63 protein-coding genes (2 of these 63 running past the window's edge) are annotated in these 52,623 nt (G+C 70.5%); 28 read left to right on the top strand and 35 right to left on the bottom strand.

What is annotated here, in order from left to right; genetic code table 11:
* The 3 genes from msrB to B0B15_RS08650 all read left to right on the top strand — a co-directional run.
* A protein-coding gene (gene msrB / locus B0B15_RS08660) for a peptide-methionine (R)-S-oxide reductase MsrB (RefSeq protein ID WP_076674992.1) crosses the window boundary here: on the top strand, positions 1-106 show its 3' end. It extends 353 nt beyond the left edge of the window; 106 of the gene's 459 nt are visible here — the last part of the coding sequence; its start codon lies beyond the left edge, outside the window; its stop codon occupies positions 104-106.
* Positions 107-150: 44 nt separating this feature from the next.
* Complete coding sequence (gene msrA, locus B0B15_RS08655) at positions 151-705, top strand: peptide-methionine (S)-S-oxide reductase MsrA (protein ID WP_076674990.1); 555 nt, start codon at positions 151-153, stop codon at positions 703-705.
* A 189-nt stretch (positions 706-894) separates the two neighbouring features.
* The gene (locus B0B15_RS08650; protein ID WP_076674989.1) at positions 895-2,130 is read left to right on the top strand and encodes an NAD(P)/FAD-dependent oxidoreductase; all 1,236 of its coding nucleotides are present in this window, start codon (positions 895-897) and stop codon (positions 2,128-2,130) included.
* A gap of 11 nt (positions 2,131-2,141) precedes the next feature.
* Here the strand turns inward: B0B15_RS08650 and B0B15_RS08645 are convergent, their stop codons facing one another.
* The 3 genes from B0B15_RS08645 to B0B15_RS08635 are packed head-to-tail and all read right to left on the bottom strand — an operon-like array spanning position 2,142 to position 4,332.
* Positions 2,142-2,642 carry a GNAT family N-acetyltransferase gene (locus tag B0B15_RS08645; protein ID WP_076674987.1) on the bottom strand — a complete coding sequence of 167 codons (501 nt, stop codon included), beginning with the start codon at positions 2,640-2,642 and terminating at the stop codon, positions 2,142-2,144.
* Entirely contained in the window at positions 2,639-3,592 is a 954-nt protein-coding gene (locus tag B0B15_RS08640; protein WP_218123546.1) for a dipeptidase, read from the bottom strand. The genes B0B15_RS08645 and B0B15_RS08640 overlap by 4 nt, the downstream gene beginning before the upstream one ends.
* Positions 3,593-3,594: 2 nt before the next feature.
* Positions 3,595-4,332, bottom strand: coding sequence for a sulfurtransferase (locus tag B0B15_RS08635; RefSeq protein WP_076674985.1), 738 nt, complete (start codon positions 4,330-4,332; stop codon positions 3,595-3,597).
* Between the two features lie 116 nt (positions 4,333-4,448).
* On the opposite strand from B0B15_RS08635, the gene B0B15_RS08630 reads away from it, so the two are divergent.
* The 3 genes from B0B15_RS08630 to B0B15_RS08620 all read left to right on the top strand — a co-directional run bounded on the left by B0B15_RS08630 (position 4,449) and on the right by B0B15_RS08620 (position 6,797).
* Entirely contained in the window at positions 4,449-5,255 is an 807-nt protein-coding gene (locus tag B0B15_RS08630) for a glycosyltransferase family 2 protein (protein ID WP_076674984.1), read from the top strand.
* On the top strand, positions 5,255-6,088 hold the full coding sequence (locus B0B15_RS08625; protein WP_076674982.1) for an endonuclease/exonuclease/phosphatase family protein: 834 nt from the start codon (positions 5,255-5,257) through the stop codon (positions 6,086-6,088). The genes B0B15_RS08630 and B0B15_RS08625 overlap by 1 nt, the downstream gene beginning before the upstream one ends.
* A 115-nt stretch (positions 6,089-6,203) precedes the next feature.
* Positions 6,204-6,797 (top strand): DUF2238 domain-containing protein, encoded by a 594-nt coding sequence (locus B0B15_RS08620; RefSeq protein WP_256334245.1) that lies wholly within the window; start codon positions 6,204-6,206, stop codon positions 6,795-6,797.
* A gap of 79 nt (positions 6,798-6,876) precedes the next feature.
* On the opposite strand, the gene B0B15_RS08615 is transcribed toward B0B15_RS08620, so the two are convergent.
* Positions 6,877-7,413: a catalase-related domain-containing protein gene (locus B0B15_RS08615; protein WP_306169549.1), complete on the bottom strand. Its 537-nt coding sequence runs from the start codon at positions 7,411-7,413 to the stop codon at positions 6,877-6,879.
* A gap of 62 nt (positions 7,414-7,475) precedes the next feature.
* Between B0B15_RS08615 and B0B15_RS08610 the strand changes: the two genes are divergently transcribed.
* The gene (locus B0B15_RS08610; RefSeq protein WP_076674980.1) at positions 7,476-7,691 is read left to right on the top strand and encodes a hypervirulence associated TUDOR domain-containing protein; all 216 of its coding nucleotides are present in this window, start codon (positions 7,476-7,478) and stop codon (positions 7,689-7,691) included.
* 227 nt (positions 7,692-7,918) lie between these two features.
* Here B0B15_RS08610 and B0B15_RS08605 read toward each other — a convergent pair whose 3' ends face one another.
* A complete protein-coding gene (locus tag B0B15_RS08605; RefSeq protein ID WP_076674979.1) occupies positions 7,919-9,358 on the bottom strand; it encodes a cryptochrome/photolyase family protein in 1,440 nt (479 codons plus the stop codon).
* A gap of 40 nt (positions 9,359-9,398) precedes the next feature.
* A complete protein-coding gene (locus B0B15_RS08600; RefSeq protein ID WP_076674977.1) occupies positions 9,399-9,554 on the bottom strand; it encodes a DUF2256 domain-containing protein in 156 nt (51 codons plus the stop codon).
* A gap of 111 nt (positions 9,555-9,665) precedes the next feature.
* Between B0B15_RS08600 and B0B15_RS16815 the strand changes: the two genes are divergently transcribed.
* Complete coding sequence (locus B0B15_RS16815; protein ID WP_256334244.1) at positions 9,666-9,794, top strand: hypothetical protein; 129 nt, start codon at positions 9,666-9,668, stop codon at positions 9,792-9,794.
* Between the two features lie 139 nt (positions 9,795-9,933).
* Here B0B15_RS16815 and B0B15_RS08595 read toward each other — a convergent pair whose 3' ends face one another.
* Positions 9,934-10,425: a pyridoxamine 5'-phosphate oxidase family protein gene (locus B0B15_RS08595; protein ID WP_076674976.1), complete on the bottom strand. Its 492-nt coding sequence runs from the start codon at positions 10,423-10,425 to the stop codon at positions 9,934-9,936.
* Positions 10,426-10,477: 52 nt separating this feature from the next.
* Entirely contained in the window at positions 10,478-10,828 is a 351-nt protein-coding gene (locus tag B0B15_RS08590; protein ID WP_076674974.1) for a biopolymer transporter Tol, read from the bottom strand.
* A gap of 229 nt (positions 10,829-11,057) precedes the next feature.
* On the opposite strand from B0B15_RS08590, the gene B0B15_RS08585 reads away from it, so the two are divergent.
* The 3 genes from B0B15_RS08585 to B0B15_RS08575 all read left to right on the top strand — a co-directional run bounded on the left by B0B15_RS08585 (position 11,058) and on the right by B0B15_RS08575 (position 12,945).
* Positions 11,058-11,342 (top strand): hypothetical protein, encoded by a 285-nt coding sequence (locus tag B0B15_RS08585; RefSeq protein WP_076674973.1) that lies wholly within the window; start codon positions 11,058-11,060, stop codon positions 11,340-11,342.
* Positions 11,343-11,358: 16 nt separating this feature from the next.
* A complete protein-coding gene (locus B0B15_RS08580; RefSeq protein WP_013583139.1) occupies positions 11,359-11,562 on the top strand; it encodes a cold-shock protein in 204 nt (67 codons plus the stop codon).
* Positions 11,563-11,829: 267 nt separating this feature from the next.
* On the top strand, positions 11,830-12,945 hold the full coding sequence (locus B0B15_RS08575; RefSeq protein WP_076675306.1) for a fatty acid desaturase family protein: 1,116 nt from the start codon (positions 11,830-11,832) through the stop codon (positions 12,943-12,945).
* A 135-nt stretch (positions 12,946-13,080) separates the two neighbouring features.
* Here B0B15_RS08575 and B0B15_RS08570 read toward each other — a convergent pair whose 3' ends face one another.
* Together B0B15_RS08570 and B0B15_RS08565 are read right to left on the bottom strand one after the other, a co-directional pair.
* Complete coding sequence (locus tag B0B15_RS08570; RefSeq protein WP_076674971.1) at positions 13,081-13,683, bottom strand: D-alanyl-D-alanine carboxypeptidase family protein; 603 nt, start codon at positions 13,681-13,683, stop codon at positions 13,081-13,083.
* Positions 13,684-13,767: 84 nt separating this feature from the next.
* Entirely contained in the window at positions 13,768-14,271 is a 504-nt protein-coding gene (locus B0B15_RS08565) for a metallophosphoesterase family protein (RefSeq protein ID WP_076674970.1), read from the bottom strand.
* Positions 14,272-14,328: 57 nt separating this feature from the next.
* Between B0B15_RS08565 and B0B15_RS08560 the strand changes: the two genes are divergently transcribed.
* On the top strand, positions 14,329-14,997 hold the full coding sequence (locus tag B0B15_RS08560; RefSeq protein ID WP_076674968.1) for a response regulator transcription factor: 669 nt from the start codon (positions 14,329-14,331) through the stop codon (positions 14,995-14,997).
* Complete coding sequence (locus B0B15_RS08555; protein ID WP_076674966.1) at positions 14,990-16,072, top strand: sensor histidine kinase; 1,083 nt, start codon at positions 14,990-14,992, stop codon at positions 16,070-16,072. The genes B0B15_RS08560 and B0B15_RS08555 overlap by 8 nt, the downstream gene beginning before the upstream one ends.
* Before the next feature lie 24 nt (positions 16,073-16,096).
* Here B0B15_RS08555 and B0B15_RS08550 read toward each other — a convergent pair whose 3' ends face one another.
* Positions 16,097-16,522, bottom strand: a complete 426-nt coding sequence (locus B0B15_RS08550; protein ID WP_076674965.1) for a VanZ family protein — start codon at positions 16,520-16,522, stop codon at positions 16,097-16,099.
* A 109-nt stretch (positions 16,523-16,631) separates the two neighbouring features.
* On the opposite strand from B0B15_RS08550, the gene B0B15_RS08545 reads away from it, so the two are divergent.
* A complete protein-coding gene (locus B0B15_RS08545; RefSeq protein ID WP_076674963.1) occupies positions 16,632-17,033 on the top strand; it encodes a DUF3054 domain-containing protein in 402 nt (133 codons plus the stop codon).
* A gap of 60 nt (positions 17,034-17,093) precedes the next feature.
* On the opposite strand, the gene B0B15_RS08540 is transcribed toward B0B15_RS08545, so the two are convergent.
* Positions 17,094-17,612, bottom strand: a complete 519-nt coding sequence (locus B0B15_RS08540; RefSeq protein WP_076674962.1) for a glycine cleavage system transcriptional repressor — start codon at positions 17,610-17,612, stop codon at positions 17,094-17,096.
* A 76-nt stretch (positions 17,613-17,688) separates the two neighbouring features.
* Between B0B15_RS08540 and B0B15_RS08535 the strand changes: the two genes are divergently transcribed.
* Positions 17,689-17,955 carry a DUF6412 domain-containing protein gene (locus tag B0B15_RS08535; RefSeq protein WP_143016348.1) on the top strand — a complete coding sequence of 89 codons (267 nt, stop codon included), beginning with the start codon at positions 17,689-17,691 and terminating at the stop codon, positions 17,953-17,955.
* A gap of 139 nt (positions 17,956-18,094) precedes the next feature.
* Positions 18,095-18,826, top strand: coding sequence for a YidC/Oxa1 family membrane protein insertase (locus B0B15_RS08530; RefSeq protein WP_076674959.1), 732 nt, complete (start codon positions 18,095-18,097; stop codon positions 18,824-18,826).
* 91 nt (positions 18,827-18,917) lie between these two features.
* Here B0B15_RS08530 and B0B15_RS08525 read toward each other — a convergent pair whose 3' ends face one another.
* The 3 genes from B0B15_RS08525 to B0B15_RS08515 form a co-directional block, all read right to left on the bottom strand.
* Positions 18,918-20,153 (bottom strand): MFS transporter, encoded by a 1,236-nt coding sequence (locus tag B0B15_RS08525; protein WP_076674957.1) that lies wholly within the window; start codon positions 20,151-20,153, stop codon positions 18,918-18,920.
* Positions 20,154-20,268: 115 nt separating this feature from the next.
* A complete protein-coding gene (locus B0B15_RS08520) occupies positions 20,269-20,484 on the bottom strand; it encodes an SCO4848 family membrane protein (RefSeq protein WP_076674955.1) in 216 nt (71 codons plus the stop codon).
* 9 nt (positions 20,485-20,493) lie between these two features.
* Entirely contained in the window at positions 20,494-20,868 is a 375-nt protein-coding gene (locus tag B0B15_RS08515; RefSeq protein ID WP_076674954.1) for a TraR/DksA family transcriptional regulator, read from the bottom strand.
* 53 nt (positions 20,869-20,921) lie between these two features.
* Between B0B15_RS08515 and B0B15_RS08510 the strand changes: the two genes are divergently transcribed.
* A complete protein-coding gene (locus B0B15_RS08510; protein WP_076674952.1) occupies positions 20,922-21,266 on the top strand; it encodes a DUF2834 domain-containing protein in 345 nt (114 codons plus the stop codon).
* A gap of 65 nt (positions 21,267-21,331) precedes the next feature.
* Here B0B15_RS08510 and B0B15_RS08505 read toward each other — a convergent pair whose 3' ends face one another.
* Positions 21,332-22,189, bottom strand: a complete 858-nt coding sequence (locus B0B15_RS08505) for an SDR family oxidoreductase (RefSeq protein ID WP_076674951.1) — start codon at positions 22,187-22,189, stop codon at positions 21,332-21,334.
* 93 nt (positions 22,190-22,282) lie between these two features.
* Between B0B15_RS08505 and B0B15_RS08500 the strand changes: the two genes are divergently transcribed.
* The 3 genes from B0B15_RS08500 to B0B15_RS08490 all read left to right on the top strand — a co-directional run bounded on the left by B0B15_RS08500 (position 22,283) and on the right by B0B15_RS08490 (position 24,447).
* Positions 22,283-22,651 (top strand): winged helix-turn-helix transcriptional regulator, encoded by a 369-nt coding sequence (locus B0B15_RS08500; protein ID WP_076674949.1) that lies wholly within the window; start codon positions 22,283-22,285, stop codon positions 22,649-22,651.
* Positions 22,648-23,709 (top strand): FUSC family protein, encoded by a 1,062-nt coding sequence (locus B0B15_RS08495; RefSeq protein WP_306169548.1) that lies wholly within the window; start codon positions 22,648-22,650, stop codon positions 23,707-23,709. Before B0B15_RS08500 ends, B0B15_RS08495 begins: the two co-directional genes overlap by 4 nt.
* A gap of 90 nt (positions 23,710-23,799) precedes the next feature.
* Positions 23,800-24,447: an LON peptidase substrate-binding domain-containing protein gene (locus tag B0B15_RS08490; protein WP_076674948.1), complete on the top strand. Its 648-nt coding sequence runs from the start codon at positions 23,800-23,802 to the stop codon at positions 24,445-24,447.
* 100 nt (positions 24,448-24,547) lie between these two features.
* Here B0B15_RS08490 and B0B15_RS08485 read toward each other — a convergent pair whose 3' ends face one another.
* The 4 genes from B0B15_RS08485 to B0B15_RS08470 form a co-directional block, all read right to left on the bottom strand.
* Positions 24,548-25,324, bottom strand: coding sequence for an isocitrate lyase/PEP mutase family protein (locus tag B0B15_RS08485; RefSeq protein ID WP_076674946.1), 777 nt, complete (start codon positions 25,322-25,324; stop codon positions 24,548-24,550).
* The gene (locus B0B15_RS08480) at positions 25,321-25,986 is read right to left on the bottom strand and encodes an NAD(P)H-binding protein (protein WP_076674945.1); all 666 of its coding nucleotides are present in this window, start codon (positions 25,984-25,986) and stop codon (positions 25,321-25,323) included. Before B0B15_RS08480 ends, B0B15_RS08485 begins: the two co-directional genes overlap by 4 nt.
* A 1-nt stretch (position 25,987) precedes the next feature.
* Complete coding sequence (locus B0B15_RS08475) at positions 25,988-26,371, bottom strand: PPOX class F420-dependent oxidoreductase (RefSeq protein ID WP_076674943.1); 384 nt, start codon at positions 26,369-26,371, stop codon at positions 25,988-25,990.
* Between the two features lie 86 nt (positions 26,372-26,457).
* On the bottom strand, positions 26,458-26,856 hold the full coding sequence (locus B0B15_RS08470) for a YchJ family protein (protein WP_076674942.1): 399 nt from the start codon (positions 26,854-26,856) through the stop codon (positions 26,458-26,460).
* 79 nt (positions 26,857-26,935) lie between these two features.
* Between B0B15_RS08470 and B0B15_RS08465 the strand changes: the two genes are divergently transcribed.
* A complete protein-coding gene (locus B0B15_RS08465; RefSeq protein WP_083708916.1) occupies positions 26,936-27,847 on the top strand; it encodes a 5'-3' exonuclease in 912 nt (303 codons plus the stop codon).
* Between the two features lie 2 nt (positions 27,848-27,849).
* On the opposite strand, the gene B0B15_RS08460 is transcribed toward B0B15_RS08465, so the two are convergent.
* Together B0B15_RS08460 and trpD are read right to left on the bottom strand one after the other, a co-directional pair.
* Positions 27,850-28,842 (bottom strand): PHP domain-containing protein, encoded by a 993-nt coding sequence (locus tag B0B15_RS08460; protein WP_076674940.1) that lies wholly within the window; start codon positions 28,840-28,842, stop codon positions 27,850-27,852.
* Positions 28,843-28,845: 3 nt separating this feature from the next.
* Positions 28,846-29,907 (bottom strand): anthranilate phosphoribosyltransferase, encoded by a 1,062-nt coding sequence (gene trpD / locus B0B15_RS08455; protein ID WP_076674938.1) that lies wholly within the window; start codon positions 29,905-29,907, stop codon positions 28,846-28,848.
* A gap of 133 nt (positions 29,908-30,040) precedes the next feature.
* Between trpD and B0B15_RS08450 the strand changes: the two genes are divergently transcribed.
* The 6 genes from B0B15_RS08450 (at position 30,041) to B0B15_RS08425 (ending at position 36,386) form a co-directional block, all read left to right on the top strand.
* On the top strand, positions 30,041-30,712 hold the full coding sequence (locus tag B0B15_RS08450; protein WP_076674937.1) for an aa3-type cytochrome oxidase subunit III: 672 nt from the start codon (positions 30,041-30,043) through the stop codon (positions 30,710-30,712).
* Between the two features lie 14 nt (positions 30,713-30,726).
* Positions 30,727-31,539, top strand: a complete 813-nt coding sequence (locus B0B15_RS08445) for a cytochrome bc1 complex diheme cytochrome c subunit (protein WP_076674935.1) — start codon at positions 30,727-30,729, stop codon at positions 31,537-31,539.
* Between the two features lie 44 nt (positions 31,540-31,583).
* Positions 31,584-32,642, top strand: coding sequence for a cytochrome bc1 complex Rieske iron-sulfur subunit (locus tag B0B15_RS08440; RefSeq protein ID WP_076674933.1), 1,059 nt, complete (start codon positions 31,584-31,586; stop codon positions 32,640-32,642).
* On the top strand, positions 32,639-34,483 hold the full coding sequence (locus B0B15_RS08435) for a cytochrome bc1 complex cytochrome b subunit (protein WP_076674931.1): 1,845 nt from the start codon (positions 32,639-32,641) through the stop codon (positions 34,481-34,483). The genes B0B15_RS08440 and B0B15_RS08435 overlap by 4 nt, the downstream gene beginning before the upstream one ends.
* A 320-nt stretch (positions 34,484-34,803) precedes the next feature.
* On the top strand, positions 34,804-35,211 hold the full coding sequence (locus B0B15_RS08430; RefSeq protein ID WP_076674929.1) for a rhodanese-like domain-containing protein: 408 nt from the start codon (positions 34,804-34,806) through the stop codon (positions 35,209-35,211).
* Between the two features lie 209 nt (positions 35,212-35,420).
* Positions 35,421-36,386 carry an alpha/beta fold hydrolase gene (locus B0B15_RS08425; RefSeq protein ID WP_076674928.1) on the top strand — a complete coding sequence of 322 codons (966 nt, stop codon included), beginning with the start codon at positions 35,421-35,423 and terminating at the stop codon, positions 36,384-36,386.
* Between the two features lie 73 nt (positions 36,387-36,459).
* Here B0B15_RS08425 and B0B15_RS08420 read toward each other — a convergent pair whose 3' ends face one another.
* The 6 genes from B0B15_RS08420 to B0B15_RS08395 all read right to left on the bottom strand — a co-directional run bounded on the left by B0B15_RS08420 (position 36,460) and on the right by B0B15_RS08395 (position 42,318).
* Positions 36,460-37,251 (bottom strand): PP2C family protein-serine/threonine phosphatase, encoded by a 792-nt coding sequence (locus tag B0B15_RS08420; RefSeq protein ID WP_076674926.1) that lies wholly within the window; start codon positions 37,249-37,251, stop codon positions 36,460-36,462.
* A gap of 4 nt (positions 37,252-37,255) precedes the next feature.
* Positions 37,256-37,672, bottom strand: coding sequence for a cytochrome c oxidase subunit 4 (locus tag B0B15_RS08415; RefSeq protein WP_076674925.1), 417 nt, complete (start codon positions 37,670-37,672; stop codon positions 37,256-37,258).
* A gap of 3 nt (positions 37,673-37,675) precedes the next feature.
* Positions 37,676-39,439 (bottom strand): aa3-type cytochrome oxidase subunit I, encoded by a 1,764-nt coding sequence (gene ctaD, locus B0B15_RS08410; protein ID WP_076674923.1) that lies wholly within the window; start codon positions 39,437-39,439, stop codon positions 37,676-37,678.
* A gap of 2 nt (positions 39,440-39,441) precedes the next feature.
* Complete coding sequence (gene coxB, locus B0B15_RS08405) at positions 39,442-40,320, bottom strand: aa3-type cytochrome oxidase subunit II (protein WP_083708915.1); 879 nt, start codon at positions 40,318-40,320, stop codon at positions 39,442-39,444.
* Between the two features lie 165 nt (positions 40,321-40,485).
* A complete protein-coding gene (erpA, locus tag B0B15_RS08400; RefSeq protein ID WP_058232406.1) occupies positions 40,486-40,851 on the bottom strand; it encodes an iron-sulfur cluster insertion protein ErpA in 366 nt (121 codons plus the stop codon).
* A gap of 72 nt (positions 40,852-40,923) precedes the next feature.
* Positions 40,924-42,318 carry a dipeptidase gene (locus B0B15_RS08395; RefSeq protein WP_076674920.1) on the bottom strand — a complete coding sequence of 465 codons (1,395 nt, stop codon included), beginning with the start codon at positions 42,316-42,318 and terminating at the stop codon, positions 40,924-40,926.
* Positions 42,319-42,364: 46 nt separating this feature from the next.
* Between B0B15_RS08395 and B0B15_RS08390 the strand changes: the two genes are divergently transcribed.
* Positions 42,365-42,937, top strand: a complete 573-nt coding sequence (locus B0B15_RS08390; protein ID WP_076674919.1) for a DUF3043 domain-containing protein — start codon at positions 42,365-42,367, stop codon at positions 42,935-42,937.
* A 410-nt stretch (positions 42,938-43,347) separates the two neighbouring features.
* Here the strand turns inward: B0B15_RS08390 and B0B15_RS08385 are convergent, their stop codons facing one another.
* The 7 genes from B0B15_RS08385 to lspA all read right to left on the bottom strand — a co-directional run.
* Positions 43,348-44,373: a quinone-dependent dihydroorotate dehydrogenase gene (locus B0B15_RS08385; protein WP_076674917.1), complete on the bottom strand. Its 1,026-nt coding sequence runs from the start codon at positions 44,371-44,373 to the stop codon at positions 43,348-43,350.
* 10 nt (positions 44,374-44,383) lie between these two features.
* Complete coding sequence (gene nrdR, locus B0B15_RS08380) at positions 44,384-44,869, bottom strand: transcriptional regulator NrdR (RefSeq protein ID WP_076674915.1); 486 nt, start codon at positions 44,867-44,869, stop codon at positions 44,384-44,386.
* Between the two features lie 13 nt (positions 44,870-44,882).
* Positions 44,883-46,184, bottom strand: coding sequence for a histidinol dehydrogenase (gene hisD, locus B0B15_RS08375; RefSeq protein WP_076674914.1), 1,302 nt, complete (start codon positions 46,182-46,184; stop codon positions 44,883-44,885).
* Between the two features lie 194 nt (positions 46,185-46,378).
* The gene (locus B0B15_RS16810) at positions 46,379-47,620 is read right to left on the bottom strand and encodes a hypothetical protein (RefSeq protein WP_256334239.1); all 1,242 of its coding nucleotides are present in this window, start codon (positions 47,618-47,620) and stop codon (positions 46,379-46,381) included.
* Positions 47,621-47,727: 107 nt separating this feature from the next.
* Positions 47,728-51,192, bottom strand: coding sequence for a DNA polymerase III subunit alpha (gene dnaE / locus B0B15_RS08365; protein ID WP_371113250.1), 3,465 nt, complete (start codon positions 51,190-51,192; stop codon positions 47,728-47,730).
* A 246-nt stretch (positions 51,193-51,438) separates the two neighbouring features.
* Entirely contained in the window at positions 51,439-52,362 is a 924-nt protein-coding gene (locus B0B15_RS08360; protein ID WP_076674911.1) for an RluA family pseudouridine synthase, read from the bottom strand.
* 1 nt (position 52,363) lies between these two features.
* Positions 52,364-52,623, bottom strand: the final stretch of a protein-coding gene (gene lspA / locus B0B15_RS08355; RefSeq protein ID WP_076674909.1) for a signal peptidase II. Its footprint extends 325 nt past the window's final position; the window shows 260 of its 585 coding nt (coding positions 326-585); its start codon lies beyond the right edge, outside the window; its stop codon occupies positions 52,364-52,366.

Below are 52,623 nucleotides of genomic sequence, written 5' to 3'. Positions count from 1 at the left end.
ATACTGCATGAACTCGGCAGCTCTGCGCTTCGTGCCCGTCGCGGAGCTCGAGGCGCAGGGGTACGGCGCGTACCTCGCCCTGTTCTCCGAGAGCCGAGCCTCATGAACCTCTTCTCCCTCTTCACCCGTGACCGCAAAAGGAGCGACACCATGACCAGCGGACCCACCGACTCGGGCGACATCACCCGCCGTCCCGGCACCGAGACCGCCGTCCTCGCGGGCGGCTGCTTCTGGGGCGTCGAAGACCTCATCCGCCGCCAGCCCGGCGTGCTCGACACGCGCGTCGGCTACACCGGCGGACAGAACGACCACGCGACCTATCGCAACCACCCCGGCCACGCCGAGGCGGTCGAGATCGTGTTCGACCCCGCGAAGACGACGTACCGCGACATCCTGGCGTTCTTCTTCCAGATCCACGACCCGTCGACCCTGAACCGTCAGGGCAACGACATCGGCACGAGCTACCGCTCGGCGATCTTCCCGCTCTCGCCCGAGCAGGAGAAGGTCGCGCGCGAGACCATCGCCGACGTCGACGCGTCGGGCATCTGGCCCGCGAAGGTCGTCACCACGATCGAGCCGGAGGCGCCCTTCTGGGAGGCCGAGCCCGAGCACCAGGACTACCTGATCCGCATCCCCAACGGGTACACGTGCCACTTCGTGCGCCCCGGCTGGGTGCTGCCCAAGCGCGAGGACGCCTCGGCGTAACGATTCCCCGGGCCCGGATGCCACGCAATGGCATCCGGGCCCTTTCGCGTCCCCGCGATCGCGACCCGTCGAGTGTCCGGGACACGCCGCGCGTCCTGGCGCGACGCGGCGTGTCCGGGACACTCGACGCTCGGGCCTCGCCCGCGCAAGCCCGACGGGAGGGTGCGCCACCCCTCGTAGGCTCGCGGGATGAGCGAGTACGACGTCATCGTGGTGGGCGCGGGCCTCGCGGGACTGCGCGCGGCGACCCGTCTCGCCGAAGCCGGACGCGACGTCGTGGTGCTCGAGGCCGAGGACGCCGTCGGCGGGCGCGAGCGCACCGACGTCGTCGACGGGTTCCGCCTCGACCTCGGATTCCACGTGCTCAACCCGGCCTACCCCGCCGTCCGCCGCTGGGTCGACGTCGACGCCCTCGCCCTGCGACGCTTCCCCGTGGCGGTCAGCGTGCGGCTGGAGGACCGGGTGGTGCGGCTCGCGCATCCGCTGCGGCATCCGTCCTCGCTCCCCGCGACGCTGGCGAGCGGGCTCGTGCGTCCGACGGATGCCGTCGCACTGGCGCGGTGGGCGGGGCCGACCGTCCTGTCCGCCCGCGCGGCGAAGACGGGCGCTGATCGCGCGCTCTCCGAGGCCTGGGATCGGGCAGGGCTCCGCGGCCCCCTGCGCGAGGCCGTGCTCGAACCGTTCCTCGCGGGGGTGATCGCCGACGACCGGCAGGAGACCTCCGACGCCTTCGTCCGCCTCCTCGTCCGCAGCTTCGCCTTCGGCCGCCCAGGCGTCCCCGCCGCCGGGATCGGCGCCCTCCCCGCCCAGCTCGCCGACACCGCCCGCCGCGCGGGGGCCGGCATCCGCCTCTCGCACCGGGTCACCGGCATCCACCCGCACCGTCGGGGTCATCGCGTCGAGATCGAGGGGGCGGATGCCGTTCACGCCCGCGCCGTCGTGCTCAGCACGGGGCTCGCACCCGGGCTCGACGTGCCGCCGAGCCGGGACCGGGGCCTTCAGACGTGGTGGTTCGCCGCCGACGAGGCCCCGACGGCCGACGGCGCGCTGCGGGTCGACGGACGTCGTCGCGGCCCGATGGTCAACACCGCGGTGATGACGAACAGCGCGCCGACCTACGCTCCGCGCGGGCAGCACCTCATCCAGGCGACGTGCGTGCTGCCCTCGGAGGCGTCCGAGACCGACGTGCGCCGCCAGCTCGACGACGTGTGGCAGACGGACACCCGACCCTGGCGCCTGCTCCGCCGCGACGACATCGCCCGAGCCCTCCCCGCGCAGGATCCGCCGCTGCGGCTGCGTCGTCGCGTCCGTCTCGGCGACGGCCGCTACGTGGCCGGCGACCACCGCGACACCGCGTCGATCCAGGGCGCCCTGGTGTCGGGGCAGCGGGCGGCCGAGGCCGTGCTGGCGGACCTGTCCCGGTGAGCGGCGGGTGCTTACGCGCGCTCCGCGAGAGCCTGCAGCGCCTCCCCCGTCACGCGACGCGTCGTCCACTCCTCCATCGCCTCGGCGCCCAGCGCGCGGTAGAAGCCGATGGCCGGCTCGTTCCAGTCCAGCACCGTCCACTCCAGCCGCGGATACCCGCGGCGCACGCACTCCTCGGCGAGCGCGGAGAGCAGGGCGACCCCGTAGCCGTGCGAGCGGTACTGCTCGTGCACGTAGAGGTCCTCAAGCCAGATCCCGTGCTTGCCGGTCCACGTGGAGTACGTGAGGAACCAGATGGCGATCGCGCGGATCTCTTCGCCCGGGCCTGCCACGACGAACGCGAACGCGCGCGGGTCGTCGCCGAAGAGCGTGGCGGTGAGCATCTCGACGGTGTTGTCGACGGCATCCGGCTCCTCCTCGTAGTCGGCGAGCGCCTGGATGCAGGCGAGGATGCCGGCTTCGTCACCGGGGCGGGCCCGACGCAGCTCGGTCTCGTGCGCGGGTTCGGTCATTCCGGAGCCTCCCAGCTCTCGAGTGCGACGCGGCGGAAGTTCCCGCCGAGCACCGCGGCGATGTGGTCGTCGGTCCATCCTCGCCCGGCGAGCGCGGCGCCGAGGCCCACGAACGTCTCGGGCGGCATCCATTCCACCGGGCCCCAGGCCGTGTAGCTGGCGTCGTAGAGCTCCGGGCTCGTCGACAGCACGTCGCGGAAGGTCGCCCAATCGAACGAGAAGTCCGTGCTGACGCCCACGTGCTCGATACCGACGACCCCGACGGCGTGGTCGAGGTGACGCACCATCGCCTCGAGCGTCGGAGTGTTCGGGCCGAGAAAGATGCCGACGCCGGTGACGCCGACGACTCCCCCGGTGTCGGCGACCGCGCGGGCCTGGTCGTCGGTGATGTTGCGCGGGTGATCCCACACGGCGCGCATGTTCGAGTGGCTGAACACGACCGGCCGCGTCGACACCGTGCACATGTCGAAAGTGGTGCGCGCTCCGACGTGCGACCCGTCGGGCACCATGCCCCGCCGGTTCAACTCGGCGACGAGGTCGCGCCCCCAGCGGGTGAGGCCGGGGTCGACGGCGTCAAGGCATCCACCCCCGGCGGCGTTGGCGTGGTTGTAGACCGGGCCGAGCGTGCGCACGCCGTGCGCCACGAGCCCCGCCACCGCGTCGAGGTCGCCGCCGAGGGGAGCCGCGTCCTCGAGGTCGAACACGACCGCTGTGTCGCCGGCTGCGGCGATGCGGTCGACGTCATCGACGGACGCGGCAAGCGCGAGGCCCTCGATCCGCTCCACCTGTGCGCGGAACGCCCGGAGGAGGGATGCCGTGACCTCGGGCCCGTGCGGGGCGTAGCCGACGTTCAGCGACACGAGCCCGCCACCGGCCGCGCGATAGCGGTGCAGCTCGCTCAGGTCGGCGGTCTCGACGAGTTCGGCGCACGCGTGCTGGTCCCACAGCACGGTCAGGACCCCGTGCGGGCCGCCAGGCCGACGTCCAGCGCCTCGCGCTCGTCGAACACGAAGCAGTCGCCCGTCCAGTGCGCATCGCCCTGCGCCTCGAACCACCCGAGGATGCCGCCGTCGAGCTGGTACGCCTCGACGCCCTCGGCCCGCAGATGGAGTGCGGCCTTCTCGCACCGGATCCCACCGGTGCAGAAACTCACGACGGTCTTGCCGGCGAGCTGGTCGCGGTGCGCGCTCGCGGCATCCGGGAACTGGGTGAACCGGTCGATGCGCCAGTCGACGGCCCCGGCGAAGGTGCCGTAGTCCACCTCGAACGCGTTGCGCGTGTCGACGAGCACCACTTCGCGGCCGTCGTCGTCGCGGCCCCGATCCAGCCATCGACGCAGGGTCTCGGGCGACACCGCGGGTGCCCGGCCGTCCTGCGGGCGCACCTCGGGGCGGTCCATGCGGATGATCTCGCGCTTCACCTTCACCAGCAGCTTGCCGAAGGGGACGGCGTCCGACCAGCTCTCCCTCGTCCGCAACGCCTCGAAGCGCGGGTCGGCGCGCAGGTCGTCGACGAAACCGCGCACCTGGTCCGCCGCCCCCGCCAGGAAGAGGTTGATGCCCTCCTCAGCCAGCAGGATCGTCCCGCGCAGCCCCCGTGCGCCGGCCCGCTCGCGCAGCGCCACCCGCAGGGCCGCGGGATCGTCGAGGGGCGTGAACAGATACGCCGACACGTTGAGGGTGGATGCCATGACCCCACCCTACGAAAGGGCGCACGTGCGCGTGTCATCCGGGCGCGCAGCCGTCAAGCCGGGAAACGCTCCGCGCCGATCGCCTAGCGTGGGAGGACTCGTCCCCGGGAGGAAGCGTGCCCCTTGGCCCCGCGCCGTCGACCGTGACCGTCTCCGTGGTCATTCCCGTTCGCGACGACTCTGCGCACCTCCGTCGGTGCCTGGGGGCGCTGGCCGCGCAGACCCTCGCTCCTGACGAGATCGTCGTCGTCGACAACGACTCCCGCGACGACAGCGCCGCCGTGGCGCGCGCCGCGGGAGCGCGCGTGGTGTTCTGCGGCGATCGCGGCATCCCCGCCGCCGCGCGAACGGGCTACGACGCGGCCCTGGGCGAGCTGATCCTGCGACTCGACGCCGACAGCGTCCCCGCGCCGACCTGGGTGCGGAGCATGATCGAGGCGCTGCGCGACCCGGAGGTGGATGCCGTGACCGGCGGCGCCGTGTTCCACGACGGTCCGATCACCCGGCGCGTGACGATGGCCCGGGCCTTCCTCTGGACCTACACGGCCTTCGCCTTGCCGGCGCTCGGGCACACGCCCCTGTGGGGGTCGAACATGGCGTTCCGCCGACGCGCGTGGGAGGACGTGCGGGCGGAGGTGCACCTCGACCCCGAGCTGCATGACGACCTCGACCTGGCCTACCACCTGGGTGAGCGCCATCGCATCCGCTACGTCCCCGGTCGGCACATGCGGGTGTCGTCGCGCACCGTCGAGCCGCGGCGGTTCGCCGTGTGCTTCCGCCGCGGCGCGGGCACGGTGTTCGCGCACTGGCCGCGGGACTTCCCGCCGGCGCGGTGGGTGCGGGTGGTGCGGGGTCGCGCAGCGCGTCGACCGGCGTCGCTCGATGTGGGCATGCGCAACGGCGTGCGCGAGGGGACGCGTTGATGGCCGGCATCCTGTTCCCCGATGTGCAGGCGCCCGACCTGCACGTGATGAGCTTCAACGTCCGGCGCCGCTTCGACCGCGTGACCTGGCCGCCCGCCGACCGCTGGCCGATGCGCAAGCAGCGCCTGCGCACCTTCCTCGGCGCGAACCGCCCCCACCTCCTCGGCTCGCAGGAGGCGATGCCCGACCAGGCCCGGTGGGTGCAGGACTCCCTCGGCTCCACGTACGGCCGTCTGGGCCTTGGTCGGGGCAAGGACCGCGGGGGCGAGGGCACGCCCCTCTTTTACGACCGCGACCGCGTTGAGGTGGACGACTGGCAGCAGGTCGCCCTCTCCGACACCCCCGATGAGCCGGGCTCGACGGGGTGGGGCAACACGATCCCCCGTATCGCCGTGATCGCGCAGCTGCGCGACCGCGCCACGGGCGCGCGGTTCACGTTCGTGAACACGCACTTCGACGCCTTCTCGCGGCGGGCGCGGCGCCGCTCGGCGACCTGGCTGCACGACCTCGTCGCCTCGCACGAGGGGCCGCTGCTGTTCACCGCCGACGTGAACGCGCACGTGCGCTCCGGCGAGCTCGCCGGCATGTTCGCCGACGGGCTGCTCGTCGACACCTGGTCGTACGCACCCGTCCGCCATTCCGCGGAGTGGGGCACGTTCAACAACTACGCCGCGCCGCGCGTCGGGGCACGCCGCATCGACGCGCTGCTGGCGACGCCCGACGTGGGCGTGCGCGCGGTGGGCATCGACCCCCGCCCCACCGGCACCCAGTGGCCGAGCGACCACCTGCCCGTGCAGGCCGTGGTGCGCATCCCCGTCGGGAGTGCGCCGTGACCGTCCCCGGTGCGGCCCCCGTGCGCGCGCGCCTCCGGCGCGTGAGCGGCAGGCCTCTCCCGCACACGGCACGCGTGGCGATCGCGCACCGCCCGCCCGCGGACGGGAGGCATGGATGCCGCTGATCCCGGCGATGTACGCCAATCTCAAGCGGCCGCCGCGCAGCGTCACCGAGTGGCTCGCCGATGCGGTGCGGGCCGCGGCCATCGTGATCGTGATCGTCTCGCTGTTCGTCCTGCCGTTCACCGACTTCGCCGTGCTGTCGATGTCGTTGCCGGCCGTGATGCTCTCGCGCATGATCGGGCTACGCTCTGGTCTGGACCTCGTCACCTGCGTCACGGTGTTCGTCGCCGCGGGCAGCAACGTGCTGGACCTGTACCGCGCATGGACCGGGTGGGACCTCGTCGTGCACCTCGCGTGCACGGGAGTGCTCGCCGCGGTCGCCCTGGTGCTCCTCGACGACACGGGCGTGATCGCACCGACCGGCCGCCGCCGCACCCCGATCGTGGTCGCCACGATCGCCGGGCTCGCGCTCAGCGCCGTCTGGGAGATGGTGGAGTGGTTCGGGTACCGCTTCATCACCGACGCGATCTTCGTCACGTACGACGACACCATCGGCGACATGATCGCGGGCGGCGCGGGCGCGCTGATCGCCGGGGTGCTGGCATCCCGGTGGCGGCTCACGCGAGCCGATCGCGCGGCGCTCTGACGCGCGCCCACCCCGCGCGTGTACGCGACCGCGCCGGCCCCTCGAGGGGACCGGCGCGGTGCGGGCGAGCGGGTGCGGCTCAGATCTTCCCCGCGACGTCCGTTCCGACGAGGTCGCCGTCGGGGTTCGGCTCGCTCAGCTGCTCGCCGGGAGCGGTCGAGTCCTCGAGCGGCGGAAGGGCGGCCTCCACGCGCGCGCCGATCTCGGCATCCACGTTCTTCCCGTACTGCACGGCCCGGTCGCGCACCTCGGCGCGCGTCACGCCGCCGACGCGGCAGGCGACGGTCTCGACGAGACGGTCGCGCTCCTCGGCCGACATGACCTCGCGCACGAGCGCGCCGGCCTGCCCCCGGTCGTCGTCTTCGGGGTGCAGCGTCGCCGCCGAGCGCACGAGCTCGCCGTCGCTCTGCCAGCCGCCGTCGCCCGCGCGACGCGGGTCGGCCGCGGGACCCCCGGCGGAGTGGGGCGCGTAGACCGGCACCTCGGGCGGGTTGTACTCGTAGCGCACCGCGCCCTCCTTCGAGTACGAGTGCACCTCGGAGTGCGGACGGTTGACCGGCAGCTGCTGGTAGTTCGTGCCCAGGCGGTAGCGGTGCGCGTCGGCGTAGCCTGTCAATCCCCCGCAGACGGCGCCTCGGCCTCGAAACCATGGCCCCACACGAACGAAAGGGACAGGACATGTCGAAGGATCTGTCGAAGGGCGACCGCGTCAGCTGGGACACCCCGCAGGGCAAGACCCAGGGCGAGGTCGTGGAGAAGAAGACGAAGGACTTCCAGCACGACGGCCAGAAGTTCACGGCATCCGATGACGACCCCGCCTACATCGTCACGTCGGAGAAGTCGGGCTCGACCGCCGCGCACAAGGGCTCGTCCCTGAACAAGCTGAAGAGCTGAACGCACGGACGCCCCGACGGGCTCGGCGATCACGGAGGTCGTCGAGCCCGTCGAACGGACCTGCACCCACAGCCCCCTCGAATCCGGGTCGCTGAGCCCGCTGAAGCGACCGCACCCCGCGCGGCCCCGGTGCGAAACCCTCGCGCCCAGGTCCTTGAGCCTGTCGAAGGGACCGGAACCTACGCGACGCCCGGTGGCTTCGACAGGTTCCGCCACCTTCGTCCGCGCTACTCTCTCGCGTCGCGACGCTTGCGCATCTGGGCCAGCGCCAGACCCAGCCGGTGGTTGCCCGTCAGCACGTCCTCGTGCCGCTCGAGGAACGCCCAGTACGCGTCCGTGAACGCCGAGTCCTTGGCATCCTGAGCCGACGGCCACCACCCGCCCATCTTCTGCAGGTAGGCCCCGCCCGAGACGTACGGCTTGGTCGCGACGAACCCGCCGTCGGCGAACTGGCTCATGCCCATCACATTGGGCACCATGACCCAGTCGTATGCGTCGACGAACAGCGCGAGGAACCAGGCGTTCACCTGCCGCGGGGCATAGCCCTGCAGCAAGAACCAGTTGCCCAGCACCATCAGCCGCTCGATGTGGTGCGCGTAGCCCCAGCGGTGCACCCGCTCGAGCACCGTGCACACCGGGATCGGCAGGTCGCTCGGCATCCGCTGGCCCGAGTACCAGTACTTCTGGATGCGCTGTTCGAGGTGCAGCGCGTTCACGTGCTCCAGCCTCGGGTGCGCGCGGTACATGCCGCGCATGTATTCGCGCCACCCGATCACCTGGCGGATGAACCCCTCGACGGATGCCAGCGGCGCGTCGGTGCGGGTGGCGGCGGCGACCACTTCCTCGACGGTGAGGAGCCCGATGTTCAGCATCGGCGAGATGATGGCGTGGAAGAGGAACGGCTCGTCGGCCTTCATGGCGTCCTCGTACCGACCGAAGTCGTGCAGACGCTCGGCGACGAAGACGTCGAGCCAGTCGCGCGAGTCCTCGGGCGTGACCGGGAGCCAGAACTCCCCTGCCGTCCCGGGATGCCCGGGGAAGCGCTCGTCGACCTCCGCGATGACCGCGCGCGTGATCTCATCGTGCTCGAGCGTCGGCAGGGGCGGGATGTCGACGCCCTTCTTCGGCAGCGCCTTGCGGTTGTCGGCGTCGAAGTTCCAGCGGCGCCCCGCGGGCCTGCCCCCGTCCATCAGGATGCCGGTCCGCCGCCGCTGCCAGTGGTAGAAGTCCTCCATGAGGGGCGTGGGGTGTTCCGCGAACCAGGCGTCGATGTCCTCCTCGGGCGTGAGGAAGAGACCGTCGGAGAGGATGTCGGTGTCGACGTCGTGCGCGGCGCAGATCGCCGAGATCCTCTCGTCGACGGGCCGGTTGGGATCGCTCATCCAGACGAGCTCGGTGACGCGATGCTTCTCGAGCAGGCGTTCGAGCCCCGCCTTGAAGGTGAGATCGTCGTCGAGGGTGACGCGCCGGACGGTCCGGCCCTCGGACTCCAGGCGCGCGGCCGTGTGCCGCATGGCCGACACGAGCAGCACGATCTTGTGCCGGTGGTACGGCAGTTTCGCGAAGCGCGGCGCCGACTCGATGAAGAAGAACTCCTCCACGTCGTCGTCGTCGTAGGCCGGGTGCTCCTCGAACTGCTGGGTCGCCAGGATCAGCGCGGCCTTCATGCCGGCACCCCCGCCCGCTCCCGCGCGGCCGACGCCGCGTTCACGCGTGACGCCTCTGCGCCGCGGCCTTCGACCGGCATCCCCGCGAGCAGTAGAGCACCTGGTCCCACTGGTCGCGTCCGCTCCAGCGCTTCCGATCGGTGAACGGGCGGCCGCAATAAGCGCACGGCTTGGATCGCACCTCGGGTCGTGACATGCCGTCATGGTCGCAAAGCGGCCGAACCGGTCGCGGGGGCTTGCGCTCGCACGCCGATCCGCTTCGCGCAAGGCCCGTGCGCGAGGAGCGGCCGAGTGGTCGGGTGCCGGGATGGACACCTTCGCAGAACGCACCCCCGATACCGCCGACGAGCCCGACGAGCTCGAGACCGCCGACGCGCCGTCGGTCCCCACCACCGACGACGACGACGCCCCCGTCGACAACCCCTCGGGCGGCTGAGACCGCGTCGAGCACGCCCCCGCGCGCATCGGGGCATCCGTCCCTGCGCGCGCGGGGGCGCGCATCGGGGCATCCGTCCCTGCGCGCGCGGGGGCGACGGCGGGGCGGGGCGGCAGCCGAGGCGCCGACCCGCCCGTCGTCAGTCGGTCAGGTCGAAGGTCTCCTTCTCCCCGCCGCGCGGACGGTCGCCCGTGACCTTCGAGGTGACCAGCGCGATCGCCGTCGCGATGCGCCCGCCGGCGCTGCCCCAGTACTCCCCCGTCAGGGCGGAGACCTTCAGCAACGTCACCCCGGGCGACTCGGGTCCGTCCGGGAACCACGCCTCGACGCTCGTCGACCACAGCTCCTTCAGCTTCGCGAGGTCGTCGACCACCTCGGCCTCGCCCGCGAGCGACAGCCACGTGCCGTCACTGCTGAACGACAGGCCGACCTTCGGGTCGCGGCGCACGTGCTCGACCGCCGATGCGTGGGTTCCCACGATGAACCACAGGTCGCCGTCGGACTCGGTCTCCTGCACCGTGAGCGGGTGGGCGTGCAGATCGCCGCCCTCGGCGCGCGTGGTGACCATCGCGAAGCGGAACTTCTTCAGCAGCTCGTTGAGCTTGTCCAGCTCGGAAACAGTGGATGACATGACTCTCCCTCGGTCGTGGAGATCTCAGCCCACCGCCTCGCCCCGCTCCGCGCTACGTGTTGACGGAGGGCGCACCGTCTGCTCTCGGTGGAGCGAGGCGGTCGAGTTCGACCAGAGCCTCCCGCGCCCGCGACATCCGCGCCGGCACCTCGTCGTCCCACCACCGCGGTCCCCGCTCGCCCAGGCCACCCTTGGCCAGGCCGACGCGACGGCGGGCGCCGGCCACGGCGTCGTCGTCCCCGTCGCGCTTCCCGACGCGGACCGCGGCACGCGCCCGGCCGAGGTGCGAGCGCAGGGCCGCCGCGATCTCGTCGGGCAGCGCGGGGTCGGTACGCCGCCAGCGCCTGCCGTCGATGACGAGCCAGCGCTCGTCGTCCGAGGCTGAGGAGGAGAGGGATGCCATCCCCCCAGTGCAGCGCACCTGATCCGCCCTCGAAAGTTCCCCGGCGACGGTCAGACATCCGTGCTACCGTGAAGGTATTCGTTCTGGGACTTGCTTCATCGACGCCCGCCTCATCGCTGAGATGCCGGGCGCACGGCGCCGAGCCGTTTCCGACAGCATTCCCTCCCTCAATCATCGCGTGCCTCGCTCGACGGCTTCGGTCCTCGCGTCGCACTCGCGGAAAGTTCTCGTGTCTCTGCTTCACCCCTCGCCACTGTCGTGGCGCCAGGCCGATCTCGACGTGTACGTCGCGACGGCCGGATCCGACTACGCCGGTTTCGTCGGCGCGGCCACCTCGGGCTACGAAGCCCAGGGCCCGCTCGGCGAGAACCTCGGCGTCCATGCGTCCGTCGATGCGGCTCAGGCCGCGGTCGACGGGCACCGCGTCCGTGTCACCGACTCGGTGCCGCGGCGTCCCCGTCCGCTCCGCACGCGTCGGAGCGGCACCCACGGTCGCATCTGCGGCCCAACATGAATAAAGGAAGAACACGATGGCCACTGGCACCGTGAAATGGTTCAACTCCGAAAAGGGCTACGGCTTCATCGCTCCCGATGACGGCTCGGCCGACCTGTTCGCGCACTTCAGCGCGATCCAGGGCAACGGCTTCAAGGAGCTCACCGAGGCCCAGAAGGTCGAGTTCGACGCTGAGCAGGGCCCCAAGGGCATGCAGGCGGCGAACATCCGCCCCCTCTGAGCTTCGCTCTCCTGCGCGGAAGCCGGGCGCGTCGCCATTGCGACGCCCCGGCTTTCGCCGTTTCCGGACGGTGGCAAGAGAGCTGCACCGCCGGAAGCCGGAACAGTGCGCGCCCGCCCGCGACCCGCGGATGTTTCCGTTTCCCGTGAGGCTCCTGCACATGTGGATGTATTCCTGGGCCTTTATACGGCGACCCGTAATGTGAAGTTCGGGCCGCTCAGCCGCGCCGGCCCGGTAATCGCAGAACGCACACCCGAGGAGCAGCAGATCGCTACCCCCGTCGCCGAGTCCCGCCTCGGCCCCGTACGTCAGACCTATTCCGGTACCAAGGACTTCCCCCCGATCACCAAGGCCTACACGGAGCTGTCGCAGGTCGTCCGAGAAAGCGGACTCCTCGTCCGCACGCCCCGGTTCTACGCGGGTGTCGCCGCCGCGATCGTGCTCGGGTTCGCCGGATGCATCACCGGCTTCATCCTGCTGGGCGACAGCTGGTTCCAGCTCATCATCGCCGCCGTCCTCGGCATCCTGTTCACGCAAGTCGCGTTCCTGGCACATGAGGCCGCGCATCGCCAGATCTTCGCCTCCGGCCCCGCCAACGACCGCCTCGGCCTGTTCATCGGCAACGGCATCGTCGGCATGAGTCGCTCGTGGTGGGCATCGAAGCACACCCGCCACCACGCCAACCCGAACCGCGTCGGCAAAGACCCCGACATCGAGATCGACACGATCTCGTTCCTCGACGTCGACGCCGCCAAGGCGCGCGGCGTCCAGCGTTGGATCACCCAGCGCCAGGGCTACCTCTTCTTCCCCCTCCTGGCCTTCGAGGGCATCAACCTCTACGTCCTCGCGCTGCGCCATCTGCTCTCGCGCGGCGAGAACAAGGACCGCTGGAAGGAGCTCGCCCTCCTCGCGGTGCGCCACACGCTCTTCATCGCCCCGATCTTCGTCTTCCTCCCGGTCGGGCTGGCCTTCGCCTTCTTCGGCGTCTCGGTCGCGGTCTTCGGCATTTACATGGGCGCCTCCTTCGCGCCCAACCACAAGGGGATGCCGGTCATCGAGCCGGGTGCGAAGCTCGACTTCTTCAGCAAGCAGGTACGCACCTCGCGCAACGTCTCGGGCGGCTGGTGGGCCACCTGGCTCATGGGCGGGCTGAATTACCAGATCGAGCACCACCTGTTCCCGAACATGCCGCGCCCGCACCTCAGCCGTGCCCGCGTCATCGTGCGTGAACACTGCGCGACGCTCGACGTGCCCTACGTCGAGACGACGCTGTTCCAGTCGTACGGCATCGTCATCCGCTACCTGAATCGCGTGGGCCTGGCCGCCCGCGATCCGTTCGAGTGCCCGATGACCTCGGCGGCGCGCCACCTCAACGCCGAGTGATCCCGCCCCGCACGACGGCGCCGCCCCCTCCCGGGTGCGGCGCCGTCGTCGTCCGTGCGGTGACGGGGTCGACCGTCGTCGGGGAGGACGGAGCCGCGAGCTCCGGCCCCGATACCCGACCGTCGACACGCGCCGTCACCCGCGCGCATCCGCGTGAGGCGGCGGGCACTCACCGCCGTCCGTGGTCGCACGCTCGATGTGCCACCTCTCGTTCGCGTAGGTCTGGCAGAGCCCCCACGCGCGTCCGTGCTCCATGATCCACAGCTGCGCCTCCAACGATCCGATGTCGACGGCGTGGCCGGTCACGTGGCTGGACTGCTCGGGCGTGGCGACGAACTCCCGCGCCAGCTCTTCACTGCCATATGTGCGGATCGCCTCCTGCATCAGCCACCGCTGGTAGTCCGCGCTCCGCCATCCGCTGGTGATGTCGAACGAGACCCCGTCGACACCGGCCGCCTCCTCCGCGGCGCGCAAAGCCTCGAGCAGGTCGACATCGAGGCGGGCCAACGCGGGGTGGTCTTCGTCGCGCAGCGTGAGCGGCTCGGCATCCGGGATCGTGCCGTCGGCCTCGGTCGGAGAGAACGGTCCCGCCGCGACGACGCCCGCGACGAACGTCGACGCCGTCATCGACGACAGGAGGGTGATGGCGCCGGTGAGCACCGCGATCGCTCCGCTCGCGGCGACCAGGAGCGTGAGGAGGCGACGACGAACGGGAGGGAGGGAGCGAGTCGGGCGCATGCAGCAAGTCGACCCCGCCGGCCGTTGCCGGGGCGTATGGCGGCGGGCATACGGGGACGATAGACCCGCCCGGGCCGACCCGTGTCAGTCGCGCGAGATCTCGTGCAGGACGACGTCGCGCACTCCGCCGTCCGACAGCGTGGCCGTCATGAGCGTGCACGCCGGCTGGCGCCGTCGATCGGTCGGCGATCCGGGGTTGAGCAGACGCAGGCCGGCGGGCGTCTCGGAGTCCCACGGGATGTGGCTGTGCCCGAACACCAGGACGTCCGCCTCGGGGAAGGCGGCATCCATCCGATTCTCGCGGCCCGTGGCGGGGCCCGTCTCGTGCACGACCGCCAGGCGCACCCCGTCGATCTCAGCCCGGGCCACCTCGGGCAGACGCGCACGCAGGTCGTCCCCGTCGTTGTTGCCCCAGACCCCCAGCACAGGGCCGATCGCCGACAACTCGTCGAGCACGCTCTCCTGGACCCAGTCCCCCGCGTGCACGATCAGGTCGACCCCGGATGCCGCCCGCCGCACCGCCGCGGGCAGGGACCGGGCCCTCTTCGGCACGTGCGTGTCGGCCAGGAGCAGGAGGCGCGTCGGCATGGGTCCACGCTACTCACGCATACGCCGGCGATACACGCGCCCGCCTACGATGTCGGGATGCGCGTGCTGATCGTCGAGGACGAGCCCTTCCTCGCCGAGGCGATCCGCGACGGCCTGCGGCTCGAGGCGATCGCGGCCGACATCGCCGGCGACGGCGACTCGGCTCTCGACCTGCTCGGCCACACCGCCTACGACGTCGTCGTCCTCGACCGCGACATCCCCGGCCCGAACGGTGACGACATCGCGCGCGACCTGGCCGCCCGTCCGACCGCTCCACGCGTGCTGATGCTCACCGCCGCGGACCGCCTCGACGACAAGGCGGCGGGTTTCGAGAGCGGCGCCGACGACTACCTGACGAAACCCTTCATCCTGCGTGAGCTGGTCCTGCGTCTGCGCGCGCTCGCCCGCCGCCCGGCGGCATCCGCCCCACCCGTCCTCGAGGGCGACGGCATCCGTCTCGATCCCTTCCGGCGCGAGGTCTACCGCGACGGGCGATACGTCTCGCTCACGCGGAAGCAGTTCGCGGTGCTCGAGGTCCTGATGGCGGCGGCAGGCGGTGTCGTCAGCGCCGAGACGCTGCTGGAGCGCGCGTGGGACGAGAACGCCGATCCGTTCACGAATGCCGTGCGCATCACCATCTCCACGCTGAGGAAGCGCCTCGGCGAGCCCTGGCTCATCCAGACGGTGCCGGGCGTGGGGTACCGCATGGGTCCCCTCGATGCGTGAGCGGGCTCCCGGCCTCTCGGTGCGCCTCAAGCTCACCCTGAGCTACGCCGCGTTCGTCGTCATCGTCGGGATCGCCGTCTTCACGCTCGGATTCCTCGTGCTGCGGTTCCTCCCCGACGGCAATCTCTCCTCCGACAGCGGCGCGTTCACGCCCGCCCGCGGAGACCTCGCCGAGGCGTTCATCCGCTACGCCTGGTACACGGTCGCGGGCCTCGCGGTCGTCGGCCTCGGCGGCGGGTGGGTGGTGTCGGGTCTCATGCTGCGACCGCTCACCCGCATCACCGACACCGCCCGCGCCGTGCAGGGCGGCGACCTGCGGCGCCGCGTCGACCTGCCCGGCCGTCGCGACGAGCTCACCGATCTGGCCGACACCTTCGACGCGATGCTCGCCCGTGTCGGCGAGACCTTCGAGGAGCAGAAGCGGTTCGCCGCGAACGCGTCGCACGAGCTCCGCACCCCGCACGCGACGATGCGCACCCTGCTGGAGGTGGCGCGCGCCGACCCGTCCGGCATCGACCTCGGCACGCTCCTCGACCGGCTCGACACCACCAACGAGCGCGCCATCCGTCTCACCGAGGCGCTGCTCACGCTCTCGGGGGCGGGTCGGACGACGCCTCAGCCCCACGGCCCCGTCGACGTCGGCTCGCTCGTGCGGGAAGCGGTCGCCGAGGCGCGGTCCGAGGCCGAGCGCGCCGGTGTCGAGTTGACGGTCACGACCGCTCCCGGGGTGACGGCCCCGGGCGACGAGACGCTCCTCGCCCCGGCGGCGGCGAACCTCGTACGCAACGCCGTCGTTCACAACATCGCGGGCGGGTGGGTACGCGTGAGCGTGCACGACGACGGTGAACAGGTGCTCCTCGACGTCGTCAACACCGGTGCCCCGCTCACGAACGCCCTCGTCTCCACGCTCCCCGAGCCGTTCGTGCGGGGAGCCGGGCGCACGCGCGGGCGCGCCGACGGCACCGGACTCGGTCTCGCGATCGTGGCGTCCGTCGCGCGCGTGCACGACGGCGTGCTCGAACTCTGGCCCCGAGACGGCGGGGGCCTCCACGCGCGGCTCCGCCTGCCACGCTGACGACGGACGTGTGACAGGTCGCCGTCACCGGCGCGCGAGCAGCCTCGCGACGACGACGACCACCGTCCCGATCAGCGCCCCCGCGGTGTTCGCCACCACGTCGCCCGAATCGGGGACGCGCCCGGGGATGACGGTCTGTGCGATCTCGACCGTGGCCGACACCGCCGCCCCCATCAGCACGGATGCCGGGGCCCACCGCAGCGGCAGCAGGAGCGCCACCGCCGCCCCGAGAGGGATGAAGAACCCGATGTTCAGCGCCACGTCGGTGCCCCCGCCGAACAGCACGTCGGTCCACGGCGACGGAAGGCGATCGAGCACGCCGAGCGCGAGGGCGCGCGCGGGCCCGGCGATCGCGCGGGGCGCGAGCGTCAGCGCCGCGATCACGGCGAGGATGCCGGTGGCGCTCAGCACGCGGGCGGGGGTGAGCAGCGGTGCGGAACGTTCGGTCATCGGAACCTCCGGGTCGAGGGAGCCCCAGCACACCGCAGACCGTGTTGCCCCGACGTCTGCGGAAGTCGATACGTCGTCGAAACGCGCCGGCGAGAGCGAGAATGGAGGCGTGTCAACGCCCCGCCGCTCCCCCGCCGCTCTCGCCCTCATCGCGGACGCCGTCCTCGTGATCGTCTTCGCGGCCATCGGGCGGGCGACCCACGACGGCGATGTGCTCGGATCGTTCGGTTCGGGGCTCGCGACGACGGCCTGGCCCTTCCTCGTCGCCCTGCTCATCGGGTGGCTGGTGTCCCGGGCGTGGCGCCGCCCTCTCGCGGTCGTCCGCACGGGCCTGCCCGTCTGGGCCGTCACGGTGGTCCTCGGCATGGTGTTGCGCGCCGTGAGCGGTCAAGGCGTCGCGGTGGCGTTCGTCATCGTCGCGGCGATCACCCTGGCGCTGTTCCTGCTCGGATGGCGCGGCATCGCCCGCCTCGTCGGACGCGGGCGGCGGTCCGCCGCGCGAAGGGGCTGAGTTCACCCGGCTGCGCCGCCCCGCCTGACACCGGATGCCACGCCCGTCCGGGGCGCGGAGTCAGGCCTCGTCGGCCAGCGTGACGTCCACCTGGATCTCCGTCGCCAAACGCTCGAGCTCGCTCACGAGGTCGTCGACAGCGACGTCCGCGGCGAGCGTCGCCGTGATCGATGCCTCGAACAGACGCCCGCCCGCCATCGCGGCATCCGTGGTCTGCGTCGACATGCGCTCGATGCTCGCGCCGTGGGCGCTCAGGGCCGACGACAGCTCGCGCACGATGCCCGGGCGGTCGTTGCCGACCACGTCGAACGTCACCGCGCGGACCGCGGGCCCGGTGTCGAGGGCGGCCCCGGCGTGCACGGTCACGGCGAGCGTGCCGGCCAAGCCCTCGAGGGCGCTGCGCAGCGCGTCGGCGCGATCGGCGGCGATCGAGACCTCGACGATGCCGGCGAAGGCGCCCGCCAGCTCGGCGAGTTCGCTGTTCTCCCAGTTGCCGCCGTGGGCGTCGACGATGTCGGCGACGGACGACACCAGGCCCGCGCGGTCGTCTCCGACGATGGTGAGCACGAGGGTGGTCATGGCGACAGCGTAGCGAGCGGCCCGCTGCTACCGTGGAAGCTCGAGTCTTCCGGGGGGTGAGCGTGTGATCGCATCGATGATCGCCCTGCTCAACCTGGTGCTCGTCTCGGCCGAGCTGGCCCTGACCCCCGGTGGGGGTGCACCGCTGCTCGCGGTCGTCCTGGCCGCCGCGGTCGTCGTCACGGCCGTGATCGTGCTGGTCGTCCTCCCGGCGCTCCTGGCCGCCCTTGCTCTACCGAGCCCGCGCCCCGTCGATCCGTCGGCGCCGCTCGCGCAGAGCGATCCGGATGCCGCCGGGCACCCGCGCCCGCGCGCCCCGGGCCGCGTCCTGCGCGTCGCCTGACCCGAGCATCCCCGCCGCCCCGCGGCATCCACGGCGTCTCACCGGGTCCGGTGATGCCGGTCGCCCGCCTGTCCGCCGTCCCCGGTGGCAGCGCCCCGCGACCGATGCCGACGTGATCGCCTCATCGATTGGACGCCCCGTGGACCTCTTCGCCCTCCCTCCCCTCGCTCTCCTGCTCGAGATGACCACCCGGGCTCTGCTCGGCCTCACCGCGGTCTTCGACCCCCTCGTCGGCGGCGCGGCAGCCACCCTCGCGATCGTCGCCGTAACGGTCGCCGTCCGCCTGCTCCTCCTTCCCGTCGGTGTCTCGCAGGCCCGCGCCGAGCAGACCCGCGCGCGCCTCGCGCCACGGCTGCGCGCCCTGCAGGAGCGGTGGAGGACGAACCCGGAACGCCTGCAGCGCGAGACGATGCAGCTGTACCGCGACGAGGGCGCCTCTCCCCTCGCCGGATGCCTGCCCGTGCTCGCCCAGGCGCCCGTGGTGGGGCTGCTGTACGCGGTGTTCCTGCACCCGACCGTCGGCGGGCAGCCCAACGCGCTCCTCGCGCACGACCTCTGGGGCGCGCCCCTGGGGCGGAGCCTGGTCTCCGTGATCACGACGGGAACACCGGATGCCACGGCCCTCGTCGTCCCGGGTCTCGTCATCGCCGTGATCGCCGGCGCGGCGGAGCTGACACGTCGACTGCTCCGCCCTCCCCACGACCCCGCGGCTCCCGCCTGGATGGGCACGATCACGGGCGCGCTGCATTTCAGCACCGCGGTCGTCGCGATGTTCGTGCCTCTGGCCGCGGGTGTGTACCTCGCGGTGACCACCGTGTGGACGCTCGTGCAGCGCCTTCTGCTGCGACGGCGTTACCCGCTGCCCGTGTGAGCGGGCGCCGGTCGAGGGGGTGGGGCGCCGGCCGCGTGACCTAGGTACGCGAACACCCCGCGTCGGGCCACTCCGGATCGGCGCGGCGCCGTCAGGCGGACGCGGCGGCGTCCCACCGCGGCGTCGACGACGCGTTGATCGCGGCCATCGCCAGCACGAGCATCGCCGCCCCCGCCGGAAAGAGCATCGCCGTGGCCACGCCGTCGTTCTCGGCGACGGCGCCGGTGACGGCCGACGACAGAGCCTGCGCGAGGGTGAGCGCTGAGGCCATCAGGGTCATCGTCGAGGCGGTGCGTCCACGCGGGGCACGGTGACCGGCGAGGCTGAACAACGTCACGAGCGAGGGTCCGACGCCTATTCCCATGAGGCATAGCACGATCGTCACCGTCACCACCGATCCGCCGACCGTGTACGCCCCGGCCGAGGCCGTGAGGACAGCCGCGAACAGCACCAGCCGCCAGCGCAGCGCGAAGCGCGCGGGCAGGGCCGCGACGGCGAGTGCGAGCACCGCTGAGCCCACCCCCATCACGCCGTAGAGCAGGGCCCCCGCCTCGGGTGCGCCCTGCGCCTCCATGAACGCGGTGAGCGAGGTCAGGGTCGACCCGAAGAACAGACCGACGCCGAACACCGCCGCGACCACCACGAGCATCCGCGGATGCAGCAGCTCGCGGAACGGCGCCATCTCGGCGCGCTCCTCCCGAGCGGGCACGGCGCGCCCGGTCGGGTGCAGCGCGAAGGCGGTGACGAAGACGAAGCTCAGCACGGCGGCACCGACGATGGGCGCCCACGGGTCGACGAGCGCGGCGAGGATGCCGACGACGAAGGGCCCGATGACGAACGCCGTCTCGTCCGCGGCCGACTCGTAGGCCATCGCGCGCGAGAAGGTGCGCTCGCGCCGCGCGGGGTGCACCCGGTCGCCGATGAGGGCCATCACGCGGCTCCGCGACATCGCGGCGGTCTGCGGACCGGTGAGTCCGATCGCCGTCGCGGCCATCAGCAGCAACGCCTCACCGGGCGCTGCGGCCACCACGAGCGGGAACAGGGCGAGCAGGATGCCGTTGGCCAGCCCCACCGGGACGAGCACGCGCCGCTGACCGTACCGATCGGCGAGATCGCCCAGGACCGGCCCGGCCACGACCACGCCGAGACCGACGGCGGCGGACGTGAACCCGCCGAGCGCCACGGAGCCGCGCAGCGCCACGACGAGGGCCAGGACCCCGACGGTCATCATCGCGAACGGCAGCCGGGCGACGAACGCGACCGGGAAGAACCAGAAACCGGTGTGATGAATCAGCGGGCGGTCGACGACGGGGGCGGGGTGGTGCATGAGGATCTCCGGGGCGTGGGGCAGTGCCGCCTTGCCGGTCCGGTAGGTAGATGCACGAGGTGCGGCGGGCGAACCCGCGCGACCAGTCTACCGCGAGGCCTCGAGCGGGGCCTGGTCAGCTCACGATGCTCGCGATGGCGGCGATGACCGACGCGAGGGCGAGCACGAGGGCGATCGCGATCAGCACGGTGTGCACGATGAGGAACGCCGTCGGCTTGCCCGCGGCATCCCGCGCCCGGGGGTCCTTCGCGATGCGGGGGTAGAAGCGCGGCCACACGACCGCGTTGAAGACGGCGTTGGCGAACAGCAGCACGATGAGGACGGGTTCCACTCTTCGAGCCTAGGCGCCTCCGTCCGGGGTCGTGCCGCCGGCCTGTCGCGCGCAGTCGATGCACAGGCGCGCGAACGGCCGCGCCTCCAGGCGAGCGTCGGCGATGGGCCGGCCGCACCGCTCGCAGACGCCGAAGGTGCCGGATGCCACGCGCTCGCGCGCGGCGCGGATCTCGGCGCGCTCGGCCTCGGCACCGCGGCGCAGCGCATCGACCTGGGCCCACTCGCCCGACAGCGTCGACCCCTCCGGGTCGTGCTCGTCGTCAGCGGTCGCGTCGGCGCGGTCGTGGCGGAGGCTCTCATCGTCGTGGATGAGGCGCGCGAGACGATGGGCGGTCTCGCGCTCGCGGTCCTCCAGCATCCGCCGGGCGGTGTCGGCATCCATGTCCCCGACGCTAGCCCCCTCCGACGACATCGGCGCTGCGGCAGGATCGCGTCATGAGCGAAATCCGACGCCACTGGACGCCGACCGCGGTCGCGTTCCTCGTCCTGTCACTGGCGGGCCTGGTCGGCACGTGGACCTTCAACGCCTTCGCCATCGTGCAGATGCGCGACTTCATCGGCGATCTCCTCACGAGCGGCCCCGCGGTGTCGTCCCTCACGGTCGACCTGCTCGTCGTGGCGATCGCCGGAAGCGTCTTCCTCATCGTCGAGGGGCGGCGGCTCGGCATGCGCTTCGCGTGGCTGTACATCGTGCTCTCCGGCGTGACAGCGTTCGCCTTCACCTTCCCCCTCTTCCTGGCGATGCGCGAGCGCCGCCTGACCGCCCTCGGAAACGCGTGAATCGCCAGAAATCGTCGCCCGCCGAGGTGCTCAAGCGACAAATGCTGGCCACTCACGCGGGTGCATCAGACCGCGAGCCCCTCGCGCAGGCCCTCGACCAGCGGCGTTGTCGGACGCCCGAGGAGCGCCGACAGCGTGCCGTCGGTCTGCGACAGCGCGCCGCGCGCGATCGCGTCGTCGGTTCCGGCGATGAACGCCGCCGTCCCGGCATCCAGGCCCGCGGCCTTCAGCCCGTCTTCCAGCTGCGCGAGGGTCACCGACGTGTAAATCACCGGACGACCGAGCACCTCGCTCGCCGCCGCGGCGAGGTCGTCGTAGGTCCAGGCCACGTCGCCGCCGACCTCGAGGGTGCGGCCCGCGAGCTCGTCAGTGGTCAGGGCGAGCGCCGCCGCCTCGGCGTAGTCGCGTCGACTGGCGCTCGCGACGCGTGCGTCGCCGACGGCCGCCACGATCTCCCCGGTCTGCGCGGCCCGGGCCACGGCATCCAGGTAGTTCTCCGTGTACCAGTTGTGACGCAGCACGGTGGCCGACAGGCCCGAGGCGGCGATGGCCTCCTCGGTGGCCTTGTGGTCGGCGCCGAGCGCGTAGTCGATCTCGTCGACGCGCGGGGCGCTGGTGTAGACGAGTCGCTCCACACCCGCCGCCCGCGCGGCCTCGATGACGTTGCGGTGTCCGGCGACGCGGTCGGCGTCGGTGCCCGAGATCAGCAGCACCCGCTCGACGCCCTCCAGGGCCGGAGCGAGCGTGTCGGGCCGCGAGTAGTCGAGTTCGACGACGCCGACGCCGCGCGCCGCGAGGTCGTCGACCTTCGAGGGGGTGCGGACGCCGGCGACGATGTCGGATGCCGCGACGCCGCGTTCGAGCAGGGCGTCGACGACGAGGCGGCCGAGGTGTCCGGAGGCGGCGGTGACGAGGAGGGTCATGGGGAGGTCCTTTCGATCGGTACGCGGGGTGAAACCGCGCGGGAGCACCCGCATTCCGGAATGCCGGTACCCACTTTCTGGTTAGGTACTCACATGAGCGTCAGTCTTGCGGATCTCCGCGGCCGCAACCCCGAGATCTTCACCGACGGGTGTCCCACCCGCACCGTGCTCGACCACGTGATGGGCAAGTGGGGCGTCCTCGTGCTGCTGGCCCTGTCCGACGGCACGCAGCGATGGGGCGTCCTGCGCCGCAACGTCTCCGGCATCAGCGAGAAGATGCTCGCCAGCACGCTGAAGACGCTCGAAGGCGACGGCCTCGTCCAGCGCACCGCCTACCCCGAGGTCCCGCCCCGCGTCGAGTACGCGCTCACGCCGCGCGGCCGCGACCTCATGACGCGGGTGATCCCGCTCATGGAATGGGTCGCCGACAACGCCGACGACATCGTCGCGCGGACGGAGTGACCGTGCGCATCCCCGCCCTCCGCACGATGCGCGACAGCGTGAACGTCCGCGCCCCGCGCCGCGTCCCCCTGCTGCAGGTGGTCAAGTCCGCGATCGCCATCGTCGCCGCCTGGCTCCTCGCGGGATGGCTCGTCCAGGGCCCTCCCCCGATCTTCGCCGCGATCGCGGCCCTCCTCGTGGTGCAACCGAGCATCAACCAGTCGTTCACCCGCGCCGTGGAACGCAGCGTCGGGGTGATCGTCGGTGTCCTCATCGCCGCCGTCCTCGGCCTCATCTTCGGGTCGCAGCCCTGGGTCGCGCTGCTGTCGGCCGGGGTGGCGCTGGCGGTCGCGTGGGCCGCGCGCATCTCGCCGGGCGCCACGAATCAGATCGCCATCAGCGCCCTGCTGGTCCTCGCCCTCGGCACCGCGACCCCCAACTACGCCCTGGATCGCGTGCTCGAGACGCTCATCGGCGCCGCGATCGGCATCGTCGTCAACGCGGTCCTCGTCCCGCCCGTGCTCGTGCCCGCCGCCCGTGAGAAGGTCGACGTCCTCGGTCGCGAGCTGGCGGCCGCCCTCGAGCGCCTCGCCGACGCCCTCGAGACGCCGCAGACCGCGGCATCCCTCGAGGGACTCCTCCTCGAGGCGCGCCTGTTGCGCCCGGTCCGGGATGCCGCGGCCGATGCGATCCGCGACGGCGCCGACTCGCTCGCGCTGAACCCGCGCAGCAACCGCCACCGCGCCGACCTCGCCCAGATGGGTGCCCTCCTCGACCGCTTCACCCCGGTGGTGACGCAGACGGTGGGGATGACCCGCGCCGTCTACGACGGCTACGAGAGCTCGATCGTCGACGAGCCGGCCGTCCGCGCCATCGCCGAGCAGTTGCACCGGGCCGCCCACGACGTCCGCCTCGCCTTCGCCCTCGACACGGGCCCCGAGCGGGTGGCCGACGTCGAGCCCGCACTCACGCGCCCCCTGCAGATCCAGACACCCTCCACGCTGCACTGGGTTCTCACGGGGTCGCTCCTGATGGACCTGCACCGCGTGCACGAGACGCTGCGCGGGAGCGAGGACTGACCCGAACGGCATCCGCGTCCTCCGCGCAAGCCCCCTGGGGATCGGGGCCGGCGCGACCCCGCCGCCGTCCGGCGCTGGTTGACTGGGGCCATGGGTACCGCGATGTTCCCCCTCGGGGCCGTCCTCTTCCCGCACACGCCCCTCGCGCTGCGGATCTTCGAGGAGCGCTATCTCGTCATGCTGGGGCGCCTGCTCGATGAGACCGATCCCGCTTTCGGCGTCGTGCTCATCGAACGCGGCTCCGAGACCGGCGGGGGCGACCAGCGGTTCGCGCTCGGCACGATGGCCCAGCTCAGCCACGTCGTGCCCCAGGCCGGGCAGATGCAGATCGTGGCGCGCGGAACGGAGCGCTTCGAGATCGTCGAGTGGCTCGACGACGCGCCCTACCCCCGCGCCGACGTTCGTGCTCTGCCCGACCTGGAATGGAACGACGCGCTGACGCCGCTGCTCGAAGAGGCCGAGCGGATCGTGCGCCGCGTGCTCGGACGCGCCCGGCAGTACGGCGGCACGCGGTGGGACCCCGAGGTCGAGCTGTCGGAGGAACCCCTCCCGCGCGCCTGGCAGGTCGCCGCGATCGCCCCGCTCGGCGAGCTCGACCAGATGGAGCTGCTGCGGTCCGAGACGCTCGGGGGCCTGCTCCGCGCGACGATCGACCTCACCCTCGCGGCCGAGCCGCTCCTGGGCGACCCTGTTCCTGACGGGGTGATCGTGGTCGACGAGGACGACGACGAGGTCTGACCCCTCCCTCCTGCCGCGCCGACGCGTATCCGGATGCCGCGCGCGACACGACGGAGCCCGGAACACCGCCCATGCGGCATCCCGGGCTCCGTGACCGCGGTCAGTTCAGTTCGCGCACCGTCGACGGGATGACACCATCCGCATAGAGGTCGATCGCGAGGTCCTGGAGCGCCGTGAGGGCGACGCGCTGGGTCTGCGGGCCGTACGAGATGCGGGCGACACCGAGCGCCTCGTACTCGGCGGCCGTGAGGTTGCCCGGCACGCCGATGACGCTCAGCGTGCGCTCCCCGAGCCCCTCGACCAGCCGCCGGGTGGTGTCGGCGTCCAGTTTGCCGGGGACGAACACCGAGGTGGCGCCGGCGGCGAGAAAGGCGCGGCCGCGTTCGACGGCGTCCGCGATCTTGTCGTCGAGGGGGCGGTCCGCACCCTTCAAGAACACGTCGGTGCGCGCGTTGAGGGCGAACGGGACGCCCTCCGCCTCACCCGCGGCGATGACCGCCTCGACGGCGGCCACGGCCTCGGCGAGCGGCTTCACCTGGTCCTCGACGTTGGCGCCGACGACACCCACGCCGATCGCCCGGCGCGTCGTCTCGCCCGGGTTGCCGAACCCGGCGTCCAGGTCCGCGCTGACGGGCACGTCGACGGCGGCGACGATGCGCCCGACCATGTCGAGCATGAGCTCGACGGGAATGTTCTCGCCGTCTTCATACCCGAAGGTGGCCGCGATCGAATGACCCGCGGTCGCGAGCGCCTTCGTCTCGGGCAGGGCCGCGACGGCCTGCGCCGACACGACGTCCCACACGTTGACGACGCGGAGGATCTCGGGGGCGGCGTGCAGCCCGACGAGGGTCTGCGCGCGGTCGGCGACGGCGCTCACGCGTCGCTCCCCGCGTGGTCGGCGACGATCGCCTCGGCGATGAGCGTGTCCCCCGCACCGAAGCGGATGAAGCGCCCGATGGTCGCCGGCTGCAGCAGCACGGCGGCGGCGACGGCCGCGACGTCGGCGCGCGCGACCTCCGCCTTGCCCTGCGGTGCGGTGGTGATGCGTCCCGTCGGCGGGTCGAGCGTGAGCGTGCCCGGGCCGAGGATGGTCCAGTCCAATTCGCTCGCCCGCAGGTGGTCGTCGGCCGCGAGCTTCGCGTCGGCGTACGCATAGAACGAGTCGTCGGCGTCGATCCCGTGGTCGGGCGTCGACCCGATCCACGACACCATGACGAAGCGCCGCACGCCCGCCTGTGCGGCGGCATCGATCGCGCGCTGCGCGGCGTCGCGGTCCACCGCGTACGTGCGCTCGGCGCTGCCGCCGCCCGCGCCCGCCGACCACACGATCGCATCGGCGCCCTCGAAGGCCGTCGCCATCTTGTCGATGTCGGCGTTCTCGACGTCGAGCACGAGAGGCTTCCCGCCCGCCTGCTCGATGTCGCCGGCCTGGTCGGGATTCCGGATGACGGAGGTGGCCTCGTCGCCGCGGTCGGCGAGCAGCCGCGCCAGGTGGAGGGCCACCTTCCCGTGCCCTCCGATGATCACGATGCGTTCCATGTCACTGTCCTCCTACTTTGTCGATCGACATCTTCAGGATCACGCGGTCGGCGCGATCCGGCGGCGCCTCCTGCTGAGCATTGCCGTAGCGCTTGCCGAGGAACACGTAGAACGCGCCCTCCGGGTCGGGTTCCGCCTCGATCAGGCGACCGCGCACCTCGATGTAGCGGTACGGGCGCTCGGGGTCGAAGACCATCAGGCTCATCGACGGGTTGCGCTGCAGGTTGCGGTACTTCTGTCGGGTCACGGTGTGGGTGAACAGCAGGTGCTCGCCGTCGAAGGCGAACCACATCGGGTTGACCTGCACCGTCCCGTCGGGACGGACGGTACCGAGACTTCCGTAGTGGGGGTTCTCGAGCAGGTCGCGTTGCGCGTCGGGGATCATGCGTGTCCTTTCGCCGAGGATCCGCTCTCGACCCTACGGAGCACCACCGACACGCCCACGCGGGGTTGACGCCCCGCCCTGCGGGCTCACGTCACGTCGCCGTCGACGTACACCCAGCGCCCACCCCGCCGCACGAAGCGACTCCGCTCGACCAACTCCCCGGCCCGATCGGCGTGGCGCCAGCGCGCGCGGAACGCCACCACCGCGGCATCCCCGTCCTCCACGGCGTCGTCGATGTCGAGCCCCGTCCACACGGTGCCGTCGTCGGCGTCGATGTGCTCCGGCCGGGTCCGCGGATGCCACGACCGGGCGAGGTGCGCGTGGTCACCGACGACGAACGCGGTGTAGCGCGAGCGCATGAGCCGCTCCGCGCTCGGCGCGGCCGCGCCGTCGAGGATCGGCGCGCAGCACGCCCCGAACTCCGCTCCCCCGCAGGGACACGGCGCCGACGCCTGTGGACGAGTGGATGCCGACCCGAAAGACATCCCGCCACTCTAGGTCGATCGCCTGGCGGCCCCGCGACCGCACCCCCCGCTTCCGGCTCGCCGTGCCAGGATCGGAACCGTGACCGACCGCATCATGCTCCTCGACACCGCGTCGCTGTACTTCCGCGCGTTCTACGGCGTGCCCGACAAGGTGAAGGCCCCCGATGGGTCATCGGTCAACGCGGTCCGAGGTCTTCTCGACATGATCGCCAAGCTCGTCACCACCTACGCGCCCACCCGCCTCGTCGCCTGCTGGGACGACGACTGGCGGCCCGCCTGGCGCGTCGATCTGCTCCCGAGCTACAAGGCGCACCGCGTCGTCGAGGCGATGCCCTCCGGACCCGACGTCGAAGAGGTGCCCGATCCGCTCGAGGCTCAGATCCCCCTCATCCGCGAGACGCTGGCTGCGCTCGGCATACCCGTCATCGGCGCTGCCGCGCACGAGGCCGACGACGTCATCGGCACCCTCGCCACGCGCGCCGACGCCCCCGTCGACGTCGTGACCGGCGACCGCGACCTGTTCCAGCTCATCGACGACGCCCGTGGCATCCGCATCATCTACACCGCCCGGGGCATGAGCAACCTCGAGATCGTCGACGACGCCGCCGTGATGGCGAGGTACGGCGTCCATGCCGCGCAGTACGCCGATTTCGCGGTCCTGCGCGGCGATCCCTCCGACGGCCTCCCCGGCGTCACCGGCATCGGCGAGAAGTCCGCGGCGTCGCTCCTGGCCGCGCACGGCTCCTTGGATGCCATCATCGCCGCCGTCGAGAACGGGACCGCGGGCACGCCGGCGCAGCGCACGAAGATCACCGCCGCCGCCGACTACCTGGAGGTCGCCCCCACCGTCGTCCGCGTCGCCCGCGACCTCGAGCTCGCCCCCTTCGACGACAGACTCGGGTCCGTCGACGAGCATGCGGCGACAGCCCTCGCCGAGAAGTGGAACCTGGGCTCGTCGATGACCCGCGCCCTCGCCGCCCTCCCGCGCTGACCTCAGCGCGAGCGTTCGAGCCACTCCCGCAGCTGCGGCAGCGGCCACGTCGTGACGATCCGATCGACGGGCACCCCGAGCGCCTCGGCGCGCGCCGCCCCGTGGTCCAGCAGCGACAGCTGGCCCGGGGCGTGCGCGTCGGAATCGATCGAGAAAAGGCACCCCGCCGCGATCGCCTGGGCGAGCAGCTCGTCGGGCGGATCCTGCCGCTCGGGCCGCGAATTGATCTCCACCGCGACACCCGACTCCGCGCATGCCGCGAACACCGCCTCGGCGTCGAACTCCGACGGCGGGCGCGTGCCCCGCGCCCCCTCCACGAGACGCCCCGTCACGTGCCCGAGCACGTCGACGCGCGGATTCCGCGCCGCCGCGACCAACCGCGCCGTCATCGGCCGTCGTTCCATGCGCAGTTTGGAATGAGCGGATGCCACGACCACGTCGAGCGCGTGCAGCAGGTCGTCCTCCTGGTCGAGACTGCCGTCGTCGAGGATGTCGACCTCGATGCCCGTGAGCAGCGTGAACCCGTCGCCGCGATGCCCCCGCACGACCTGCATCTGCGCCCGCAGCCGCTCCGGCGACAGACCGTTCGCGACGGTCAGGCGCGGAGAATGGTCGGTCAGCGCGAGGTACTCGTGCCCGAGCCCGCGCGCGGCGTCCACCATCGCGTCGATCGGGGTCAGCCCGTCCGACCACTCGCTGTGGCTGTGCAGGTCGCCGCGCAGCAGCGGGCGGATCGTGGTCCCGCCCACCGGTGCCGCCTCCGCGCGCAGCTTCACCAGCCGCTCGGGCACCTCGCCGGCCAGGGCCTGCTGGATCACGGCGAAGGTCGAGTCGCCGATCCCCGGCCGCCGGCGCAGTCCCGGCTCCCGCAGCTGCTCGACCGTCAGGCCCTCGATCGCGGCGGCGGCCGCGCGGAATGCCTTGGACTTGTAGCGCGACGATCGCTCCCGCTCGAGCAGGTACGCGATCTCGGTGAGCGCGTCGAGCGGGTCCATGCGCTACTCCGCCAGGTCCTTCGACGTCTGCACCCAGGCGTCGAGCTTCGCGGACGCACGACCGTCGTCGATCGCCGCGGCCGCATCGCCCATCGCTTCGGCGAGGCGCTCGAGGATCGGTCGCTGCACCTGGGCGGCATCCTGGAACAGTCGGAACGACACCAGACCCGCCGCGGCGTTCAGCAGCACGATGTCGCGCACCGCTCCGGTCTCCCCGCCGAGCACCCGCCGCACCACCTCGGCATTGTGATCGGGGGTCCCACCCAGCAGATCGTCGATGTCAGCCAACGGGATGCCGAGATCCCGCGGATCGAGATCGTGCTCGTGCACGTCGCCACGACTGATCTCCCACACGCGGCTGTGCCCGGTGGTGGTCAGCTCGTCGAGGCCGTCGTCGCCGCGGAAGACGAGCGCCGTCGCGCCGCGCGTGCGGAAGACGCCCGTGATGAGAGGCACGCGATCGAGGTGGGCGACGCCGACGGCGTTGGCCTCCGCGCGGGCCGGGTTGCACAGCGGGCCCAGGAAGTTGAACACGGTCGGGACGCCCAGCTCGGCACGCGTCGCCGCAGCGTGACGGAAGCCCGGGTGGAAGGCCGAGGCGAAGGCGAATGTGATGCCCGTGCGCTCGAGAGTCTCGGCGACCTTCTCGGGCGAGAGCGTCAGGGCGATACCCAGCGACGACAGCACGTCGCTCGATCCCGACGCCGAGCTCGCCGCACGGTTGCCGTGCTTGACCACGGGCACTCCGGATGCCGCCGCCACCACCGCCGCCATGGTCGACACGTTCACCGTGCCGTAGCGGTCTCCCCCGGTGCCGACGATGTCGAGCACATCGGCTCGCACCGGCAGCGGCACGGCGGCCTCGAGGATCGCGTCACGGAAACCGACGATCTCCTCGACGGTCTCCCCCTTGGCCCGCAGAGCCATCAGGAAGCCCGCGAGCTGGGAGGGCGTGGCCTCGCCCGCCATGACCTGCCGCATGGCCCAGGTGGACTCCGACACGCTGAGGTCGGTGCCCGCGAGCAACGAGGAGAGCAGATCGGGCCAGGTGAAGCGTTCCGCCATGCCATGATCCTTTCACACGCGTGTCGCGCCCCCTCACGGACGCCCACGTCGGCGGAACAGCCTCCGCACCGGGGATTCCTTGGTGATTCTGAGGCTTCCCTAAGTCTCGACGATGGAATATCCCAGGGTCCGGATGGGAATATCAGCCCTCTGGATCGCGCATAATGGAACGGTGACGACCTCAGCGACGTATTCCCAGGCTGTGCGTGCCGTGAAGCGGCCCGACCCGGTCGCCGTGGGCACCATCGTGTGGCTGGGCAGCGAGGTCATGTTCTTCGCCGGCCTGTTCGCGATCTACTTCACTCTGCGCAGCACCTCCGCGCCCCTCTGGGCCGAAGAGACGCAGCTGCTCAACGTCCCCTTCGCGACCGTCAACACGATCATCCTCGTGCTGTCCTCGGTCACGTGCCAGATGGGCGTGTTCGCCGCGGAGCGGTACCAGCCGTACCGCACGGGCAAGCCCACCGGCTTCCTCAAGTGGGGAATGGTGGAGTGGTTCTACCTCACCTTCATCCTCGGCGCGGTCTTCGTGTCGGGTCAGGTGTGGGAGTACGCGACGCTGGTGGCGGAGGGCATGCCCATCAGTGCCAACCCCTACGCCTCGGCCTTCTACCTCACCACCGGCTTCCACGCCCTGCACGTGACGGGTGGCCTCATCGCCTTCCTTCTCGTGATCGGTCGCGCATACGCCGTGAAGAACTTCGGTCGGAAAGAGATGACCACCTCCATCGTCGTGTCCTACTACTGGCACTTCGTCGACGTCGTCTGGATCGCCCTGTTCTTCGTCATCTACTTCCTCAAGTAAGAGAGCTGCACCACATGGCACGCGAGAAGAAGACTCGTCGGGCATCCGGGCGCCGGAGCCCCCTGGCCGCCGCCGCGCTGATCGGCATCGGACTCCTCCTCACCGGAGGCGTCTATGCCGGCGCGTCGGCCGCGATGGCCGCGACCACGACCGTCCCCGAGAGCGAGGTGAACTCGGCGACCGCCGTCGAAGAGGGCGAGAAGCTCTTCCAGGCGAACTGCGCCACCTGCCACGGTCTCGACCTGCAGGGCAGCCAGCAGGGTCCGTCGCTGTTCGGCGTCGGCGAGCTGTCGGTGCACTTCCAGGTCTCCACCGGTCGTATGCCGCTGCAGGCACAGGGCCCGCAGGCGCCGGTCAAGCCCCCGCAGTTCACGGAGGAGCAGATCAACGCGATCGCCGCCTACGTGCAGTCGGCGGCACCCGGGCCGGAGTACCCCTCCGCCGATCTCGTCGACGGCGAGGGCGACCTGTCGCACGGTGCCGAGCTGTTCCGCATCAACTGCGCCATGTGCCACAACGTCGCCGGCGCCGGTGGCGCGCTGACCGAAGGCAAGTGGGCGCCCGACCTGCACACGGTCACGCCCGTCAACATGTACGCGGCGATGGTCACGGGACCGCAGAACATGCCGGTCTTCAACGACCTCAACCTCACCCCCGAAGACAAGCGCGACGTCATCTCCTACCTGATGTACCTGCAGAAGAACGACTCCCCGGGCGGCTACGCCCTCGGCTCGCTCGGTCCGGTCTCCGAGGGTCTGTTCATCTGGATCTTCGGTATCGGGGCGCTCATCGCCCTGACCGTGTGGATCACGGCGAAGTCCAACTGACCGTCGTCTTCGACATTACGTAAACGCACGAGGAGCACAGCACTATGGCACACGCGGACGACGCACTCGAGCACGAGAGGGCTTCCTGGAAGCCCGGCTCGGGGCTCGCCGTCGCGGTTCCCGACGCCGTACAGAACCCCGGGCTTCCCGGCCACCGTCAGCGCATGACGGACCAGGACCCGGCGACGATGAAGCGCGCGGTCCGCACGGTCTACACGCTGTTCTACTTCTCGGTCGCGGCGAGCATCTGGGCGAGCATCGCCTACATGATCTTCCCGATCGAGTCGGGCGCGCTGATCGACATCCGCTACAACAACCTCTTCATCGGACTCGGCATCGCGTTCGCGCTGCTCGCGATCGGCATCGGCACCATCCACTGGGGCAAGTCGGTCATGTCCGACAAGGAGTACATCGAGGACCGCCACGCCACGCGTGGTCGCGACCAGGTGCGCGAGGGTGCGATCAACGTCTTCGCCGAGGCCGACAAGGACTCCGGCTTCGGTCGTCGCGAGATCATCCGCAACTCGATGTTCGCCGCCCTGGCCGCCTCGGTCATCCCCGGCATCACCCTGTTCCGCGGCCTCGCGCCGCAGGACGTCGACCCCGTGACCGCCCTGAGCCACACCATGTGGAAAGAGGGCATGCGCCTGTCGCACGACCCCTCCGGTCGTCCGATCCGCGCCGCCGATGTCACGCTCGGCTCGGCCTTCCACGTCATCCCCGAGGAGCTCGCTGGCCTCGGCCACGACGAGGGATACCTTGAAGAGAAGGCCAAGGCGATCGTGCTGCTCATGCGCATGCAGCCCGAGCAGCTGAACCCCGAGACCAACAACCTGGACTGGTCGTACGACGGCATCGTCGCGTACTCGAAGGTCTGCACGCACGTCGGCTGCCCCGTGGCGCTGTACGAGCAGCAGACCCACCACCTCCTGTGCCCCTGCCACCAGTCGCAGTTCGACGTCGCCAACGGTGCGGCCGTCATCTTCGGCCCGGCCGCCCGTCCCCTGCCGCAGCTCCCCATCACCGTCGACGCCGAGGGCTACCTCGTCGCTCAGAGTGACTTCCACGAGCCCGTCGGCCCCAGCTTCTGGGAGCGCTCATGAGCACCGGTACCCACCCCACCGAGAACGTCACGACCGAACCGGCCGTGTACTCCGGGCCGCCGCAGGCCCCGGCCGGCCGCGAGGGCAAGCCGCTCGGCGGCAAGTTCGTCGGCGCCGCCGCCAACTATCTCGACGAGCGCACCAGCATGTCGGGCATCGTCAAGGAGCTCGGCCGCAAGGTCTTCCCCGACCACTGGTCGTTCATGCTCGGCGAGATCGCGCTCTGGAGCTTCGTCGTCGTGCTGCTGTCGGGCACGTTCCTGACGTTCTTCTTCCAGGCGTCGATGGTCGAGACGCACTACAACGGCGCGTACGAGCCCATGCGCGGCATCGCGATGTCGGCCGCCATGGAGTCGGCACTGCACATCTCGTTCGACCTGCGCGGTGGTCTCCTGGTCCGCCAGATCCACCACTGGGCGGCGCTGGTCTTCGTCGCCGGCATCGGCGTGCACATGCTGCGCGTCTTCTTCACCGGTGCGTTCCGCAAGCCGCGCGAGCTCAACTGGGTCGTCGGCTTCATCCTCTTCATCCTCGCGATGGCCGAGGGCTTCACCGGCTACTCGCTTCCCGACGACCTGCTCTCGGGCAACGGCCTCCGCATCATCGACGGCATGATCAAGGGACTGCCGATCATCGGAACGTGGACCTCGTTCCTGCTCTTCGGCGGCGAGTTCCCGGGTACCGCGATCGTCGGTCGCCTCTACACGCTGCACATCCTGCTGCTCCCCGCGATCCTCGTGGCGCTGCTCGCCGTGCACCTCATGCTGATGATCATCAACAAGCACACGCAGTTCGCCGGGCCCGCCCGCACGAACAGCAACGTCGTGGGCTACCCGATGCTCCCGGTCTACGCCTCGAAGATGGGCGGCTTCTTCTTCATCACGTTCGGCGTGATCGTCCTGATCGCCGCCCTCGTGACGATTAACCCGATCTGGAACTACGGTCCGTACGACCCCTCCCCGGTGTCGGCCGGTACGCAGCCCGACTGGTACATCGGCTTCGCCGACGGTGCCCTGCGTCTGGTGCCCCCGCACCTCGAGTTTGTGCTCTGGGGCCACACGTGGTCGTGGAACATCATCTTCCCGGTCGCGGTCCTCGGTCTGTTCATCGTGCTGGTGCTCGTCTACCCCTTCATCGAGGCGTGGGTCACGGGCGACAAGCGCGAGCACCACATCGCCCAGCGTCCGCGCAACGCCGCGACGCGTACGGCCATCGGCGCCGCGGGTGTCACCTTCTACGCCGTGATGTGGGCGGCGGCGTCGTCCGACATCATTGCGACGCACTTCCACCTCACCATGGAGGGTGTCATCCACACCCTGCAGGCGCTGCTGATCCTCGGCCCCGTGCTCGCGTACTTCGTGACGAAGCGCATCTGCATCGCTCTGCAGAAGAAGGACCGAGAGATCGCGCTGCACGGCTACGAGTCCGGCCGCATCGTCCGCCTCCCCGGCGGCGAGTACATCGAAGTCCACCAGCCAGTGGATGAGTACGAGCGCTGGAAGCTGGTCGACAACGAGACGTACGAGCCCCTGGTCGTCCGTCCGAACGACAAGGGCGAGATCCCGTGGCACGAGAACATCCGTGCGTCGATCTCGCGGTGGTTCTTCGAGGACCGTCTGGCGCCTCTCACACAGACGGAGCTCGACGCTGCGGTCGCTCACCAGCACCACGAGCTCGACCACATCGAGCACGAGGAGGCCGACGAGATCGCCGGCGCCAACTCCCGTGCCGACGAAGACGGTCGCCCCCGCAATGAGGTCGGCGGTCGTGTCGAGGTCGAGATCCCGGCGCCCAAGGGCCTCGAGGAGCGCAACCGTCCCACCGACGGCAAGAGCGAGTAACTCTTCTGCACACAGAACCCCCGGAGCTTCGGCGCCGGGGGTTCTGTCGTTCCCGGGGTACCCGACACCTCGATCATTGCCACGGCGTGCGTGGGTCGGCGACGAAAACCGCTCCGTCGCCGTGCCCGGACCTGGAGGTGCCCGCTCGGACGATGGAAGCCGCCGCCGCTCTGCTCTGCACGCTGCGACGGACGAGGCCGGCTTCGCCGAGACGGGCTCACCCCGAGGCCTGCACCGTGGCCGAGCGATGGCAGGAAGACGCCGGGGCATGGCATCCGAGGCCCTCCCCTCCGGCGGCACGGTGTCCGTACGGTGAACCCATGACCGACGCTCTGGACTACTTCCGCCATCGCCTCCAGCACGAGACCGACCCCTCGGACGTCTATGCCGCGCAGAAAGCCGGCGACCGGTTCGTACTCGTCGACGTCCGCGGCCCCGAGGCATGGGCGCAGGGGCGCATCGCAGGCGCGCTGCACATGCCCTATCGAGAGATCGCCGAGCGGGCACGGACGGAGATCGATCCCGACCTCGAGGTCGTCGTCTACTGCTGGAGCCCGGGCTGCAACGCCGGGCAGAAGGGCGCCCTCGCGTTCGCGGAGTTGGGGTACCGCGTGCGCGAGATGATTGGCGGGTACGAGTACTGGATGCGCGAGGGGCAGCCGGTCGAGAACGACCACGGGCCGCTCGAGCGCGTCTTCGATCCCACGGTCATGGTGGTCCGCAACTGATCCCCCCTCAACAGGCCCACGCTGCCGCGCGGCCCGAGCTGCGAGCATGTGACGTGGGTGCATCCAGCGCTCCGACATCGCCGCTCGCCCCGAACCGCTAGGTGTGCGACGCGCGCGCATCAGGACACCGGTCGCCGTGCGGCGCATCGCGCCCACCTGCGTCGTGGGCACCGCAGGTGACCCTGCCGTAGCTGCCGTAGGCTGCCCCCATGCCGCATCCTCCCCTGGAGCCGTTCGCGTCCGGATACCTCGACCGTCCTGACGGCGCGCGGATCTACTGGGAGACGTCGGGCAACCCGGACGGCCGGCCCGCCCTGTACCTGCACGGCGGACCGGGCGGCGGACTCGGCAAGGGCGGATACCGTCGGCGGTTCGACCCACGGCTGCACCTCATCGTCGGGCTCGACCAGCGTGGTTGCGGGCGCAGCACTCCCTGGGCGTCCGATGACCTCTCGACCCTCGAGACGCAGACGATGGCGCACCTGCTCGGTGATCTCGAAGCACTTCGAGAGCACCTCGGAGTCGACCGCTGGCTCCTCCACGGCGTCTCGTGGGGGTCGACTCTGGCTCTCGCCTACGCGCTGGATCACCCTTACCGCGTCAGTGAGGTGGTCAACCTCGCCGTCACGAGCGGCGGGCGTTGGGAGACGGACTGGATCACCGACGGGATGCAGGCGGTCTTTCCCGAAGCCCACGCCCGGTTGCGCGCCCTGCTCAAATCAGACGAACGCACCATCGAGGGGTACGCACGCCTCCTCCGCGACCCCGACCCCGCAGTCCGCGTCGCGGCCGGCGATGAATGGGACGAGTGGGAGGCGACGCACATCTCCCTCGGCCCGCTCAGCGGTCCCGGGCCGCTCCACGACGATCCCCGCCAGCGTCTCAACTTCGCGACGCTCGTCACGCACTACTGGGCACACGACTGCTTCCTGCCGGGAGACCGCTCAGTCCTGGCCCGCGTCGGCGAGCTCGCCGGCATCCCCGGGGTTCTCGTCCACGGGCGCAGGGACATCAGTGGGCCTGCGCGAACCGCGTGGGAGCTGCATCGCTCCTGGCCGGGAAGTCGGCTCGAGATCGTCGAGGAGGACGGGCATGGCGGCCCTCGCAGCGCGCAGATCGCCCAGGATGCCATGGACGCGTTCGCGCGAAACGACACCGTCTTCGGTGGTCACTGAGTGTCGGTTCGACCCGGCGCGGTATCGGTGGAACAGGGCCGCCAGAGGGCGTGAGCCACCCTCCCGGCTCTGATCAGGCCGTTTCGACGTCCTCGGCGAACCAGCGCGCCGCAGAGCCGAAGAAGACCGGCTCCGCCGCCTCCGATTGGTCGTCGTCGACGACATCGCACACCACGACGGTGACGTTGTCGCGCGTGCCGGCCTCGAGTGCGAGCGCCACGGCGGAGGCAGCCGCGGATCGGGCATCGTGGGCCTCGGCGATCAGTCTCGCGACGTCGGACTCGGGGACGTAGTCCGTCAGGCCGTCGCTGCAGAGAACCCATCGATCACCGAGGATCGGGGGCCGCTCCGCCACGGAGACGACGTCTCCTTCCGCACCGCCGAGGGAGGCGGTGATGATGTTGCGGCGAGGGTGCACCGCGGCTGCCTCGGGTGGGATGATCCCGTGATCGACGAGCGCCTGGACATAGGAGTCGTCGCGCGTCTCGCGTGTGAACTCCCCATCGCGGAGGAGATACGCGCGCGAGTCGCCGGTGTGCGCGAGCAGCAACTCGCCGGTGAGGCTGAGGAAGATGCCCGTGAAGGTCGTCGCCATACCCTCGAGGGCCGGATCGCGTTCGACGTGGGCGCGGATGTCCCAGTTGGCTTCGCGGATGCGGACGAGGAGACCGTCGGCATCCAGCCCTCCCCCGCTGGTCGCCACGAGGCGGTGTACCAGGGCGGCGGAGGCGAGGTCTCCCGAGGGACCGCCGCCGACGCCGTCGGCCACGGCCGCACCCCAGGATGCCGCGAAGGCGGCGTCCTGATTGGTGGGACGGTGGGCGCCGGCGTCGGAGACGGCAGCCGCTCTCAGACGGACGGGCACAGGATCAGCGCGCGAAGTACCCGCGGTAGTACTCGTACACCCAACCGACGATCGCGACGACGAACACCGCGAAACCGACGGGAACGAGCCAGCTGCCGACGGCGAGGCCGATCACGGCGATCGCGGCGGACGCTGCGAGCACGATTGGCCACCACGACCACGGGCTGAACTCGCCCATCTCGGGGTCGCCGTCATCGATGTCGGCCGTCAGGGTGTCTTCGGGCAGGTCACCGCGCTGCGCCTTGAGGACACGGCCGATGTAGAACGCGATCATCGACGACATGAGGCCGAGGAACGCCAGGGCCACGGTTCCGACCCACTCGACACCGCCGTGCTGAAGCAGGCTCCAGACGGTGTACACCGCCGCGATCCCGAACGAGAAGACCGCGATGATCCACCAGAGGTTGACGTTGGTACGCATGTGTTACTTGACCTCTCCGGCCGCGGCGTCGACGACGGGCGTATCGGGGGCGTCCTTGGCCGGACCCACACCGACCGGAATGCCGGCCTCGGGGTGGTTCAGGTCGAAGGCGGGACGCTCGCTGCGGATGCGCGGAATCGAGGTGAAGTTGTGACGCGGCGGCGGGCACGACGTGGCCCACTCGAGCGACGCACCATAACCCCAGGGGTCGTCGACCGTTACGCGCGGCGCCTTGCGAGCCGTGATCCAGACGTTCAGCAGGAACGGGATCATGGACGCGCCGAGGATCATCGAGCCCACGGTCGAGAGCTGGTTCTCCCAGGTCCACCCGTCGGCCGCGGCGTAGTCGGCGTAACGACGCACCATGCCGTCGACGCCCAGCCAGTGCTGGATGAGGAAGGTCATGTGGAAGCCGACGAACAGCATCCAGAAGTGCACCATGCCCAGACGCTCGTTGAGCATCTTGCCGGTCCACTTCGGCCACCAGAAGTAGAAGCCGGCGAACATCGCGAAGACGACCGTGCCGAAGACGACGTAGTGGAAGTGCGCCACCACGAAGTACGAGTCGGACAGGTGGAAGTCGAGCGGGGGCGACGCGAGGATGACGCCGGTGAGACCACCGAACACGAACGACACGAGGAAGCCGAGAGCGAAGACCATCGGCGTCTCGAAGGTGACCGAGCCGCGCCACAGCGTTCCGATCCAGTTGAAGATCTTCACGCCGGTCGGCACCGCGATGAGCATGGTCATCAGGGCGAAGAACGGCAGGAGCACTCCGCCGGTGACGTACATGTGGTGCGCCCACACGGCCACCGACAGGGCGGCGATCGCGATGGTCGCGTACACCAGGGTCTTGTAACCGAAGATCGGCTTACGGCTGAAGACCGGGAAGATCTCCGACACGATGCCGAAGAACGGCAGGGCGATGATGTAGACCTCGGGGTGTCCGAAGAACCAGAAGAGGTGCTGCCACAGCAGGACGCCACCGTTCTCGGGGCTGTAGATGTGTGCACCGAGCACGCGGTCGGCGGCGGCCGCGAAGATCGCGGCGGCGAGCACGGGGAACGCGAGCAGGATCAGGATGCTCGTGATGAGCGTGTTCCACGAGAAGATCGGCATGCGCCACATGGTCATACCCGGGGCGCGCATCGTGAGAACGGTGGTGATGAAGTTCACCGCACCGAGGATGGTGCCGAAACCGCTGATGCCGAGGCCCAGCATCCAGAGGTTGCCGCCCACGCCGGGCGAGAAACTCGCGTTGGCGAGGGGCTGATAGGCGAACCATCCGAAGCCGGCCGCACCCTGCGGGGTGAGGAAGCCGGACACCGCGATGGTGGACCCGAAGAGGAAGAGCCAGAACGCGAAGGCGTTCAGACGCGGGAAGGCGACGTCGGGCGCACCGATCTGCAGCGGCAGCAGCGCGTTCGCGAAGCCCGCGAACAGCGGGGTGGCGAACATGAGCAGCATGATCGTGCCGTGCATCGTGAAGAGCTGGTTGTACTGCTCTTTGGTCGGGATGATCTGCATCCCGGGCTCGAAGAGCTCGGCGCGGATGATGAGCGCCATGACGCCACCGAGCATGAAGAAGATCACCGAGGCGATCAGGTACATGTATCCGATGGTCTTGTGGTCGGTGGAGGTGATCCACTTGACGACCAGGTTGCCCTTCTGCTCCACGCGCGTGGTGCTGAGCAGTGCGGCTTGACGCGGCGGGAGAGTCGTCGGGCGCGACGGGCCCGTCCCCTGGAGCGGAAGCGTCGTGGCCATGATCACTCGTTCCCTTCGACGCCGGTGGTCAGGTTCTGCAGACGCGACAGATCGCTGATGTCGCCCACGTCGCCGGCGCGGCGCAGGGAGTTCAGGTAGTCGTTGTATTCGGCCTCGCTGACGACCTTCACGTTGAAGAGCATCGCGGAGTGGTACTCACCGCAGAGCTCCGCGCACTTGCCCTCGTAGGTGCCTTCACGGGTGGGCGTGAACGACCACTCGTTGTCGCGACCGATGTACATGTCTTTCTTGTAGAGGAAGTCGATGATCCAGAACGAGTGGATGACGTCGCGCGAGCGGAGGTCGATCTTCACCGTCTTGTTCACCGGCAGGTACAGCGTGGGGACGTCGTCGAGGTCGTACCCGTCGGACGTGGCCTTGGCCTGGACGCCCATGGAGTACACGGCATCGGAGTTGTCCTCCTCCTGGCCGTTGTACTGGAAGTCCCACGCCCACTGCTTGCCGTAGGCGGTGATCGAGACGTCGGGGTTGTCGTACTGCGTCTCGAGCGTGTTCTGGTCGCGCGCCGTGAAGGCGAAGAAGCCGACGACCAGGATGAGCGGGACGATCGTGTAGAAGATCTCGACCGGCATGTTGTAGCGCAGCTGCACCGGCAGGCCCGACTGGCCGCGTCGACGGCGGTACGCGATGACCGACCAGAGCATCAGGCCCCACGTGATGACACCCACGGCGAGGAGGACGATCCACGAGTTGACCCACAGGCCGGCGACCATGTCGGTGTGGTTCGTGGCGGGCGTGCCGTCATCGACGAAGCCGGGCAGGAAACCGTGCAGCTGGGTCGTGGTGCACCCCGACAGGAGTGCGACGGATGCGATCCCCAGGGGGAGCGCTGCCCAGCGAAGGCGACGTTTGGAGGGCACAATGCACCTTTCCGGGTCGTGGATGTTGCTCTGACAGTCTAGAGCAACCTCTCACCGTTCTCAGGCCATTCGTCCAGCGCCGAGACATCGAGAACCCCCGGAATCCGCGGTGTGATCCGCGGACCCGGGGGCTCCGAATCGGCGCCGGAAGAAGGCGTCGTGGTCTCAGTGGAAGCTGTCGCCGCAGGCGCAGGAACCCTGTGCGTTCGGGTTGTCGATCGTGAAGCCCTGCTCCGAGATCGTGTCCTTGAAGTCGATGCTTGCGCCGTCGAGGTACGGAACGCTCATGTCGTCGACGATGACCTCCACTCCGTCGAAGTCGACGACCTTGTCGCCATCGAGATAGCGCTCGTCGAAGTAGAGCTGGTAGATGAGGCCGGAGCAGCCGCCGGGCTGAACCGCGACGCGCAGACGCAGGTCGTCGCGGCCTTCCTGCGATAGCAGGCTCTTCACCTTGTCGGAGGCGGCCGCGGTCAGGCCGACGCCGTGCTCGCGGGTCTCGGCGGAGGACGACAGAGTGGTGTCGGTCATGGCGATGCCCTTCGGGTTGATCGGTCGCGGGGACGAGAAGAGTCTACGCCCGTCCCGTCCCCGCGGACTCGATCAGACGGTCCGCTCGTTCAGGCGCGCCAGCAGGAGCGCCTCCGAGACGAGCGCGTTGCGGAAGGTGTCGACGTGCAGCGACTCGTTCGGACTGTGCGCCCGCGCGTGCGGGTCCTCGACCCCGGTGACCAGGATCTGCGCGGCGGGGAACTCGCGGACGAGATCGGAGATGAAGGGGATGGACCCTCCGATCCCGACGTCGACCGAATCGACGCCGTATCCCTCGGCGAACGCGGCGCGTGCTTCCTCGACGGCCCAGCCCCCGGTGTCGACGAGGAACGAATCGCCGCAGTCGACGTCACTGAACTCCAGCTGCGCGCCGAACGGCGCGTGTGCGCGCAGGTGCGCCTCGACCGCGGCGAAGGCCTGCTCGGCATCCTGACCGGGGGCGACGCGCGCGCTGATGACGACGCTCGTCTGGGGCGCCAGAGTGTTCGACGCGGCCTCGACGGGGGTCGCGTCCCAGCCGGTGATGGTGATCGAGGGCTTGTTCCAGATGCGGCTCAGGATCGAGTCGCGTCCGATCGGGCTGACGCCGTCGAGCAAGCCGGACTCAACGCGGAGCGTGGCCTCGTCGTAGGCGGGGGTCTCGGCATCCCGCGTCGCGAGGCCTTCGACGGCGACGGCGCCGTCGTCGTGCCACAGCGTCGCGAGGAGCTTGACGGTGGCGAGCATGGCGTCGGGGACGGCGCCGCCCATCATGCCGGAGTGCGAGGCGTGCGCCAGCGTGCGCACGGTGAGCGTGAAGCGCGCGTTACCGCGGAGGGACACCGTCAGGCCGGGCGTGCGCTCGTCCCAGTTGCCCGAGTCGGCCACGACGATGACGTCGGAGCGCAGGGCGTCGGCGTTGTCGGCCAGGAACTGTCCGAACGACCGCGAGCCGTACTCCTCCTCGCCCTCGATGAACACGGCGATGCCGAGGTCGAGGTCGTCGCCGAGCACCTCGGAGACGGCGCGGATCGCGCCCACGTGCGCCATGATGCCCGCCTTGTCGTCGGCGGCGCCGCGTCCGTACAGACGCCCGTCGCGCAAGGTCGGCTCGAACGGCGGGGAGTCCCACAGCGCCTCGTCGCCGGGGGGCTGCACGTCGTGGTGGGCGTAGAGCAGAACGGTCGGCCGACCGTTGCGCGCGGGGCGCGAAGCCAGCACGGCGGGCTGCCCCATCTCGTCGGTACCGGGGATCGCGGCGCGGGTCACCGCCACCGTGTCGAACACGCCGGTGCCCTCGAGGAGGGCGGCGACCGCGTCGGCACTCTTCACCAGAGCCGTCTGATCGAAGGCCGGCCAGGCGATGGACGGGATGCGGACGAGGGAGCCGAGATCGGCCAGGGCGGCGGGGATGCCGGCATCGGCTGCTTTTTGCACAGCCTCCTGCCGGGACAGGTCGAGGGTCATGCGGGTAATCTTAAGTCTCCCGACCAGCGAATCACCGAGGTTTCCCGTGGCCAAGTCCCCCGCCCCCGCCCCCAACGACACCCCCGTCGACTCGACGGCGCTCGGATCGGGCAAGGGCCGCGCGACGCCCTCGCGCGCCGAGCAGGAGGCCGCGCGCAAGCGCCCCCTGGTCCCCGACACCAAAGAGGCCAAGGCGCGCGCCCGCGCCGAGCTGGCTGCGCAGCGCGAAAAGGCCCGCATCGGCATGGCGGCCGGCGAGGAGCGCTACCTCCCCGTGCGCGACCGCGGACCGCAGCGTCGTTTCGCGCGCGACTTCGTCGATGCCGGATGGCACCTCGGCGAGGGTGTGATGCCGTTCATGGTGCTCGTGATCGTCGCGACCCTGATCCCCGTGGCGTTCTTCCAGTATTGGTCGTTCGTCGCGCTCTGGATCTTCATCCTGTTCGTGGTCGGCGACATGATCATCACCTCGACCCGTGTGAAGCGCGCCGCGAAGGAGAAGTTCGGCGAGAGCCGGCTCGAGAAGGGCCTCGGCTGGTACGCCGCGATGCGCACCGTGCAGATGCGCTTCATGCGCCTGCCGAAAGCCCAGGTCAAGCGCGGCCAGTACCCCGCCTGATTCCCCGTCATCCTGGAACGGCGCGCCGAGAGGCGCGCCGTTCCGTGGTTCTGGCCGGATTCAGCCGTCGTTCCCGGCGCGCACCCGTTGGCGAGTGTCCCGGACATCCCGCCCTGTCGCCTAGCGAGCGGCGTGACCAGGAGATTCACCGCGGTACCGAACCTGGGCAGGATGCCCCGCCGGCCCTCGTCGCCGAGCGCGGCGCGCCCGATCGCGGAGTCGGTGTTCGACGCCGTCGAGTGTCCAGGACACGCCGCGGGATCGGGACGCGGGCGGCGTACAGGCCGCGGACGGGAAACGTGGCGGCGCCGTGGCACAGGTGCGCAGCGGTCAGCGCGGGCGCGCGGCGGCGCCGTGAGGGGCGCTCCTGCGCTGCAGCTGGAGGGCGTAGCGCGAGCAGACGCCGTCGGTCAGCGGGTGTGAGAGAGACCGCGATTGATCTGGCGCGCCCACAGGGGGCCGCGGTACAGGAACGCGGTGTATCCCTGCACGAGCGTGGCTCCGGCCGCGAGGCGCTCGCGCACGTCGGAGGCGGTCTCCACTCCCCCGGCCGAGATCACGACGAACTCGGCCGGGACGACCTCGCGCACCAGGCGCAGCACCTCGGTCGCACGCTCCTTCAGCGGGGCTCCTGACAGTCCGCCCGCTCCCGCGGCCGCGACCGCGGCGGCATCCGTCGTCAATCCCGAACGGGAGATCGTGGTGTTGGTCGCGATGAGGCCGGCCAACCCCGCGTCGACGGCGAGGCGGGCGATGTCGCGCACCTCGTCGTCGTCGAGGTCGGGGGCGATCTTGACCAGCAGGGGCGTGCGTCCGGCCGCGTCGCGCACGGCGGTCAGGAGCGGCCGGAGGGTCTCGACCGCCTGCAGCCCGCGCAAACCGGGGGTGTTCGGCGACGAGACGTTGACGACGAGGTAATCCGCCAGGGGCGCGAGAAGACGAGCGCTACGCACGTAGTCGGTGGTGGCGTCCTCGACGGCGACGACGCGGCTCTTGCCGATGTTCACGCCGATGACCGGACGTCGACGGGCGCGGCGCAGGCGGCGTAGCCGAGCGGCGGCTGCCGCGGCACCGTCGTTGTTAAAGCCCATGCGGTTGATCACCGCCCGATCCGCGATGAGACGGAACAGCCGCGGCTTCGGGTTCCCCGGCTGCGGCAGCGCAGTGACGGTGCCGACCTCGACGTGCCCGAAACCGAGCGCGCCGAGACCACGACCCATCGTGACGTTCTTGTCGAAACCCGCGGCGACGCCGAACGGCGAATCGAACGTCAGGCCGAGCGCCTGCACGCTCTGGTCGGGGCCCGGCGCCGTGGCGCGACGGACGACGGATGCCACGGGCTCGACCCCGGCGACCCGGATGACGAGCGCACCGAGGTGATGCGCGAACTCGGGGTCGAGACGCGAGAGGACCGTGCGGAAGAGAAGGGGATACATCCCCGCCAGGCTACTGGACGACGTCGCGATCGTCGTTCGCCGGACGACCCGCGTGATCCGCTCGCAACTGCGCGATCGCGGCGTCGAAGTCGTCGAGCGAGTCGAAGGCCTGGTAGACGCTCGCGAAGCGCAGGTAGGCCACCTCGTCGAGCTCGCGAAGCGGGCCGAGGATCGACAGGCCGATCTCGTTCGCCTCGATCTGCGACGACCCCGTCTGGCGGATCGCCTCCTCGACCTGCTGCGCCAGCACCGCCAGATCCGCGTCGGTCACGGGGCGCCCCTGGCACGCCTTGCGGACACCCGACATCACCTTCTCGCGACTGAACGGCTCGACCACTCCCGACCGCTTGATGACGTTCAGGCTCGCGGTCTCCACGGTCGAGAACCGACCGCCGCATTTCGGGCACTGACGCCGACGACGGATGCTGAGGCCGTCATCGCTCGTGCGCGAATCGATGACGCGGGAGTCGGGGTTACGACAGAAGGGGCAGTGCATGCGTCGTCCTCCCTCAGACCTCGAACCGGGCGGTGACGGCCTCGCCGTGCGCGGGAAGGGCCTCCGCGTCGGCGAGGGTCACGATGGCATCCCGCACCCGGGAGAGCGCCTCGCGGTCGTACTCGATCACCTGCTGGGGGCGCAGGAACGTCGCCGCCGACAGACCGGCGCTGTAGCGCGCTTGTCCCCCGGTCGGGAGCACGTGGTTGCTGCCGGCGAGGTAGTCGCCGAGACTCACGGGCGTGTAGGGGCCGACGAAGACGGCACCGGCGTTGACGTAGTCCTCGGGGCGCGGATCTGCGAGGTGCAGTTCGAGGTGCTCGGGCGCGTAGGCATTGCTGAACGCAGTCGCCTGCGCGATGTCGTCGACGAGCACGACGGCGGACTGCGGCCCGTGGAACGCCGCCGTGACGCGCTCCGTGTGACGGGTGGAGGCGACACGCTCGGGCAGAGCCGCGCGCACCGCCTCGGCCAGCGCCGGCGAGTCGGTCACGAGCACGGCGGAGGCCTGTTCATCGTGCTCGGCCTGGCTGACGAGGTCGGCCGCGACCAGGGCGGGGACGGCCGTGTCGTCGGCGACGACGAGGATCTCCGTGGCGCCCGCCTCCGAGTCGGTGCCGACACGGCCAGCGACCGCGCGTTTGGCGGAGGCGACGAAGTTGTTGCCCGGGCCGGTCACGACGTCGACGGGGTCGAGGCCGATCTCGGCGACTCCGTGGGCGAACGCGCCGATCGCGCCGGCGCCGCCCATCGCGTAGACCTCCCTGACGCCGAGCAGGCGCGCAGCGGCAAGGATGACGGGGTGCACGCGGCCGCCGAACTCGGCCTGCGGCGGGGATGCGAGGGCGACCTCGCGGACACCGGCGACCTGCGCCGGGACGGCGTTCATGACGACGCTCGAGGGGTAGACGGCCTTGCCGCCGGGGACGTAGAGGCCCACGCGGCGAACCGGCTGCCAACGCTGCGTCACGCGGGCACCGTCGCCGAGCTCCGTCACCACGGGAGCCGGGACCTGGGCGGCGGATGCCGTGCGGACACGCGAGATCGCCTCGTCGAGCGCGGCGCGGATCTGCGGATCGAGGTCGCGCAGCGCCTCGTCGAGGTGGTCGGCCGGGACACGGATGGCGTGGTCGCTGACGCGGTCGAAGCGCGCCGCCTGCTCGCGGAGAGCCTCCTCGCCTCGATGCGCCACATCGGCCACCAGACGGGCGGCGGTGGCGAGGGCCTCGTCGCGCGCGGCGTCGGCGCGCGGGACGACGGCGAGAAGCTCGGCCGGCGAGAGCACGCGGCCGCGGAGATCGATCGTGCGGAGCATGCGTCCAGGCTACCGGCCGTCCGTGGAGCCGCCGGCGCCCTCCACAGGGCTTGCAGCCGGTGTCCAGCCAGCTCTTCCCGCGAGGGTCCGGCCTGGCGACCGCGGAGGCGACCCGCGGCGGGCGATACACGGCGGGCCGCGCAAAGGGACGCGAACGAGGGCGGTGAATCCGACGCCCCCGCCCTCGCGCGATCTCAGCCTCGGGTCACGCCCGACACGTCGTGCAGATAGCCGATCCGACCGTCGTCGTGACGCACGACGAAGGTCTCGCCGCGGTCCTCGATGACGAGCGCCCACGCCGTGGGACCGATACGGAAGATGGGCGTGCCGTAGTCGTCGACGATCTCGCGCTCCTCCGGTGCCAGGGCCCAGAACGCCTGCGCGTGCGCATGATCGTCATGTGCGCGCTCGTCGTGCGCGCGGCCGTCGTGAGAGTCGTCGTGCGCCGCATGCTCGGCCCCGTGGCCCGCATCGTGGGCGGGGATCGAACCGGTGTCGGCGTGCAGCGGGGCGAAGATGTCGGTGGCCGTGTCGTGGTCACGCTGAGCGGGAAGGACGGAGGTCGCGGGCGCCGCGTCATCGTGCGCGAGGTCGGTCGACCCCGTGTATGTGCCCGGTGCGGGCACCGGAGAGTCGGCTCCGCCGGCATCGTGCGCCGCGACGGGACGTGGAGCCCGGGGCGTACGCGGACGCGGGACGACCGGTCGAATAGGACGCGCGTTCCGGTGCGCTGGAACCTCTTCGCGGCCGCGGAAGTCGGCCGAGAACGGCGGGATCACGGGCGCGAACACGGTGAAGACGACACCAGCCAGCAGCACGACGGCTTCCACCCAGATGACCCAGGAGCGCGTCCAGATCCCGGTCTCATCGAACACCGCGACGGTGTCCCACACCCAGGAAACCCAGACGAGGGCCGACACCGTGAACGCCACGGAGGCGAATTGGTCGATGCCCAGCGAGCCGACCCGGCGGATGCCCTGGGGGGACAGCCGACGCAGCACGATGAGGCCGACCGCGGCGGTCGGCAGGGCGACGGCGGGGATCCACCACAGTCCCGAGAGCCACACATTGCCGCCGCCCACGAGCACACCCGACGGCGAGTCGAGGATGTTGGTGCGGAAGAACGAGACGAAGAAGGCCACCACCCACACGCCCAGCAGGGCGATCTCCCGAACGGAGAACGGTCCGACGCCGTAGGGGCCGCCGCCGCGTGCAGGTGCGGGGGACGTGGTCGCGCTCGTGGGCGCAGAGAGACTCTTCGACGCGGCCGGAGCCGCCGGCGGCGTTTCGTCGGACGGGGCGTGCGTGTCGGCACCGACCGGCCCGGCCGCACTGTCGTCGGCAGGGGTGAAAAAGGCATCGGAGGCGACCGTGCGGTCGACGTGGTCGCGGTCGTGGTCGGGCTCGGAGGTGTCGTGGGGGTAGTGATCGTTCACGGGGGTCCTTTCACCCAGGGCGCCGCAGCGCCCGGTCATGGTAACCGGCGGATCTTCAGCGTCAGCTGGGGTTGCGACGCGGAGGCCGCGAGCCGACGGGGACGGGGTCAGCCGAGGCAGTTGGGGCCGAGAAGTCCCTTGAGTTCACCGAACAGGTCGGCCGTGACGCGCACGGGCATCGGGACTTCGAAGATCTTCGCCGTGCCACCCTTGTGCAGCTTCAGCAGGACCTCCGTCGACCCGGAGTGGCGTCGGAGCATCTGCGCCAGCTCGCCGACCAGTGCCTCGTTCGCGCGCTGCTCGGGCACGACCAGTGTGAGTCCGCCCGACTCGTCGAGCCCCTCGAGGTCGGGGGCGAACGCACTCTGCGCATGCAGGTTGAGTCCGTCGTCGCGGCGCGACACCCGCCCGCGCACGACCAGGATCGAGTCGGCCTGCAGCACCGGAGCGAACTCGGCGTAGGTCTTGCCCATGAACATCACGGTCACCTCGCCGTTGAAGTCCTCGACGGTGACCATGCCGTACGGGTTGCCGCTCTGCTTGGCGACGCGGTGCTGCACGCTCGTCAGCAGCCCCGCCACCGTGACCTGGTCGCCGTCCTGCACGTCTTCGGACGCGAGGAGGTCGTGGATCGAGGTCGAGGCGTGCTTCGCGAGCGGCACCTCGAGGCCCGCGAGCGGGTGATCGGAGACGTAGAGGCCGAGCATCTCGCGCTCGAACGCCAGCTTGTCCTTCTTGGTCCACTCGGGCCGCTCGGGCACCTTGACGACCTGCTGCGGCTCGTCCCAAAGCGAGTCGAAGTCGAAACCGACCTCGCCGTTGGCCTCCCGCCGCTTGTCGAGTACCGCGCCTTCACAGGCATCCTCGTGCACCTCGATGAGCGCTCGACGCGTGGATCCGAGCGAGTCGAACGCGCCGGCCTTGATGAGCGATTCCACGGTGCGCTTGTTCGCCACGTGCATCGGGACCTTCGACAGGAAGTCGTGGAACGACGTGTATCTGGCGTCCTGACGAGCGGCGACGATGCCGTCGACCACGTTGGTGCCGACGTTGCGCACGGCGCCGAGACCGAAACGGATGTCTTCCCCGACGGCCGCGAAGAAGCGGATCGACTCGTTGACGTCGGGCGGAAGGACCTTGATCCCCATGCGGCGGCACTCGTTGAGGTACACCGCCATTTTGTCCTTCGAGTCGCCGACGCTCGTCAGCAGGGCGGCCATGTACTCGGCCGGGTAATGCGCCTTGAGGTACGCGGTCCAGTACGACACGAGCCCGTAGGCCGCGGTGTGCGCCTTGTTGAAGGCGTAGTCGGCGAAGGATTCGAGCACCTTCCACAGCGTCTGCTGCGCGACCTCGCCGAAGCCGCGCTCGGTCATGCCGCCGAAGAAGATCTCCTTCTGCTTGTCGAGCTCGCTCTTCTTCTTCTTGCCCATGGCGCGGCGCAGGAGGTCGGCCTGACCGAGCGTGTAGCCGGCGACGCGCTGCGCCACGGCCATGACCTGCTCCTGGTAGACGATCAAACCGTAGGTGGTGTCGAGGATGTCGGCGAGCGGCTCCTCGAGCTCGGGGTGGATCGGCTCGATCTCCTGCTGCTTGTTTTTGCGCAGGGCGTAGTTGATGTGCGAGTTCACGCCCATGGGCCCCGGGCGGTACAGGGCGAGCACGGCCGAGATGTCTTCGAAGTTGTCGGGCCGCATGAGGCGCAGGAGCGAGCGCATGGGCCCGCCGTCGAGCTGGAACACGCCCAGCGTGTCGCCGCGGGCGAGGAGCTCGTATGATGCCGCATCGTCGAGGGCGAGGTCTTCCAGCACGAGCGGGTGACCGCGGTTGGCCTCGATGTTGTCGAGCGCGTCGTTGATGATCGTGAGGTTGCGCAACCCCAGGAAGTCCATCTTGATGAGCCCGAGCGACTCGCACGCCGGGTAGTCGAACTGCGTGACGATCTGGCCGTCCTGCTCGCGACGCATGATCGGGATGATGTCGATGAGCGGCTCGCTCGACATGATCACGCCGGCCGCGTGCACGCCCCACTGGCGCTTGAGGTTCTCGAGCCCGAGCGCCGTGTCGAACACCGTCTTGGCCTCGGGGTCGGTCTCGATGAGGGTGCGGAACTCGCTCGCCTCTTTGTAGCGCGGGTGCTCCGGGTTGAACATGCCGTCGAGCGGCATGTCCTTGCCCATGACCGCGGGCGGCATGGCCTTGGTGAGCTTGTCGCCCATGCTGAACGGGAACCCGAGCACGCGACCGGCGTCTTTCAGCGCCTGCTTCGCCTTGATCGTGCCGTATGTGACGATCTGGGCGACGCGCTCGTCGCCGTACTTCTCGGTGACGTACTGGATGACCTCGCCGCGGCGACGGTCGTCGAAGTCGACGTCGAAGTCGGGCATCGAGACACGGTCGGGGTTGAGGAAGCGCTCGAAGATCAGGCCGTGCTGGAGGGGATCGAGGTCGGTGATCTTCATCGCGTAGGCGACCATCGAGCCGGCTCCCGAACCACGGCCGGGCCCGACCCGGATGCCGTTGTCTTTGGCCCAGTTGATGAAGTCGGCGACGACGAGGAAGTAGCCCGGGAACCCCATCTGCAGGATGACGTCAGTCTCGTACTCGGCCTGCTTGCGCACCGCGTCGGGGATGCCGGCGGGATAGCGGTCGTGGAGGCCGTTCTCGACCTCCTTGATCATCCAGCTGCCCTCGGTCTCACCCTCAGGCACCGGGAAGCGCGGCATGTAGTTGGCCGAGGTGTCGAACTCGACCTCGCACCGCTCGGCGATGAGGAGCGTGTTGTCGCAGGCCTCGGGGTTGTCGCGGAAGACCTGGCGCATCTCGGCGGCCGACTTGACGTAGTAGCCGTCGCCGTCGAACTTGAAGCGCTTGGGGTCGTCGAGCGTCGAGCCGGACTGCACGCACAGCAGGGCCGCGTGGCTGGTCGCGTCGTGCTGATGCGTGTAGTGGAGGTCGTTGGTCCCGACGAGCGGGATGTCCAGTTCCTTCGCGATCTTCAGCAGATCGGACATGACGCGGCGCTCGATCGAGAGACCGTGGTCCATGATCTCGGCGAAGTAGTTGTCTTTGCCGAAGATGTCCTGGAACTCGGCCGCCGCAGCCTTCGCGGCGTCGTACTGCCCCAGCCGCAGACGCGTCTGCACCTCGCCCGACGGGCACCCGGTCGTGGCGATCAGGCCGTTGCTGTAGGTCTGCAGCAGCTCGCGGTCCATGCGGGGCTTGAAGTAGTAGCCCTCCATGCTCGCTTTCGACGACAGACGGAACAGGTTGTGCATGCCCGCGGTCGTCTCGGACAGCAGGGTCATGTGCGTGTAGGCGCCGGAACCGGACACGTCGTCGCTCTGCTGCTCGGGCGTGCCCCAGCGCACGCGCGACTTGTCGGAGCGGTGCGTGCCGGGGGTGACGTAGGCCTCGATGCCGATGATCGGCTTGATGCCGGCATCCTTCGCGGTCTTGTAGAACTCGTAGGCCGCGAAGGTGTTGCCGTGGTCGGTGACGGCGATCGCCGGCATGCCCTGCTTGACGGCCTCCTGAACCATCGGGCCGATGCGCGCCGCGCCGTCGAGCATCGAGTACTCGCTGTGCACGTGAAGGTGAGCGAAGGAGTCTGCTGCCACGCGTCGAGTCTACGTTCGGCCTCCGACATCGGCCGTGGATGTTCGGGGCGGACGCCCAGTCGGACCCGCGCTCCCGGGCGCGTCGTGGGACGGAGCCCGGCCGATACCGCGCAGCACGGCGAAGAGGTCGAACGCCCCCGCGCGATCGGAGCGTGGAAGCCGGACGTCCGGAGGGCGTCCGGCCCTCCCGCTCGAGGGTCAGACTCCGTCGCCGAGGATCTCCAGAGCCCGCGCCAGGTCGGCGGGGTAGGGGGATCCGAACTCGACCCACTCCCCCGTACCGGGGTGCGTGAAAGCCAGTCGGTGGGCGTGCAACCACTGCCGCGTGAGCCCCAGGCGCGCCGACAGGGTCGGGTCGGCGCCGTAGAGCGGGTCGCCGGCGCATGGATGCCGGTGGGCCGCCATGTGCACCCGGATCTGGTGCGTGCGACCGGTCTCGAGGTGGATCTCGAGCAGCGAGGCGCGCGGGAATGCCTCGAGCGTCTCGTAGTGGGTGACCGAGTCCTTGCCGTCGGGGGTGACCGCGAACTTCCACGAATGGTGCGGATGCCGACCGATCGGCGCGTCGATCGTGCCCGCGAGCGGGTCGGGGTGGCCCTGCACGACGGCGTGGTAGATCTTGTCGACCTCGCGCTCCTTGAACGCGCTCTTCAGCAGCGTGTAGGCGCGTTCGGTCTTCGCGACGACCATGAGGCCGCTCGTGCCCGCGTCGAGACGGTGCACGACGCCGCGGCGTTCGGCGGGACCGCTCGTCGCGATGCGGAAGCCGGCCGCGGCGAGGGCGCCGAGCACGGTCGGCCCCTCCCACCCGAGGGAGGGGTGCGCCGCGACTCCCGCCGGCTTGTCGACCACGACGATGTCGTCGTCGTCATGGACGATGCCGAGGTCGGGGACCGCGACGGGCACGATCTCGGGCTCGCGCTTGGGCTCCCACTCGACGCTGAGCCACGAACCGGCGCGCAGGCGGTCGGAGCGCCCGGCCGTGCGGCCGTCGACGCTCACGCCCCCGGCGTCGGCGACCTCCGCGGCGAAGGTGCGCGAGAACCCGAGCATCTTGGCCAACGCCTGGTCGATGCGCATTCCGTCGAGCCCGTCGGGGACGGGGAGGCTGCGGGACTCCATGTCAGCGCGCGCCGGGGTCGGCCTGAGCGTCGACGTCGCTGGCGGCTTCCGCCTCGGCGGCGCGCGACGCGCGCGTCTCGCGCGTGCCGTCGAGCCGGAGCCCGACGAGCACGAGGATCGCGACGGAGATCATCATCGACACGATGAAGACGTCGGCCACGTTGTAGATTGCCGGCATCATCCACGGCGTGGAGATGAAGTCGACGACGTGTCCGACCGGGAAGCCCGGCTCGCGGAGCAGGCGGTCGGTGAGATTACCGA

Origin of the sequence: Microbacterium sp. RU1D, from assembly GCF_900156435.1 — a bacterium.
In the GTDB taxonomy this organism is placed as follows: domain Bacteria; phylum Actinomycetota; class Actinomycetes; order Actinomycetales; family Microbacteriaceae; genus Microbacterium.
The sequence above is the reverse complement of the archived record's forward strand: the minus strand, read 5'-3'. Positions and strand labels throughout refer to the sequence as shown.

What these genes read in the sequence shown, in the direction of transcription:
- msrA (WP_076674990.1), top strand. Translation starts at nt 151, where the DNA reads ATGACCAGCGGACCCACCGACTCGGGCGACATCACCCGCCGTCCCGGC.
- B0B15_RS08650 (WP_076674989.1), top strand. Translation starts at nt 895, where the DNA reads ATGAGCGAGTACGACGTCATCGTGGTGGGCGCGGGCCTCGCGGGACTG.
- B0B15_RS08645 (WP_076674987.1), bottom strand. Translation starts at nt 2,642, where the DNA reads ATGACCGAACCCGCGCACGAGACCGAGCTGCGTCGGGCCCGCCCCGGT.
- B0B15_RS08635 (WP_076674985.1), bottom strand. Translation starts at nt 4,332, where the DNA reads ATGGCATCCACCCTCAACGTGTCGGCGTATCTGTTCACGCCCCTCGAC.
- B0B15_RS08625 (WP_076674982.1), top strand. Translation starts at nt 5,255, where the DNA reads ATGGCCGGCATCCTGTTCCCCGATGTGCAGGCGCCCGACCTGCACGTG.
- B0B15_RS08620 (WP_256334245.1), top strand. Translation starts at nt 6,204, where the DNA reads ATGCCGCTGATCCCGGCGATGTACGCCAATCTCAAGCGGCCGCCGCGC.
- B0B15_RS08610 (WP_076674980.1), top strand. Translation starts at nt 7,476, where the DNA reads ATGTCGAAGGATCTGTCGAAGGGCGACCGCGTCAGCTGGGACACCCCG.
- B0B15_RS08605 (WP_076674979.1), bottom strand. Translation starts at nt 9,358, where the DNA reads ATGAAGGCCGCGCTGATCCTGGCGACCCAGCAGTTCGAGGAGCACCCG.
- B0B15_RS08600 (WP_076674977.1), bottom strand. Translation starts at nt 9,554, where the DNA reads ATGTCACGACCCGAGGTGCGATCCAAGCCGTGCGCTTATTGCGGCCGC.
- B0B15_RS16815 (WP_256334244.1), top strand. Translation starts at nt 9,666, where the DNA reads ATGGACACCTTCGCAGAACGCACCCCCGATACCGCCGACGAGCCCGAC.
- B0B15_RS08595 (WP_076674976.1), bottom strand. Translation starts at nt 10,425, where the DNA reads ATGTCATCCACTGTTTCCGAGCTGGACAAGCTCAACGAGCTGCTGAAG.
- B0B15_RS08590 (WP_076674974.1), bottom strand. Translation starts at nt 10,828, where the DNA reads ATGGCATCCCTCTCCTCCTCAGCCTCGGACGACGAGCGCTGGCTCGTC.
- B0B15_RS08580 (WP_013583139.1), top strand. Translation starts at nt 11,359, where the DNA reads ATGGCCACTGGCACCGTGAAATGGTTCAACTCCGAAAAGGGCTACGGC.
- B0B15_RS08570 (WP_076674971.1), bottom strand. Translation starts at nt 13,683, where the DNA reads ATGCGCCCGACTCGCTCCCTCCCTCCCGTTCGTCGTCGCCTCCTCACG.
- B0B15_RS08565 (WP_076674970.1), bottom strand. Translation starts at nt 14,271, where the DNA reads ATGCCGACGCGCCTCCTGCTCCTGGCCGACACGCACGTGCCGAAGAGG.
- B0B15_RS08560 (WP_076674968.1), top strand. Translation starts at nt 14,329, where the DNA reads ATGCGCGTGCTGATCGTCGAGGACGAGCCCTTCCTCGCCGAGGCGATC.
- B0B15_RS08555 (WP_076674966.1), top strand. Translation starts at nt 14,990, where the DNA reads ATGCGTGAGCGGGCTCCCGGCCTCTCGGTGCGCCTCAAGCTCACCCTG.
- B0B15_RS08550 (WP_076674965.1), bottom strand. Translation starts at nt 16,522, where the DNA reads ATGACCGAACGTTCCGCACCGCTGCTCACCCCCGCCCGCGTGCTGAGC.
- B0B15_RS08540 (WP_076674962.1), bottom strand. Translation starts at nt 17,612, where the DNA reads ATGACCACCCTCGTGCTCACCATCGTCGGAGACGACCGCGCGGGCCTG.
- B0B15_RS08535 (WP_143016348.1), top strand. Translation starts at nt 17,689, where the DNA reads ATGATCGCCCTGCTCAACCTGGTGCTCGTCTCGGCCGAGCTGGCCCTG.
- B0B15_RS08525 (WP_076674957.1), bottom strand. Translation starts at nt 20,153, where the DNA reads ATGCACCACCCCGCCCCCGTCGTCGACCGCCCGCTGATTCATCACACC.
- B0B15_RS08515 (WP_076674954.1), bottom strand. Translation starts at nt 20,868, where the DNA reads ATGGATGCCGACACCGCCCGGCGGATGCTGGAGGACCGCGAGCGCGAG.
- B0B15_RS08510 (WP_076674952.1), top strand. Translation starts at nt 20,922, where the DNA reads ATGAGCGAAATCCGACGCCACTGGACGCCGACCGCGGTCGCGTTCCTC.
- B0B15_RS08505 (WP_076674951.1), bottom strand. Translation starts at nt 22,189, where the DNA reads ATGACCCTCCTCGTCACCGCCGCCTCCGGACACCTCGGCCGCCTCGTC.
- B0B15_RS08500 (WP_076674949.1), top strand. Translation starts at nt 22,283, where the DNA reads ATGAGCGTCAGTCTTGCGGATCTCCGCGGCCGCAACCCCGAGATCTTC.
- B0B15_RS08490 (WP_076674948.1), top strand. Translation starts at nt 23,800, where the DNA reads ATGGGTACCGCGATGTTCCCCCTCGGGGCCGTCCTCTTCCCGCACACG.
- B0B15_RS08480 (WP_076674945.1), bottom strand. Translation starts at nt 25,986, where the DNA reads ATGGAACGCATCGTGATCATCGGAGGGCACGGGAAGGTGGCCCTCCAC.
- B0B15_RS08475 (WP_076674943.1), bottom strand. Translation starts at nt 26,371, where the DNA reads ATGATCCCCGACGCGCAACGCGACCTGCTCGAGAACCCCCACTACGGA.
- B0B15_RS08470 (WP_076674942.1), bottom strand. Translation starts at nt 26,856, where the DNA reads ATGTCTTTCGGGTCGGCATCCACTCGTCCACAGGCGTCGGCGCCGTGT.
- B0B15_RS08460 (WP_076674940.1), bottom strand. Translation starts at nt 28,842, where the DNA reads ATGGACCCGCTCGACGCGCTCACCGAGATCGCGTACCTGCTCGAGCGG.
- trpD (WP_076674938.1), bottom strand. Translation starts at nt 29,907, where the DNA reads ATGGCGGAACGCTTCACCTGGCCCGATCTGCTCTCCTCGTTGCTCGCG.
- B0B15_RS08450 (WP_076674937.1), top strand. Translation starts at nt 30,041, where the DNA reads ATGGGAATATCAGCCCTCTGGATCGCGCATAATGGAACGGTGACGACC.
- B0B15_RS08445 (WP_076674935.1), top strand. Translation starts at nt 30,727, where the DNA reads ATGGCACGCGAGAAGAAGACTCGTCGGGCATCCGGGCGCCGGAGCCCC.
- B0B15_RS08440 (WP_076674933.1), top strand. Translation starts at nt 31,584, where the DNA reads ATGGCACACGCGGACGACGCACTCGAGCACGAGAGGGCTTCCTGGAAG.
- B0B15_RS08435 (WP_076674931.1), top strand. Translation starts at nt 32,639, where the DNA reads ATGAGCACCGGTACCCACCCCACCGAGAACGTCACGACCGAACCGGCC.
- B0B15_RS08430 (WP_076674929.1), top strand. Translation starts at nt 34,804, where the DNA reads ATGACCGACGCTCTGGACTACTTCCGCCATCGCCTCCAGCACGAGACC.
- B0B15_RS08425 (WP_076674928.1), top strand. Translation starts at nt 35,421, where the DNA reads ATGCCGCATCCTCCCCTGGAGCCGTTCGCGTCCGGATACCTCGACCGT.
- B0B15_RS08415 (WP_076674925.1), bottom strand. Translation starts at nt 37,672, where the DNA reads ATGCGTACCAACGTCAACCTCTGGTGGATCATCGCGGTCTTCTCGTTC.
- ctaD (WP_076674923.1), bottom strand. Translation starts at nt 39,439, where the DNA reads ATGGCCACGACGCTTCCGCTCCAGGGGACGGGCCCGTCGCGCCCGACG.
- erpA (WP_058232406.1), bottom strand. Translation starts at nt 40,851, where the DNA reads ATGACCGACACCACTCTGTCGTCCTCCGCCGAGACCCGCGAGCACGGC.
- B0B15_RS08395 (WP_076674920.1), bottom strand. Translation starts at nt 42,318, where the DNA reads ATGACCCTCGACCTGTCCCGGCAGGAGGCTGTGCAAAAAGCAGCCGAT.
- B0B15_RS08385 (WP_076674917.1), bottom strand. Translation starts at nt 44,373, where the DNA reads ATGTATCCCCTTCTCTTCCGCACGGTCCTCTCGCGTCTCGACCCCGAG.
- nrdR (WP_076674915.1), bottom strand. Translation starts at nt 44,869, where the DNA reads ATGCACTGCCCCTTCTGTCGTAACCCCGACTCCCGCGTCATCGATTCG.
- hisD (WP_076674914.1), bottom strand. Translation starts at nt 46,184, where the DNA reads ATGCTCCGCACGATCGATCTCCGCGGCCGCGTGCTCTCGCCGGCCGAG.
- dnaE (WP_371113250.1), bottom strand. Translation starts at nt 51,192, where the DNA reads ATGCTCGACGGCGCGGCGCGCATCGGCCCGATGGTTCAGGAGGCCGTC.
- B0B15_RS08360 (WP_076674911.1), bottom strand. Translation starts at nt 52,362, where the DNA reads ATGGAGTCCCGCAGCCTCCCCGTCCCCGACGGGCTCGACGGAATGCGC.